This is a genomic window from Pseudomonas sp. UBA7530 (assembly GCF_002479365.1).
Taxonomy (GTDB): Bacteria; Pseudomonadota; Gammaproteobacteria; order Pseudomonadales; family Pseudomonadaceae; genus Aquipseudomonas.
On the sequence record NZ_DLMS01000011.1, the window covers coordinates 1,032,508 to 1,090,178 of the forward strand.

The window sequence follows — 57,671 nt, forward strand, 5'->3', positions numbered from 1 at the left end:
AGCCCCCTCTCCCATTTATGGGAGAGGGTTGGGGAGAGGGCAAGCCGCGTCCTATTCTTCAGCCTGCTCCGCCTGCAAGGCTTCCAGCGCCGGGGCGGCGTAGATACCCACTTCCACCGCCAACTCCATTACCCGCGGCAGGTCGCTGGCATACACCAGCACCGCCTGCAACTCGTCATCCAGCGGTTCGCTGAAATCCACCAGCACGTAGCCGCCGGTTTCCGGTGACAGCGCCGAGAGCTGCACCTGGATGCGGTTGAGCGCCTTGAGCGGTTCGGTCTTGGCCAGTTGCTTGGCCTTCAGTACGAACTGCACTTGCGGGCCGAAGGATTCGGTGATGCGCTGGAACAGCTCTTCATAGCTGTCGGCCTGAAACAGCACCGTCTCCGGCAGGCTGCCGATCACCACCCATTCGCCCAGCGGGATAGGGAATTCGTCGTCGTAGTTGACGTCCGGATTGGCGGCGAGGAACGCGGCCGGGTCGGCATAGGCCTGCGCCGCCTCATCGGCGATACGCGCGATCTCGTCTTCGGCCAGGCAGCCGGAGCTTATCTTGGCGATCAGTTCTTCCAGCTGGGCTTGCATCGGGGCATTCCTGTAACGAGGGCGAAGGCGCGCAGGATAACAGGTCGTTTTCACCCCGGTCTTGCCGATGCAGTGGTTTTTCAGCGGCCTGTCGCGGCAAGGCGCGCCGCGCTAGAAGTAGGCCAGCAGGCGGCCGAGGCTCATCGCCAGCAGCCAGAGCAGCAGCGACAGCGCCGCCTGCATCCGGCCGAGCAGCGGTGCGTGCAGGTCCCAATTGGCCAGTCGGGAGTTCCACAGGCGACGAAATAGCAAAGCGTTGCCGATGGCCAGGGCGATCAGCAGCAGCTTGAGCTGCAGTAGACGGTCAACGGTCAGCGGCCCGGCGTCGGCGGCGAATAGGCAGAAGCCGCTGCCTAGCAACAACACCAGACCCAGCACTGCCAGCGGCGTCAGCGTCCGCGACACGGCAGGCAGTGAGAAAGCGCGGCCGGCGCCAAGCAGACGCGCATCAAGCAGCAGCATCGGCCCCAGCAGCAGAACCAGGCCCAGCAGGTGCAGCAGGTTCAGCGCAGGATAGAGCAGTGTCGAGCTGCGCATCTGCGTGCCCAGTGCCGAGGCTTCGAGCCAGGCCGCCCAGGCGATCAGGCTGTCCATCTACCTGAGTTCGATGGTGCGACCGTCGACGATGATGCGTTCGGCGCGGATCTCCGGGGTGCCGTCCTTGCGTGGGTAGCCGACTATGGTCACGGTCTTGCCCTCCGTCAGGTCGGCTTCCGGCAGGCCACGTGCCTGCAGGCGGTTGATTGGGGCGAGGATCACCTGCCAGGTGCGCCCGTCATGCTCGATGCTCACGTCGGCGTGAGGGTTGCGGTAGCTGACGCTCTGCAGCGGCACCTCCAGGGTCAGTGGCTGATCCGAGTCATAGGAGCTCCAACCATGGTGGGCCTGGGCGAGGGAGCCGGCCAGCAGCAGGCCGAGGGCGGTGGCAACGAGCAGCAGTTTCTTCAGCATGGCGATCACCCGGTGGGCTGATTGAACACCGGGTAAACCTAGACGCTGAGACCGGCGCCGGGGCGCACCGGCACATTTGGAAACAGAATGGCGCCAGCCTCAGCCGTAGCGTTTCTTCGCCTCGATGGCCAGGCCACTGCCGATGCTGCCGAAGGTATTACCCTCCACGCTACGCGCGTTGGGCAGCATCGCTGCCACGCTCTGGCGCAGCGCCGGCACGCCACTGGAACCACCGGTGAAGAACAGCGTATCGACCTGATCGGCCGCGACGCCGGCATCGGCCAGTAGCTGTGTGAGGCTGGCGCGAATGCGTTCGAGCAGCGGCTCGATGGCGTTCTCGAACAGCGGGCGGGTCAGTTCGGCGACCAGGCCCGGTTCGACGCGCGACAGGTCGATGGGGCGCGTGTGCTGTTCGCTGAGGGCGATCTTGCTTTCTTCCACCTGCATCGCCAGCCAATGCCCGGCGCGCTGTTCGATCAGACCGAAGAGGCGGTCGATGCCGGTCGCGTCGACGATGTCGTAGCGCATGTTCTGCAGGGCCAGTTGGGTCTTCTGCGCGTACAGCGCATTGATGGTGTGCCAGGTGGCCAGGTTGAGGTGGTAGCTGGTGGGCATGAAGGCGTCGCTCTTCATCCTGCTGCCATAGCCGAACAGCGGCATCACGCCGGCCAGCGACAGCTGCTTGTCGAAGTCGGTACCGCCGATGTGCACGCCGCCGGTGGCCAGGATGTCGCCCTGGCGCTCGGCCAAGTGGTGACGCTCGGGCGCCAGGCGCACCAGGGAGAAGTCCGAAGTACCGCCACCGATGTCGACGATCAGCACCAGCTCCTCGCGCTCCAGGCTCGACTCGTAGTCGAAGGCCGCGGCGATGGGCTCGTACTGGAAGGACACCTCCTTGAAACCGAGCTTATGCGCCACGGCCACCAGGGTGTTCTGCGCCTCCTGGTCGGCGGCCGGGTCGTCGTCGACGAAGAACACCGGGCGGCCCAGCACCACTTCCTCGAAGGCGCGCTCGGCCTGGCTTTCGGCACGCTTCTTCAGCTCACCGATGAAGAAGCCGAGCAGGTCCTTGAACGGCAGGGCGCTACCCAGCACGGTGGTCTCGCTCTTCAGCAGCTTGGAGCCGAGCAGGCTTTTCAGCGAGCGCATCAGGCGCCCTTCATAGCCTTCCAGATACTCGTGCAGGGCCAGACGGCCGTAGACCGGGCGGCGCTCTTCGGTGTTGAAGAAGATCACCGAGGGCAGGGTGATCTTGCCGTCTTCCAGGGGCAGCAGGCTGTCCTGGCCGGGGCGCAGCCAGCCGACGGTGGAGTTGGAGGTGCCGAAGTCGATGCCGCAGGCGCGGGCAGGCGTAGAAAAGGACATGGAAACGCAGGGCCGAAAAAATGGCCGCGTATTCTATGCCAGCGCCGCGGTGGCGGCGAGTCGTCAGGACGGCAGGTTGTTGCCTCGCTGTTTTTCCTTCCACTGGTTCCATTCGAAGCCCAGCACCACCAGCAGCGACAGGGCGAAGGGCAGCAGCAGGTAGAACATGCGGAACACGATCAGCGCGGCCAGTACATCGGCGGCGGGTATCTCCGGCAGGGCGGCGAGAAAGGTCACTTCCAGCACGCCCAGGCCACCCGGCGCGTGGGACAGCAGCGCCAGGGAGAAGGAGGCGAGGAACACGCCGAGCACCACCAGGTAGCCGGGGTGATTATCGGCCGGCAGGGCGAAGTAGATGATCGCCGCCGCGCACAGCAGCTCCAGCGGGCCGGCCAGCAATTGGCGGCTAACGATGGGCAGGCGTGGATATTCCACGTGCAGCTTGCCCAGCGTCCAGGGTTTGAACTGGCGCCACGAGCCCAGCACGTAGAGGCCGACCAGGCTCAGCAATACGCTGCCGATCACCACCGATACCAGCGGCGTGATATTGGCCACCCGGTGGACCAGGTCGGGCTGGGCGATCAGTACGCAGCCGCTGGCGAGCAGGGTGCCGAGAGCGAAGGTAAAGGAGCAGAAGACGATGAGAATGCCGATTTCCTGCGGGGTCAGGCCTTTGCTGCGATAGGCCCGATAGCGCACCACGGCCCCGGAGAACACCGAGGCGCCAATATTGTGCGCCAGTGCGTAGGTGGTGAAGGAGCACAGGGTGATGAAGCGCCAGGGAATCTTCTTGCCCAAGTGAGCGACGGCGATGCGGTCGTACCAGGCCAGTGCCCAGTAAGCGCCGAGGGTGGCCACTGCAGCGAGCAGCCAGTTCATGTGCGAGATCGCCTCGAGGCTGCCCTTGATCTCGTCGAGGGAAATATTGCGCAGTTCGCGATAGAGCAGGAAGCCAGAAAGCACCACGGCACTGAGCCCGATCAGCGTCCAGATCAGGTCGCTGCGCTTCAGTTTGGGTTTGGCTTCTACGACAGACACCGCTATTCCTCGCTCATCAAGCCCCAGAGTTGTGGGGCCGCATGCCTCTGACGAGGCGGCTGTTCACCGGCTGGCCGACCGTTGGCGGATTGTGCCCGCACGGCGCGCTGCGCAGTATCAGGGAGCCGCCGCCAGTACTCAACTGGCAGGCATGCAGGCGCCCCTTAGTAGTTGTGTCAGCGATTGTCCCGATACGTTCATATCCAGGCTAGGGTCAGCGCCGCCAGCACCGCGTAGCGGCTGGCTTTGGCCAGGGTGACGATGAGCAGGAATATCCACAGGCGCTCGCGCATCACCCCGGCGACCAGCGTCAGTGGGTCGCCGATCACCGGCATCCAGCTGAGCAGCAACGACCAGCGCCCGTAGCGCGCGTACCAGGCCTGCGCCTGCTGCAGCCGAACCGGGCTGACCGGAAACCAGCGCCGCTCGCGGTAATGTTCGATCGAGCGCCCCAGCAGCCAGTTGACCCATGAGCCCAGCACGTTGCCCAGCGTCGCAGCCAGCAGCAGCGCCCATAGCGGATGCTGGCCGGCCAGCAGTAACGCCACCAGAACGGCTTCGGACTGCAGGGGTAACAGCGTTGCCGCGCCGAAGGCGGAAAGAAACAGACCCAGGTAAGCGGAAAGCCCGAACATGTTCAGCGCTGCCGACCCGCAGGTCGGCGCGGCTCAGCTCTGCGATTCCTGGCCGGTGTTGGCCATGATCTCTTCCAGGCTCAGCCCGGTCAGGCCATGAATGGTCTTCCACAGGTAGTAGAAGATGGCCATCAGCATGATCATCGAGGGAATGGCGATCATCGGATAGCTGAGCAGCGTCATGCGCCCGAGTTCGTCGTTGAACGCCTCGGTACCGGCCGGGCTGACCACGATCCACTTGGCCAGCACGTAGTTCATGAACGAGGAGAAGAAGAAGGTGCCGCTGAGCCAGTAGGTCGCGCGCATCAGCCGTGTTTCGAAGTGTTCGACATGGCCGCCCTGTTCCAGGCGATCATGGATCTTGTCGACGTTGAGCACGGTCTTGTTGAACAGAAGGGTGCGGATCAGCGGGTAGCGGGTGCGAGTCGAGACCAGCACGGCGATGCCGATCAGACCGGGGATCAGGGCTTCTTTGACCGCCAGCCATTGGGTGTCGAGCTTTAACAGGCCGATGCCGCCGGTGAGCGCGACGCTGACAAGGCCGAGCAGGGCGATGAAATTGAATTTGCGGTATTTGATCAGCTCGAACGCGCCCCAGCCCAGGGGGAACGCCAGGGCCAGCAGCAGCGCGCCGTCGGCACCGAGGCGGTGCTCGCCACTGAGCTTCATCAGAATGAACGAGGGAATCAGGATGCTGATGGCCAGATCGATCAGCGGGCGGGGCTTGTGCGTCGGGGTACGGCTGTCAGTGGTGGCGGTCATGGTAGCTGGAGTCTGCGTAGGAAGCCCGATGATCGCCTGCCCGGCGCGCCAGAGCTAGCCCGACTGTCGGTTTTGAATGTGAAAAAGTATGAGTCGACAGCTTGCCGACAGGAGTAGCACCGTGCAATAGCGCTGCTAAAGTGATGGCGAGGCCCTGGAGTCGAACATGCCAAGAATCATCCCCTTCATTTGCCTGCTGCTGAGCGCCTGGGGCCTGGCGGCGCCACCGTCCTGGGCGCGCGACTGCATCGGCCTGGTGCCGGCCGGCACCTCGTCCTACTGGGCCGAGCTGGAGGCCGGGGCGAGGCGCACCGCCGAGGATCTGCAACTGCAACTCTATACCCGTGGCCCCGCGCATGAGGGTAGCGTCGAGGTGCAACTGCAACTGATCGATCATGTCCTCGCCCATGGCTGCAAGGCGCTGATCATCGCTCCGGCCGGAGATGCCATCGACGACCGTATCGTGGCCCTGCGCGCCGAGGGTATTCCTACCGTCTACGTCGACCGCAGTGTCGCCGGTGAGGGCGCCTATGCGCTGGTGGCGACCGACAATTTCCTTGCCGGCCAGTTGGCCGGGCAGCAGTTGGCCGAACGCCTCGGGCGGGGTGGTCGGGTCGGCGTGTTGCGCTTGCGCCCGGGTCTGCAATCGACCGAGGAACGCGAGCGCGGTTTTCTGCTCGCAGCGCAATCGGCGGGGCTGCAGGTGGTATTCGACACCTACCTGGGCGATGACCGCCAGCGCATCGTCGAGGCCCTGAGTGAGCAATTGCCCAGACTCGACGGCCTGTTCAGCCCCAATGGCAGTGGCAGCCGCGCCACCCTGGCGGCCCTGCGCCAGTTGGGCAAGGCCGGACAGGTAGACTTCGTTGGTTTTGACGGTGGCGAGCCGCTGTTCGGTGCATTGCGTGAGGGGCAGATTCAGGCCCTGTTGCTGCAACAGCCACAAGCCATGGGTGACCATGCGGTGCGCCTGGTGCAGCGCGCTCTGAGCGGCGAGCGGGCCATTACGCGGTTGCAACTGCTGCTCGAGCCGAGGGTGATGACCGCCAGGGAACTGGCCGAGACCGCCGCGCCAGCGCAGCCTTGGTGATGGATGCGCTAGGCGTTTATGATCCTGCGTCGGCCGCCCTGAATTCGCTGTAGGGCGGCCCTTGACGGTATGACGTATGAACCTGAAATACCCGGTTGCCCTGCTGTTGCTCCTTTGCAGTCTTGGCGCTCATCTGTCGGCTGCCGAGTTGCGGCTGTACACCGAAGACTATCGACCGTTCAGCTATCTGCAGGACGGCAAGCCGAGCGGCATGGCAGTGGAGGTGGTCGAGGCGCTGATCCGCCGTACCGGCGAAACCGCGCGCATCGAATTGGTGCCCTGGACGCGCGGCTATCACCAGGCTCGTCATCAGGCCGACACCGCGCTGTTTTCCACCGTGCGCACGGCGCAGCGTGAAGCCGAGTTCCAGTGGGTCGGGCCGATCGCGCGGGGCTACACGCGGTTCTACACGCACAAGGATGCCGGGTTGCGGGTCACCAGCCTCGATGACGTGCGCCAACTCGGTACCCTCGCCGTGCCCAAGCAGTGGTACAGCTACGAAGTGCTTCGCCAGCAGAATCTGGATAACCTCTACGGCGTGCCGACCCCGCAGGACATGCTGCGCATGTTTCGCCATGGCCGGGTCAAGTTGTTGCTGGCCAACACCCTGACCCTCGATGGCATGCTCGCTGAACAGGGTATGAATGCCGAGCAGTTGCAGGAACAGTTCGACCTGATGCCCAACGATTCCTATATCGCCTTCTCCCTGCAGACCGATGCCGCGCGTGTCGCCCGTTGGCAGCGGGCCCTTCAGGACATGCGCGATGATGGCAGCCTGGCGCGTATCTACAGGCACTGGTTTCCAGGCGCCGACGAGCGAGCGTTGGCCGATTTGCTTCGCGCCGAGTGAAGCTGCTGCGTGGCGTAACGCGTCTTGCTAGGTTGCAAGCGGGAGGGGGCTGATGGGCAAGCGCTTGCATCGATGGTTGTGTGTCGTGCTGGTGGTGCTATGTGCGCCAGCGGCGGCGCAGCTGCGTCTGCTCACCGAGGATGCACCGCCGATGAGCTTCATGCGCGATGGTGAGGCCAGCGGCTTTTCCATCGATGTGGTCAGAGCCTTGCTGGCGCGCACCGGTGATAGCGGGCGGATCGAGCTGATGCCCTGGACGCGTGCCCTGCATCTCGCCCAGCAGGACGAAGACATCGCGCTGTTTTCCACCGTGCGTACGCCCGAGCGTGAGGACAGATTCCACTGGGTCGGCCCCATCGTCGTTGGTACCACCAGCTTCTACTCGCTGAAATCCCACCACTTCGTCATCGACACGCTGCAGCAGGCTGCAGCCAGTGGGCCGCTGGCACTGCCCAAACAGTGGTACACCTTCGAGATCCTGAGCGCCAAGGGTTTTGACAACCTGTACGGCGTGCCCAGTTCGAAGCATATGATGACCTTGCTCAAGCATGGCCGGGTCAAGCTGATCGCCACCGAGGACCTGACTCTGGCTGGCGAGCTCGCCGCCGTGGAGCTCAAGCCACAGGATGTCACTGCGCATGTGCCGTTCATGCGCTCGGCCTATTACATCGCCTTTTCCCCGCAAACCTCGGTGGTGCGTGTGGCGCGCTGGCAGCGGGCTTTGCAGCAGATGCACGAGGACGGCAGCCTCGAAGCCATTCTCAGGCGCTGGCTGCCGCACGCAACGATGCCGCCGATGGAACCGTAGCGGCTCGCCTGGCGACTGGTTAACCTGAACGCTGCAATTCACCGAGCCCGATCATGTCGCGTCCCAATGTCACTCTCGATCTACGCAGCCGCGCCGGATTGTTCGCTCACCTGGGGGCGATGGAACGGGCGGGCGTGCCCATCGATCGAGCGCTGGCCAGCCTGGATCTCGGTGTGCGCCATGAAGCCGCCGTGAAGCGCTTGCGACAGATGGTTGGCAACGGACGCGACCTGGCGACTTCCGGCCAGTTGACTGGCGTGTTCACGCCATTGGAAAGCGGCTTGGTGCGCGCTGCGCAGGAGGCCGGCGCGTTGGCGCATATCTACGAGCAATTGGCGCAGCGTTACGATGAGCAGGCACGCCACGCCGCCGAACTCGTCTCACGTTTGCTGCTGCCCGCCGGCGTGTTGATGCTGGCGCTGGCGGTCAAACCCTTGCCCGCCTTGGTCGCTGGAAACCTGAGTGTCGCCGGCTACCTCGCGGCCGTGCTGCTACCCGTATTGTGGCTATCGATATTGCTGTTTGGTGCTCGAGCACTGTGGCGCCGCTGGCAGCAGCGGCGAGCCGATCAACCGGGCTCTTTTGACGATCTGCTGCTGGCCCTGCCAGTGCTCGGCAGCCTGCAGCGCCGCGCGGACCTGCGAAATTTCTGCGATAGCCTCGGGCTGTTGCTGGAGGCCGGCATGCCCGTGCTCGACGCCTTGCCACGCGCCTGTAATACGGTGAGCAGCATAAGGCTACGGCGGGATTTCGCCAGCCTGGCGCCGCGAGTCGCCGCCGGGCAGTCGCTGGTGCGTGCCTTCGATGCGCTGAACTTTCCCGGCAAAGCCATGCTGATCGGCGTGCTTAATACCGGTGAAGCGACCGGCCGCCCGGGCGAGGCATTGCTGCGTTTCGCCCGCCTGCAGGCGCAGCAGCTGGCCGCGAGCCAGCAGATGCTGGCGAGCTGGGCGCCACGGCTGTTCTATCTGGCCGTCGCCATCTGGATGGCATACGGCCTGCTGACCGGCGGCGGCTTCTTTCCGGCGCTGCCCGCGGAGCTGGCTGGCCGATAAATTGCTGGTCATTGACCACGGCGAGCCGTCTGAAAGCTGGCAGCAAGTGCCTTGCGCTAGCATTGGTCACGTCTACGCCATTACTAAAACGAGAAAAAAGCGATTCAACCGACTTTGGAATACGCCCCATGCCCATCCTGCAACGTGCATCCCACCATGAGCTACGCAGCGCCTTTCGTGCACTGCTCGCTTCCGACCGCTGCTACCACACCGCTTCGGTCTTCGACCCCATGTCCGCCCGTATTGCCGCCGATCTCGACTTCGAAGTCGGCATCCTTGGCGGCTCCGTCGCCTCTCTGCAGGTGCTCGGCGCGCCGGACTTCGCCCTGATCACTCTTAGCGAGTTCGTCGAGCAGGCCACGCGCATCGGCCGTGTCTCACGTTTGCCGGTGATCGCCGACGCCGACCACGGCTATGGCAACGCGCTCAACGTGATGCGTACCGTGGTCGAGCTGGAGCGTGCCGGCGTTGCCGCGCTGACCATCGAGGATACGCTGCTGCCGGCCCAGTTCGGCCGCAAATCCACCGACCTGATTTCCATCGAGGAGGGCGTCGGCAAGATCCTCGCGGCGCTGGAAGCACGCGTCGACCCGGAGCTGGCGATCATCGCCCGCACCCATGCCGGTGTGCTGGATGTGGACGAAGTGATCCGTCGCACCCGCGCCTACGAGGCGGCTGGCGCCGATGGTATCTGCCTGGTCGGGGTCAAGGATTTTGCCCATCTGGAGCAAATCGCCTCTGGCCTCAAGGTGCCGCTGATGCTGGTCACCTACGGTAACCCCGAGCTGCGCGACAACCAGCGTCTGGCCCGGCTCGGCGTACGCATCGTGGTCAACGGCCACGCCGCCTACTTCGCCGCGATCAAGGCCACTTACGATTGTCTGCGCGAACAGCGCGGCGCGCAGCAATGCGACCTCAACGCCACCGAGCTGACCCACAAGTACACCATGCCCGAGGATTACATCCGCTGGGCCAAGGAGTTCATGGAAGTCCGCGAGTAGCGACAGGCTGCACTTGCACTTCGCGTCTCCCGGGCGCATATCTGTCCAGGGAACGCGAGGAGGTGGAGCATGGCAGGTGGTTGGGCAAGCGACGACGCAGTTCAGGAACAGATCGACAGCAGCATCGAGGACGCCGTCTCGCGTGCGCGCAGCCAGCTGCCGAAAGGCGAAAGCCTGCGTCACTGCGAAGAATGCGATGCGCCCATTCCCGAGGCTCGTCGCCAGGCGATTCCCGGCGTGCGCCTTTGCGTCAAGTGCCAGGCCGAGCACGACCGGGAAAACGCCGCCTATAGCGGTTATAACCGCCGGGGCAGCAAGGACAGCCAGTTGCGTTGAACAAGCGGTACGGCACCTCTACGAGTCCTGATGGTCTAGTGCTACTACAACCGTGACTCAGGAAGAGGTGCCTGCATGACGATTTTCGAAGCCTTACGCATCAGCCACGACATCCAGCGCGAACTGGCGCATAAACTGATCGCCACCCAGGGCGACAGCGCCGAGCGCCACGCCTTGTTCTCTCAGCTCAAGCACGAGCTGGCCGTGCATTCGGTGGCCGAAGAGCGTCATTTCTACATCCCCCTGATGCAGCAGGATGCGGGCGTCGATCTGTCACGCCACGCCATCGCCGAGCATCACGAGATGGATGAAATGGTCGAGGGCCTGGAGGAAACCGACCCCAGCAGCCCCAGCTGGCTAGCGCAAGCCAAGGCGCTGGCGGAAAAGGTCGAGCATCACCTCAAGGAAGAAGAACACACCTTCTTCCAGATGGCCGGCAAGCTGCTACGCGACAAGGAGAAGCAGCAACTGGCCGGCGACTATCTCAGCGCCTACGACGAGATGAAACAGGCGTCCTGATGTTTTAGCTAGTCTGTATTGCAATGGTGGGTTGCACCCGCCCTACCCATGATCCGTAGGGCGGGTGAAACCCGCCATCGACTATCTGCAACAAGGACGTTGCCATGCCTGACTACCGCCGCGCCGCCGTTCCTGGCGGCACTTTTTTTTCACGCTGGTCAGCGAGCGGCGCCAGCCAATTCTCACCCGCCCCGATATCCGCCAGGCCTTGCGCGAAGCAATCGAGACGGTGCGCCTGAGCCAGCCCTTCGCAATCGACGCCTGGGTATTGTTGCCCGATCATCTGCATGCCATCTGGCGCCTGCCGCCCGGTGACAGGGATTTCTCCAATCGTTGGCGATTGATCAAGCGGCATGTCACCCATGCTTGCGGCAGCGCTTACCTGCGCGACGACCTGATGAGCGAGCGGCGCCGGGTGAAGGGGCAAGGCTCGTTATGGCAGCAGCGCTTCTGGGAGCATCTGATTCGTGACGAGCGCGACTACGCGCGGCATTTCGACTACCTGCACGGCAACCCGCTCAAGCACGGTTTGGTCACGCGTGTGCGGGACTGGCCTTGGTCGTCGTTTCACCGCTGGGTGAAGGTAGGGGTTTACCCCGTGGATTGGGGTGGGGATACAAGCATCGATGATTTGGGTGCCGGCGAATGAATTGGCGGGTTGCACCCGCCCTACAGGTTGCCACAGGCGGGGCAATCGCCTATCCGGTAGGGCGGGTGAAACCCGCCAGGGATGTCAGAACAGAAAATACCGCTGCGCCATCGGTAGCACTTCGGCTGGCTCGCACCAGAGCAACTGGCCGTCAGCCTTGACCTGATAGTTCTGCGGATCGACCTCGATGTTCGGCAGGTAGCCGTTGTGGATCAGGTCGTTCTTCTGCACTTCGCGGCAGCCTTTGACTACGCCGATCTTCTTCTTCAGCCCAAGCTGCTCGGGCACGCCGGCGTCGAACGCCGCCTGGCTGATGAAGGTGATGCTGGTGGCATGCCGGCTGCCGGCGTAACTGGCGAACATCGGCCGGTAGTGCACCGGCTGCGGCGTCGGGATCGAGGCGTTGGCGTCGCCCATCAGGCTGGCGGCAATGGCGCCGCCCTTGAGGATCAGCGTCGGCTTCACGCCGAAGAAGGCCGGGCGCCAGAGCACCAGATCCGCCCACTTGCCCACTTCGATCGAGCCCACCTCGTGGCTGATGCCGTGGGTGATGGCCGGGTTGATGGTGTATTTGGCGATATAGCGCTTGGCGCGGAAGTTGTCGTTGCCGGGGGCGTCCTCGGGCAGCGGGCCGCGCTGCTGCTTCATCTTGTCGGCGGTCTGCCAGGTGCGCGTGATTACCTCGCCGACGCGGCCCATGGCCTGGCTGTCGGAGCTGATCATGGAAAACGCGCCCAGGTCGTGGAGGATGTCTTCGGCAGCGATGGTTTCGCGGCGGATGCGGCTCTCGGCAAAGGCCACGTCCTCGGCGATGCTCGGGTCGAGGTGATGGCAGACCATGAGCATGTCCAGGTGCTCGTCGATGGTGTTCTTGGTGAACGGCCGGGTCGGGTTGGTCGAGGACGGCAGCACGTTGGGGAAGCCGCAGGCCTTGATGATGTCCGGGGCGTGGCCGCCGCCGGCACCCTCGGTGTGGTAGGTGTGGATGGTGCGGCCCTTGAATGCGCCGAGGGTAGTCTCGACGAAGCCGGACTCGTTCAGGGTGTCGGTGTGGATCGCCACCTGCACGTCGTATTCGTCGGCCACGCTCAGGCAGTTGTCGATGGCCGCCGGGGTGGTGCCCCAGTCCTCGTGCAGCTTCAGACCGATGGCGCCGGCCTTGACCTGCTCGATCAGCGGCTCCGGCAGCGAGGCGTTGCCTTTGCCGGTAAAGCCCAGGTTCATCGGGAAGGCATCGGCGGCCTGCAGCATGCGCGCCATGTGCCATGGGCCGGAAGTGCAGGTTGTGGCGTTGGTGCCGGTGGCCGGGCCGGTGCCGCCACCGATCATGGTGGTGACGCCGCTCATCAGCGCCTCTTCAATCTGCTGTGGGCAGATGAAGTGGATATGGGTGTCGATGCCACCAGCGGTGAGGATCATGCCTTCGCCAGCGATCACCTCGGTGCCGGCACCGATGGCGATGGTCACGTCCGGCTGGATATCCGGGTTGCCGGCCTTGCCGATGGCGGCGATGCGTCCGTCCTTGAGGCCGACGTCGGCCTTGATGATGCCCCAGTGGTCGATGATCAGCGCGTTGGTGATCAGGGTGTCGACCACGTCGGCGGCGCACAGCTGGCCCTGGCCCATGCCGTCGCGGATCACCTTGCCGCCGCCGAATTTCACTTCTTCACCGTAGGTGGTGAAGTCCTTTTCGACTTCGATCCACAGGTCGGTATCGGCCAGGCGCACCTTGTCGCCGACGGTGGGACCGAACATGTCGGCATAGGCTTGTCTGCTGATTTTCATATTCGCTTCCCTTGTGGCGCGAAGGCTGGCGCGTATTTTTCTGTCTGTCAGGGGATTAGGCGCTGTGGTTCTTTTGTAGGAGCGGCTTTAGCCGCGAAATAGTTATCGCGGCTAAAGCCGCTCCTACAAGAGTCACCTCAATCCAGGTCGCCCATTACTCGGCCGGCGAAGCCGAACACCCGGCGCGCACCGCTCAGCTCGACCAGCTCCACATCACGGCTCTGCCCGGGTTCGAAGCGCACCGCAGTGCCGGCCGGAATATTCAGGCGCATGCCGCGTGCGGCGGCGCGGTCGAACAGCAGGGCGTCGTTGGTCTCGAAGAAGTGGTAGTGCGAGCCCACCTGGATCGGCCGGTCGCCACTGTTGGCCACGGAGAGGGTCAGGGTGCGGCGGCCGGCATTGAGCTCGATCTCGCCATCGGCAATCTGGTATTCGCCGGGAATCATGGGCTGCTCACTCCAGAGTCAGTTGCATAAAGGTCAGATCCAGCCAGCGGCCGAACTTGCGGCCGACCTGGGGCATTTGCCCAGTGGTGACGAAGCCGAGGCGCTGGTGCAGGCGGATCGAGGCGGCGTTCTCCGACTCGATGGCGGCGACCATGACGTGCAGGCCGGCTGCGCGGGCGCGTTCGATCAGTGCCTGCATCAGCGCCGGGCCGAGCCCTTGGCCACGTTGATCGCTACGCACGTAGACCGAATGCTCGATGGTGTGGCGAAAGCCCTCGATGCTGCGCCAGGTACCGTAGCTGGCGTAGCCGATCACCTCGCCGCTGGTATCGCGCGCCACCAGCACGGGAAAGCCCGCTGCCGTGCGTTCGGTCAGCCAGGCGCGACGGTTGGCCAGGTCCACCAGGGTCTCGTTCCAGATCGCCGTGGTGTGCTGCACCGCGTCGTTGTAGATGGCGAGGATGCCGGGCAGGTCGGCTTCACTGGCGTTCGCTATTTCGTAGCTCATGGTTATGCAATCGGTTGGTGTACGGTCACCAGCTTGGTGCCGTCGGGGAAGGTGGCTTCGATCTGGATTTCCGGGATCATCTCCGGCACGCCCTCCATCACCTGATCACGGGCTAGCAGGGTGGTGCCGAGGTGCATCAACTCGGCGACGGTCTGGCCGTCGCGCGCGCCTTCGAGCAGCGCGGCGGAGATGTAGGCCATGGCTTCCGGGTAGTTCAGCTTCACCCCGCGCGCCAGGCGGCGCTCGGCCACCAGGCCGGCGGTGAAGATCAGCAGCTTGTCTTTCTCGCGTGGACTCAGATCCATCGTTCGCTCCAGTTCATGGGGAGACTGCAGGCAGCCTCCGCCTCAGGTATTCCAGATTCGGGGTGGCACTGCTTCACGCCCCAGCAGCGCCGGACGCAGCAGGCGCCAGAGTTCGATCAGCCAGGCACGCGCCTTGAGCGCTTCACTGGCCAGGCAGCGCGCGACCAGCAGGCCCGCGAGCTGGCTGAGGTCACCGCGTACGCCGTCGATCCTTAGCTCGCGGCAGCGCTCCAGCAGGTCGCCTTCCACTTCACCGCTGACCAGTAGTGTGGCGAACACCGGCTGGCCGTCCAGGCCAATGGGTGAGTCGAGCAGGCCGTCGCCGCCGATCACGCGCTGGCGCTCGTGCCAGAGCAGTTTGCCGTCGCGACGGATATCCAGCGCAGCCTGAAAATGGCCGCTGGCAAAGCGCTCGTCGGCGGCGGGGCGGCCGAGAGCAACGATGTCCCAGTAGAACAGACGAGCATCGCCGTGCAGCTCGATCTGCGTGTGCAGTTCGGCCTGGGCGCCGGCATAGAGGATGGTTTCCTGCGGTAGCCATTCCAGGGTGGCGCCAGCGTCGACACGCAGGCGCAGATCCTGCCGGGCGACACCGGCCGCGCGGTACCACTTGGCCGCGCCGGGGCTGGTGAGTTGCACCCAAGTGTTCTCGCCCGCATGGGCCGAGATATCCAGGATGTCACCACCGGCGATGCCGCCGGGCGGGTGGACGATGATGTGCTGGCACACCTCCGGTCCTTCGGCATACAGGTGCTTCTGCACCCTTAGAGGGCCAAGGTGGCGCCTGCGCACTGGCGTGGTGCGTTCGCCGTGGCGCGCGTAAGCCAGCTCCAGCTCGGCAGGCCAGCTTGGCGTGAACAGGGCGGCAGGCAGATTCATGTTAAGGCAGCGGTTCCGCAGGATAGTTGACCGAGTGGGCAAGCAAGAGGCGTGCCCTGAACCAATTCGGTGCGTGGTTGCCCGCAGGCATGCAGCGCCAGGAGCCGTCGCGGCTAAAGCTCCTCCCACAGGCGAGCGACCTTCAGATGGCCACCAGCCCGCGCACACCTTCGGCTTCCATGTTCTCGCCACGGCCGTGCTGGACGATCTCGCCACGGCTCATCACCAGGTACTGGTCGGCCAGCTCGGCAGCGAAGTCGTAGAACTGCTCCACCAGCAGAATGGCCATGTCGCCACGGGCGGCGAGCTTCTTGATCACCGCGCCGATCTCCTTGATCACCGAGGGCTGGATGCCTTCGGTGGGTTCGTCGAGGATCAGCAGGCGCGGCTGGCTGGCCAGTGCGCGGCCGATGGCCAGCTGTTGCTGCTGGCCGCCGGACAGGTCGCCGCCACGGCGATGCTTCATCTCGCGCAGTACGGGGAACAGCTCGTAGACGAACTCGGGCACGGTCTTGGCCTGGCTGCCGGGAAAGCGTGACAGCCCCATCAGCAGGTTCTCTTCCACCGTCAGGCGGCCGAAAATCTCGCGGCCCTGCGGCACATAGGCGATGCCGGCGTGTACGCGTTGGTGCGGTTTGAAGCCGGTGATGGGCTTGCCTTCCCATTGCACGTTGCCGTCCTTGGCCGGGATCAGGCCCATCAGACATTTGAGCAGGGTGGTTTTGCCCACGCCGTTGCGGCCGAGCAGGCAGGTGACTTCGCCGACCTTCACGTCGAACGACAGGCCACGGAGGATGTGGCTGCCGCCGTAATACTGGTGGAGTTGTTGGACTTGCAGCATGACGTACCTCTCGTGCCCACGCTCTGCGTGGGTATGCAACTGACGACGCTCCGCGTCGTTGGAACGCGGCGCGTTCCGGGAAGGGTTCCCGCGCGGGCGCTATGCCGTCTCGCAGTGGAAACCATCAATTTTCTTCGCGGCTGAAGCCGCTCCTACAGGCATGATGGATGTCTCGTAGGAGCGGCTTCAGCCGCGAATCAGAGAGCGTTGGCTCAGCGCCCCAGATAAACCTCAATCACCCGCTCGTCGTTCTGTACCTGCTCCAGCGAGCCTTCGGCCAGCACGCTGCCCTGGTGCAGTACGGTGACGTGATCGGCGATGGAGCCGACGAAGCCCATGTCGTGCTCAACCACCATCAGCGAGTGCTTGCGTGCTAGCGACTTGAACAGCTCGGCGGTGAACTCGGTCTCGGCGTCGGTCATGCCGGCCACCGGTTCGTCGAGCAGCAGCAGGTGCGGCTCCTGCATCAGCAGCATGCCGATCTCGAGGAACTGCTTCTGGCCGTGGGAGAGCAGGCCAGCCGGGCGGTTGCGCGAGGCTTCCAGGCGAATGGTGGTCAGCACTTCCTCAATGCGATCCTTCTGCTCGCCACTGAGCCTGGCGCGCAGGCTGGCCCATACCGACTTGTTGGTCTTCTGTGCCAGCTCCAGGTTTTCGAACACCGTCAGCGCTTCGAACACCGTCGGCTTCTGGAACTTGCGGCCAATGCCGGCCTGGGCGATCTGCACTTCGCTCATGCTGGTCAGGTCGTACTGCTCACCGAAGTAGGCCACGCCGTTGTCCGGGCGTGTCTTGCCGGTGATCACGTCCATCATGGTGGTCTTGCCGGCGCCGTTGGGGCCGATGATGCAGCGCAGCTCGCCGACGCCGATGTACAGGGTCAGGTTGGTCAGCGCGCGAAAACCGTCGAAGCTGACGTTGATGTCTTCCAGAGTGAGGATAGTGCCGTGGCGAACGTTGACGCCCTTGCCGACGTTCTTGCCGGTGTCCAGCGCCAGGCCGGTGGGGTCTAGAGCGGCTTCGAGCATGGTTTCAGATACCGGAGTGGCTTTCATTGATCCTTCTCCTTGCGCAGCAAGCCCACCACGCCACGCGGTAGATACAGGGTGACGACGATAAACAGCGCACCCAGGGCGAACAGCCAGTATTCCGGGAAGGCCACGGTGAACCAGCTCTTCATGCCGTTGACCAGGCCGGCGCCGAGCAGCGGGCCGATCAGCGTGCCGCGACCGCCCAGGGCGACCCACACGGCCGCTTCGATGGACTGGGTCGGCGCCATTTCGCTGGGGTTGATGATGCCCACCTGCGGCACGTACAGCGCGCCGGCCAACCCGCACAGCACCGCGGAGAGCACCCAGATAAACAGCTTGTAGCCGCGTGGGTCGTAGCCGCAGAACATCAGGCGGTTCTCGGCGTCACGCAGAGCGGTGAGCACGCGGCCGAACTTGCTGCGCGCCAGGCGAAAGCCCAGGTACAGGCTGCCCACCAGCAGCACCACGGTGGCGAAGAACAGCGCGGCGCGAGTGCTCTGCGCGGTGATGTCGAAGCCGAGGATGCGGGTGAAACCGGTAAAGCCGTTGTTGCCGCCGAAGCCGGTTTCGTTGCGGAAGAACAAGAGCATGCCGGCGAAGGTCAGTGCCTGGGTCATGATCGAGAAGTACACGCCCTTGATTCGCGAGCGGAAGGCGAAGAAGCCGAACACCAGGGCCAGCAGGCCAGGCGCCAGTACCACCAGGCACATGGCCCAGAGGAAGCTGGAGGTGCCGTACCAGTACCAGGGCAGTTCGCTCCAGGCCAGGAAGCTCATGAAGGCCGGCAGCCCGTCGCCCGCCGACTGGCGCATCAGGTACATGCCCATGGCATAACCGCCGAGGGCGAAGAACAGGCCATGGCCCAGCGACAGCATGCCGGCGTAGCCCCAGACCAGGTCCAGCGCCAGGGCGACGATGGCGTAGCAGAGAATCTTGCCCACCAACGTCAGGCTGTAGGCCGAGACGTGCAGGGCGTGGTCGGCCGGCAATAGGTGTAGCAGCGGCATGGCGATCAGCACGGCCAGCACCAGCAGGCCGATGGCCAGCGAAACCTGCGGGCCGAGCTTGGCTGTGGCGCGAGCGAGAACGGTTTGGTTCAGTGGCATGGTCATCAGTCGATCACCCGTCCTTTGAGAGCGAAGAGGCCTTGCGGGCGTTTCTGGATGAACAGGATGATCAGCGCGAGGATGAGGATCTTGCCGAGCACGGCACCGATCTGCGGCTCGAGGAACTTGTTCACCACGCCGAGGCCGAAGGCGGCCAGCACGCTACCGGCCAGTTGGCCGACGCCGCCGAGTACCACCACCAGGAAGGAGTCGATGATGTAGCTCTGGCCTAGGTCCGGACCGACGTTGCCGATCTGGCTCAGGGCCACGCCGCCTAGGCCAGCTATCCCTGAGCCGAGGCCGAAAGCCAGCATGTCCACGCGGCCGGTGGGCACTCCGCAGCAGGCGGCCATGTTGCGGTTCTGGGTTACCGCGCGCACGTTGAGGCCCAGGCGCGTCTTGTTCAGCAGCAACCAGGTCAGGACCACGACGAACAGGGCGAAGCCGATGATGACGATGCGGTTGTACGGCAGCACCAGGTTCGGCAGCACCTGCACGCCGCCGGACAGCCAGGCCGGGTTGGCCACTTCGACGTTCTGCGCGCCGAAGGTGACGCGCACCAGTTGAATGAGGATCAGGCTGATACCCCAGGTGGCCAGCAGGGTTTCCAGCGGGCGGCCGTAGAGATGGCGGATCACCGTGCGCTCCAGCGCCATACCGATGCAGGCGGTGACCAGAAAGGCGATCGGCAGCGCGGCCAGCGGGTAGAGCGTGAGGTATTCGGGGGCCAGGCGCTGGAAGCTCAGCTGCACCACATAGGTGGTGTAGGCGCCGAGCATCAGCATCTCGCCGTGGGCCATGTTGATCACCCCGAGCAGGCCGAAGGTGATGGCTAGACCGAGGGCGGCGAGCAGCAGGATCGAACCCAGCGACAGGCCACTGAAGGCCTGACCGAGCAGTTCACCGATCAGCAGTTTGTTCTTCACCTGGGCCAGGCTCTGCTCGGCAGCGGCGCGCACGCTGGCATCGCTTTCTTCGCCATCGAGCAGGCTTTGCAAGCGGGTGCGGGCAAGCGGGTCGCCGGTCTTGCCCAGGCGCTCCACAGCCGCCAGGCGCACTGCGGGGTTGGCGTCGCTTAGCTGCAGATTGGCCAGGGCCAGGGTGATGGCGTCCTGCACGGCTTCGTCCGCTTCGATGCTCATTCGGCTCTCGAGCAGCGGCAGCAGAGCCGGCGGTGTGTTGCGCTGCAGTTGCCGGGCAGCCTCGAGGCGCACGTGTGCGTCGTTGTCGAGCAACTGATGGCTGGCCACGGCGAAGCCGATCAGACCGCGCAGGCGGTTGTTCAGACGCAGTTTGCGTGGCGTGCCATTGGCTTCGGCGTCGCCATCAGCGGCCTGCCAGGCGCCGTCCTGTTCGATGAAGGCGCGTTTGTCGGTATCGCCGCCGACGCGGCCCTGCTGCAGGGCTTGCAGCAGTGGCATACGTTCGGGGCTGGGCGCGGCGGCCCAGTCCTGCAACAGCTTGGCCTGCTTGCTGGCATTGGCGGCGACGAAATCGTCGGCCTCGCCAGCGTTCGCCGCCAGTGGCAGCAAAAGCAGCAGGCTTAGGAGAATTCGGGTAAGGGCAGTGGGCATAAGGGTGTCCTTGGCGTAGCCCGGATGACGTCCGGGGCGAGCTTCCCGGATTGCATCCGGGCTACGGCGGCCCTCTCCCCCGACCCCTCTCCCGCAAGCGGGAGAGGGGAGACAAGCGGGACTGCAAGCCATTGACGAGCTGTGGCTGCCGCTTGTGGAGAAGGGCTTTTGCCTCAGTTCGACTTCACCGGGGTATCGGCTTTCTTGTCGTTGCCTTCGATGAACGGGCTCCACGGCTGGGCGCGGATCGGGCCCCCGGTTTCCCAGACTACGGAGAACTGACCGTCTTCCTGGATCTCGCCGATCATCACCGGCTTGTGCAGGTGGTGGTTCTTCTCGTCCATCTTCAGGGTGAAGCCGCTCGGCGCCGCGAATTCCTGGCCAGCCATGGCTTCACGGACCTTGTCGACCTCGGTGGTGCCGGCTTTCTCGACGGCCTGCGCCCACATGTGGATGCCCACGTAGGTGGCTTCCATCGGGTCGTTGGTGACCACGGTGTCGGCGTTCGGCAGCTTCTTGGCCTTGGCGTAGGCCTTCCAGTCGGCGACGAATTTCTCGTTGACCGGGTTCTCCACGGACTGGAAGTAGTTCCAGGCCGCCAGGTGGCCGACCAGCGGCTTGGTGTCGATGCCGCGCAGTTCCTCTTCACCCACGGAGAAGGCCACCACCGGTACTTCGGTGGCTTCCAGGCCCTGGTTGGCCAGTTCCTTGTAGAACGGCACGTTGGAGTCGCCGTTGACGGTGGAGACCACGGCAGTCTTGCCGCCAGCTGAGAACTTCTTGATGTTGGCGACGATGGTTTGATAGTCGCTATGACCGAAGGGGGTATAGACCTCTTCGATGTCCTTGTCGGCGATGCCCTTGCTGTTGAGGAAGGCGCGCAGAATCTTGTTGGTGGTGCGCGGGTAGACGTAGTCGGTACCCAGCAGGAAGAAACGCTTGGCGCCGCCACCGTCTTCGCTGAGCAGGTATTCCACCGCCGGAATGGCCTGCTGGTTTGGCGCAGCACCGGTGTAGAACACGTTCGGCGACATCTCTTCGCCTTCGTACTGCACCGGGTAGAACAGCAGGCCGTTCAGTTCCTCGTAAACCGGCAGCACTGATTTGCGCGACACGCTGGTCCAGCAGCCGAAGGTCACCGCGACCTTGTCCTGGGTCAGCAACTGGCGGCCGCGTTCGGCGAACAGCGGCCAGTTCGACGCGGGGTCGACCACCACCGGCTCCAGCTGCTTGCCGAGTACACCGCCCTTGGCGTTGATCTCGTCGATGGTCATCAGCGCCATGTCTTTCAGCGAGGTTTCGGAAATGGCCATGGTCCCGGACAGCGAGTGCAGGATGCCGACCTTGATGGTCTCGGCGGCCTGGATGGACCAGGACAGGCCCATCGCGGCGATGGAAGCGGAAAGGGTGAAGGCCTTGATCAGGCTGCGACGTTGCATGGTGCGATCTCCATTCACGAATGTGAGTAAGCGGACAGCGTTGTTATGGGCATGCAGTGAAGGTCATGGCGCGGTTGTTCCGGCATCGGCTCGACGCGCTGGCGAGCGGCGTACAGCCAGGACTTGGTCTGTGCCTTGTTGACCTCTATATGGCCCTTGAGCAATTGCTGTGCCTCTTCTGTGCGTCGGGGCGGGATCGCTCTTCAGAACTGACCCGTGCGCGGTGTGGATTCCGTCTGGCGCGCAGCGCCTGAACGCTGCCCAGCCGCCCTGGAATGCGGATTTTCTCGCTGACTTCGGGCGCGCACGGGCCTCATCGCGACTGTCGATAACGGATGCAAGTTGGCAGTGCAGCGCTTCGTCGAGGCGCGACGGACGTACGCTAATCGCAGGTGCCGCACCATACGGGTGCGCTTCGGCAGTGGTAGTGCAGGCGTATGTTCGTCTGTGGGGCGCTGCGCTCGTCTGCCGGTCGGGCGCGAGATGAGGGCATCGCGAAAGCGCAGCGGCTATCAGAGGGGATCTAATAACGCGGTGCCGGGCCTGGGGGAACCCGCTCAGGCGCGCAGGTACTGCTAGCAGGACGAGTGGAGGGTGGTTATCTCAAGGATGCGCAGCGACTTTTTCAGCGCCGCTGATCCGGGCGCGATGATCGGCAGAGATTAAGGCACGAGGTAGTTCTTCACCCCGGTGAAGATGATCTGCGCCGCCAGGGCACAGACGAACAGGCCCATCAAACGGCTGACGATCTGCAGGCCCTGGTCCCCGAGCAGGCGCTCGAACTGGTTGGACAGGTACAGCACGATGCCCACGGTGAGGCTGGCGAGAAGGATCGCCGCCACCGCCACCAGCTTGTCGTCCCAATGCGGCTGGCTGGCGCCCATCAGCAGCAGGGCACCGATGGTGCCGGGGCCGACGGTGATGGGAATGGTCAGCGGCACGATGGTAACGTCCTGCTGTACGTTGTCGCTCTGCACCGCCGATTTGCCCTGGGCCATGCCCAGAGCGGAGATGAACAGCACCGAACCGGCGCCGATGCGAAACGCGTCGATGGTGATGCCGAACAGGGTGAAGATGTGCTTGCCGAACAGGTACAGCAGTACGCTGGCGATCAGCGTCGCCAGCGCCACCTTCCAGGCCAGGCGCTTGCGCTCCTTGAGGGTGTAGCCACGGCTCAGGCCGATAAAGCAGGACAGGACGAAGAAGGGGCTGTAGAGCACCAGCATCTTCAGATACAGGCTGAACAACTCGGACATGGGGCGCTCGTTTGAGAGTGGGGCATCGATAGTCGGGCGGGTTTCACCCGCCCTACGACACTTCACGCTGGCGGCGCAGTTCGCGTTCGGCGATCCAGTGCTCGATCAGCTCGCGCAGCTGCGACAGCTCCACCGGCTTGGACATATGGCCATCCATGCCTACCGCGCGGGCGCGTTCCTTGTGTTCGCTGAGAATATGCGCGGTCAGTGCCACCACTGGGGTTCGCGGGCGCTTCTCGCTCTGTTCCCAGGCACGCAGCTGTTCGGTGGCGGAGAAACCGTCGAGCACCGGCATTTCGCAATCCATCAGCACCAGGTCGTAGGGCTGCGCCTTGATCGCGCTGAGGGCTTCCTCGCCGTTGCTGGCGGTGTCCGGCTTGAGGTTGAGCTTGCCGAGCATGCCGCGGATGACCTTGGTGGAGATGCTGTTGTCCTCGGCCACCAGGATGCGGAAGTCGGCCGGTACGTTCAGCGGCGTGCTCACCGGCGTCGGCGCGGCCTGCGCGGGGGTGTCGTTGGGGCGCTGGGCCAGCTCGTCGGCCAGAGTGGTCTTGAGCGTATAGCCGGCCACCGGCTTGGCCAGGATGCGCTTGATCCCGGCGTTGCGCGCGATCACCTTGCTCGGCGCGTTGCTGATGCCGGTGAGCATGATGACCAGGATGTCGTGGTTGAGGCTCGGGTCTTCCTTGATCTTGGCCGCCAGCTGCATGCCGGTCATGCCGGGCATATCCTGGTCGAGGAGCACCGCATCGAAGTACTCGCGCATATGTGCCCTGGTGCGCAGCAGCGCCAGCGCTTCCTTGCCGGACGGCACGGCACTGACCTGCATACCCCAGGCGTTGCACTGTTGCATCAGCACCTTGCGGCAGGTGTCGTTGTCGTCCACCACCAGCAGGCGCGCGCCCTGTAACGGGCTGTCCAGGTCGGTCTCCGGCTGCTCCAGGCGGGCGGCGTCCAGCGGCAGGGTCAGCCACAGGGTGGTGCCCTGGCTGCCGCTGCCCTGGATGCCGAATTCGCCGCCCATCAGGCGCACCAGCTGGCGCGCGATGATCAGGCCGAGGCGCCCGCCCAGTTGCGTGGCAGCAAGGAAATCACGGCTTTGCAGTTCGGCATTGAGCAGCGCGTCGCGCTCCTCCGGCAGCAGCGGGCGGCCGCTGTCCTGGACGGCGACGCGCAGGCGATGCTGGCCGTCGCTGCTGTCCAGCGCCGCGACCAGCAGGATCTCGCCTTCGTCGGTCTGCTTGAAGGCATTGTCCAGCAGGCTCAGCAGGGCCTGGCGCAGGCGCGTGGGATCGCCGCTGATCACCCTCGGGACTTGCGGCTGGATGAAGCTGATCAGCTCCACCTTCTGCTGCTCGGCCTTGGCGCGGAAAATATCCAGGCAGTCCTCGATCAGCGCGCCGAGATCGAACTGCACATCATCCAGCTCGATCTGCCCGGATTCCAGCTTGGAAATGTCGAGAATTTCGTTGATCAGGGTAAGCAGCTCGTTGCCCGAGCTGTGAATGGTCTGCACGTAGTCGCGTTGCTTGGCCGACAGCGGCGTGCCCAGCAGCAGCTCGGTCATGCCCAGCACGCCGTTCATGGGCGTGCGGATTTCGTGGCTGATCTTCGCCAGAAACTCGGCCTTGGCCCGCAGCTCGGCGCTGCTGGCCGCAAGCGCTGTGCTCTTCAGCAGGGTGTCACTCTGAATCTGCCGTTGGCGCTCGGTCAGCGACACGCTGAGGATCAGGCCGGCCAGCGTGGCCACGCTGAATACACCGAGCACCAGCCAGCCCGGATTGAGCTGATCGAAACCGAGCAACACCGGCACGAAGAAGCCGAAGCCGAGATTGAACACCACCATGCCGATGGTGATCAGGCGTGCCGGCTGATAACCCGAGCGCCAGTGCAGGCTGCTCACCAGCAGCAGATTCAGTGAGCTGAGGACTACCAGCAGGTACACCAGTGAGCTGTACCAGAACAAACCGGTAACGGTGATGCACAGGGCGTAGGTCAGGATCAGCAGGGCATTGCCCTGCAGCAGGCGATTGAGCGGGCTGTGCTGCACCGGCGTGCCATTCATGAAACTGAGGCCAAAGGCCAGCGCGCTAAACGCGGCGAACAGTGCGGAAAGGTCGGCGATCAGGGACTGGTTGTAACCCAGGCTGGGCAACCACTGGGCGAAGATGCCGAGGTTGGCCGACGAGCACACCGCAAGGCCGATATTTACCCCGGCCAGCCACAGGCCGCTGGCGCTGCGGTTGTAGAAGAAGCGAATGAGGTTGTACAGGGTCAGCAGCAACAGCGCGCCGAACAGCATGCCGTAGAGGTAGGCAGGCTTCTCCAGGCTGACCAGCTCGGCCTGATCCATGACCTTGAACCAGGTCATCAGCGGATGGTTGGAGGTCAGGCGCACATAGGCGACGCGGGCCTGGCCGTCGTTTGGCAGGGGCATGAGGTAGAAACGCGATGGCAGCGGTCGCGAATCCAGTGGCATGGCTTCGCCGGTGTGCAGGTTCTGCTCCAGCTGGCCGTCTTTCAGCAGGTAATAGTCGAGATACTGCACCCGTGGCGAGAAGATCCACAGCCAGGCCGGCTGCTGCTGTGGCGCCAGTTCGGCGCGAAGCCAGACCGCGTGGTCACTGGGCGGGAAGGTGAAGGACTGTTTGCTCAGCGGCTTGAACTGCTGGCGCTGGGCGCGCACTTCTTCGAGGCCCAGGCGGGCGCTGGCGTCGACCAGATAGGACCAGCCGTGGGCGATCGTCGGGGCTGAGTTCGCACTGGCTGTCAGGGCAAGGCCGAGCAACAGCAAACTGGCGAGTAGTCCGATGGCAATCCTGAGCCGGCGCACGGGCAAATCCTTCTAAATGAGTGGCCGGATTATAGCCAAGCATTTGCTCGCGGGAATACGGCGCGGCGGGGCTTTTTATGCCTGTCGCGCCGTATTCCCTGAGCGGCCTCAGCCTTCGCCGCGCTCGCGTGCAATGGCCCGATAGCCGATGTCGTTACGGTGGAACATGCCGTTCCAGCGAATTTTCTCGGCCAGGCGGTAGGCCTGCTGCTGGGCTTCGGCCACCGTACGACCGATGGCGGTGGCGCAGAGTACGCGACCGCCAGCGGTGACGATCTGACCATCCTTCAGTGCGGTGCCGGCGTGGAATACCTTGCCGTCGAGCTTGGCGGCTTCCTCCAGACCTTCGATCACGTCGCCCTTGGCGTAGTCGCCCGGGTAGCCGCCAGCGGCCAGCACCACGCCCACGGTCGGACGCGGGTCCCAGGTCGCCTCGACCTTGTCCAGCGCCTTGGCCAGCGCAGCTTCGACCAGCAGCACCAGGGAGCTTTCCAGGCGGCACATGATCGGCTGGGTTTCCGGGTCGCCGAAGCGGCAGTTGAACTCGATGACCTTCGGCGCGCCGGACTTGTCGATCATCAGGCCGGCGTAGAGGAAACCGGTGTAGACGTTGCCTTCGCTGGCCATGCCGCGCACGGTGGGGTAGATCACCTCGTCCATCACCCGCTTGTGCACCTCGGCGGTCACTACCGGTGCCGGCGAATAGGCGCCCATGCCGCCGGTGTTGGGGCCGGTATCGGCGTCGCCGACGCGCTTGTGGTCCTGGCTGGTGGCCATCGGCAGCACGTTCTGGCCGTCGACCATGACGATGAAGCTGGCTTCTTCGCCATCGAGGAACTCCTCGATCACCACACGCGAACCGGCTTCGCCGAAGGCATTGCCGGCGAGCATGTCGCGCACGGCGTCTTCGGCTTCCTGCAGGGTCATGGCGACGATCACGCCCTTGCCCGCGGCCAGGCCGTCGGCCTTGATCACGATCGGAGCACCTTTCTCGCGCAGGTAGGCCAGTGCCGGCTCGATCTCTGTGAAGTTCTGGTAGTCGGCGGTGGGGATCTTGTGGCGTGCCAGGAAATCCTTGGTGAAGGCCTTGGAGCCTTCCAGCTGGGCAGCGGCAGCGGTCGGGCCGAAGATGTCCAGCTTGCGGGTGCGGAACAGGTCGACTACGCCTTTGACCAGCGGCGCTTCCGGGCCGACGATGGTCAGTTGCACGTTCTTCTCGGCGAAGTCAGCCAGCGCTTCGATGTTCAGCACGTCGATGGCGACGTTCTCGCACTTGGCTTCGACGGCGGTACCGGCGTTGCCCGGGGCAACGAAGACTTTCTCGACGCGCTTGTCCTGCGCCACTTTCCAGGCCAGGGCGTGTTCACGACCGCCGCTGCCGATGATCAATACTTGCATGTCAAACCCTCGATGACGCTGAGTTCAGGGGTGTCCGGAGTGCTTTGTGGGAGCGGGCTTGCCCGCGAATATGGCGCTGATTTCGCCATCCTTTCGCGGACAAGTCCGCTCCCACGGTATCTCGACTGGTCCGGATACCTGCGTAACTTTGATCGTGCCCACGCAGAGCGTGGGCACGATCATCAATGGCGGAAATGGCGCATGCCGGTAAACACCATGGCAATCCCGGCTTCATCGGCAGCCGCGATCACCTCGTTGTCGCGCATCGAGCCACCCGGCTGGATCACCGCGGTGATGCCGGCCTTGGCGGCGTTGTCGACGCCGTCACGGAACGGGAAGAAGGCGTCCGACGCCATTACCGCGCCCTGCACCTGCAGGCCGGCATGCTCGGCCTTGATCGCGGCGATGCGCGCGGAGTTGACGCGCGACATCTGGCCGGCGCCGACGCCGACGGTCTGGCGGTTCTTGGCGTAGACGATGGCGTTGGATTTGACGAACTTGGCCACTTTCCAGGCGAAGATCAGATCGTGGATTTCCTGCTCGCTCGGCGCGCGCTGGGTGACGATCTTCAGGTCTTCTGCCTTGATCATGCCGATGTCGCGGCTCTGTACCAGCAGGCCACCGTTGACGCGCTTGAAGTCCCAGCCAGCAGCGCGCTCGGCCGACCATTCGCCGCATTCGAGCAGGCGCACGTTGGCCTTGGCGGCCACCACTTCACGGGCGGCGGCGGAGATTTTCGGGGCGATGATCACTTCGACGAACTGACGCTCGACGATGGCCTTGGCGGTTTCGCCATCCAGCTCGCGGTTGAAGGCGATGATGCCGCCGAAAGCCGACTCGGTGTCGGTAGCGTAGGCCAGGTCGTAGGCCTTGCGGATGCCGCCTTCGTCTTCCGGTACCACGGCCACACCGCACGGGTTGGCGTGCTTGACGATGACGCAGGCCGGCTTGACGAAGCTCTTCACGCATTCCAGCGCGGCGTCGGTGTCGGCCACGTTGTTGAACGACAGTTCCTTGCCCTGCAGCTGGATGGCAGTGGAGACGCTGGCCTCGCCCTTCTTCGCCTCGACGTAGAACGCCGCACTCTGGTGCGGGTTCTCGCCGTAGCGCATTTCCTGCGCCTTGATGAACTGGCTGTTGAAGGTACGCGGGAAGGCGCCGCGGCCTTCGGTGGACAGGGTGTCCGCCGCCTGGTCGATGGTGCCCAGGTAGTTGGCGATCATGCCGTCGTAGGCGGCGGTGTGCTCGAAGGCCTTGAGCGCCAGATCGAAGCGCTGGGCGTAGGTCAGGCCGCCGGCTTTCAGGGACTCGATGATGCCGGCGTAGTCGCCGGTGTTGACCACGATGGCCACATCTTTGTGGTTCTTCGCCGCCGAACGAACCATGGTCGGGCCGCCGATATCGATGTTCTCGATGGCGTCGGCCAGGTCGCAATCAGGCTTGGCCACGGTGGCTTCGAAGGGATAAAGATTGACCGCGACTAGATCGATCGGCTTGATGCCGTGCTCGTCCATCACCGCGCCGTCCAGCGCACGGCGGCCGAGGATGCCGCCATGGATCTTCGGGTGCAGGGTCTTGACGCGGCCGTCCATCATTTCCGGGAAACCGGTGTAGTCGGCGACTTCCACCGCGGCCACGCCGTTGTCCTTGAGCAGCTTGTAGGTGCCGCCGGTGGAGAGAATCTCGACACCGAGGGCGGCCAGCTCGCGAGCGAACTCGAGGACACCGGTTTTGTCGGAAACGCTGATCAGCGCGCGGCGGACGGGCAGAAGGGTGGTCTGGTCGGTCATTTCACTATCCATCAGAGCGGGGATATCAGCAAAAAAGGCGGCTCATGTTGGCCGCCCTTTTCGGAGTTCGGGGTTACAGCAGGTCGTACTGCTTGAGCTTCTTGCGCAGCGTGCCACGGTTCAGACCGAGCAGCTCGGACGCCTTGGTCTGGTTACCTTTCACGTGATTCATGACGGTTTCCAGCAGCGGCGCTTCGACTTCGGTGAGCACCAGGTTGTACACGTCGGTGACGTCCGCGCCCTCAAGATGGGCGAAGTAGTTGTGCAGCGCCTTTTCCACTGCGCCGCGCAGGGTCTGACCCTCTTCGCTTGGCGTGTTCAGGTGCTGTTTAAGGCTGGTGTTGTCACTCACGGGTGCAATTCCACTCACTAGGGTCTCTGTCATCAACGTCATGCGGCCACCTCGTTTTCATCGTTGTGCCGTTCGCGGAAGAACGCGCGAACGTGGGCGCACTGTGCGTCCGTGCTGTCCAGACGGTTGAACTGGGCGCGAAACTCCCTGGCGCCCGGCAGGGTTGCCAGATACCAGCCGACATGCTTGCGGGCAATGCGTACGCCCATCAATTCGCCATAGAAGGCGTGCAGTGCGGCCAGGTGTTCCAGCAGAATGCGTTCCACTTCGAGCAGGCTCGGTGCCGGGAGGATTTCACCGGTACGCAGGTAGTGCTCTATTTCACGGAAGATCCACGGTCGGCCCTGAGCGGCGCGACCGATCAGCAAGGCGTCGGCGCCGGTGGCGTCGAGCACGGCCTTGGCTTTTTGTGGGGAGTCGATGTCGCCATTGGCGAACACCGGAATCGATACCGCCTGCTTGATGGCGGCGATGGTCTCGTACTCGGCTTCGCCGGTGTAGAGGTCGGCGCGGGTGCGGCCGTGTACGGCCAGGGCGGTGATGCCGGCATCTTCGGCGATCTTCGCCACGGTGATGCCGTTCTTGTTCTCGCGATCCCAGCCGGTGCGGATCTTCAGGGTCACTGGCACGTCCACCGCGCCGACCACGGCGTCGAGTATCTCGCGAACCAGCGGCTCATCACGCAACAGGGCGGAACCGGCGGCCTTGTTGCAGACCTTCTTGGCCGGGCAGCCCATGTTGATGTCGATGATCTGCGCACCCAGTTCGACGTTCTTGCGCGCGGCGTCGGCCATCATCTGCGGGTCGCCACCGGCGATCTGCACCGAGCGCGGCTCGGGATCACCGCCGTGCAGCAGGCGCAGGCTGGATTTACGGCTGTTCCACAGGCGCACATCGCTGGTGACCATCTCCGACACCACCAGGCCGGCACCGAGACGACGGCACAGCTGGCGGAACGGGCGATCGGTGACGCCGGCCATGGGAGCCAGGATCAACCGATTGGGCAATGTGTAGGGGCCAATACGTGGGGCCGACATGGGGCGTCCCTGCTTGTTGGTTCGCAGTTGAGACAGTAAGCGATCAACACCTGGCCTCCACTGTGTCCTCAGGGGAAACGATGGTGGGTTGGTGCTCGCGAAAGGGTGGGCATGATACCCGCTCTGGATGACCGGATAAAGGTCGTTTTGAACAAATTCTGAACAGCTATGGGCTTATCGCCAGCAGTTAGATGGAAGCTCTGCGACCACTGGTCGCAGAGCCTTCAGGCTACTCGGGGGAGTGGAAGCTGAGGCTGTAGTTGACCGCGCGGGGGCCCGGGTCGAGGATGTCCAGCGAGATGTGGATGGGCGTTTGCGGCGGCATTTCGCTCTGCCCGGCCAGTTCGCCGGCGAGGTATTCGCTGGGCTTGAAGCGACGGCTGGCGACCAATTGCCCGCCCAGGTCGGCGAAGCGCATTTCCAGCAGCGGGAAGGGCTGGGCGAAGGGCGCGCGGTTGTAGAGGATGGCGTCAACGATCAGCGCACCGGAGAACTCCGGGTGGCTGCGCACCACCAGGTTGCTGCTGCGAATCTGGCCGATATCGACTTTCGACGGCAGGGTGCAGCCGATGTTCGGACACAGCTGTTCGAACCAGGGGCGATAACGCTCCTGACGCGCCAGTTCATCGAAGTTGTATGCCACGTACTGCGCCAGCAGGCCGCCCGCCGCCAGCAGGTTGAGCAGGCCCCAGCCGAACACGCGTCCCCAGGCGATGCCCTGTGGCTGGCGCCATTCAAGTTGCAGAGGTTCGTCGTCCAGTTCGAACAGTCGCTCCTCGCGCAGGCCAGGCTCGTTGCGCGTCACCTTGGGCGCTTCACGCTCGCTGTGCAGCTCTTCATCCTGGTGCTCGCGCTCATCGGGTTCGTCATCGAGATTGCCCAAGCGCGGCTCGTCGGTTTCGTCGAGGTCCTCGTCGATGGCCTGCTTGCGGGGGGAGACCGGCGAGGCGAACTCGGCGTTGACCTTGGGTTCAGGTGCGGCAATCGGTTCGGGCTGGTGGTCGGTCGGTTGCAGTTCGAAGCTGTCGCGCTCGTGCTTCGCCGGCTCGTCACGCAACAGGGCTTCGGCCCAGGCTTCGTCATGCGCTTCTTCGCGTTCATCCGCCGCGTTGCTGTCGAAGTTCTCGCTGTAGCGCGGCGCTCGCTCCAGGGCGAGGAACTGCTGCGACAGTTGCTGCTCCTGCTCTTCCAGCCTGGCCAGTTCCTCGTCCAGATCGAGGCTGTCCAGGTCGAGGTCATCGTGGATCCACAGGGTATCGTCGACCGGCTTCTTTACCGGCTTGGCACTGGTATCGGCTTGAACCTGGCTGACCTGAGCGCTCGTCGCTTTACTTGGCGTTGGCGTCGCCGCGCGGGAACCGAACAACTGTTCGGCGGCGTTGAACACGTGCAGGCAGGCCCCGCAGCGCACGGCGCCATGGGCAGCAGCCAGCTGTGCCTGGCTGACACGGAAGCTGGTACGGCAATGGGGGCACTGGGTGACGTGGCTTTCGCTCATGCGCGGGTCCGGAAAATCCAAGCAGCTAGTCTAAAGGAGCGGCTTCAGGCTGCAAGCCACAAGCTGCAAGTAAGGGCAAAGCAGCCCGGCCTTCATCCGGGCTCGCTTGCAGGTTGCGGCCTCCAGTCTTGCCGCGTGCTTAGCGCTTGACGCCGCTGATGCGCACCCAGCCGTCCTTGGTGGCGGTCGGGTCGAGGTCGAAGGCGCCGGCATAGGCAGCGCGGACTTCCTCGGCCTGTTCTGCGAGGATGCCTGACAGCGCCAGGCGTCCACCTTCTTTGACCAGCGCGGTGATCTGAGGTGCCAGGGAAACCAGCGGGCCGGCGAGGATATTGGCGACGACCACGTCCGCCGGCTGCTGCGGCAGATCGGCCGGCAGGTAGACCGGGAAGCGTGCCGGGTCGATGCCATTGCGCGAAGCGTTGTCGCGCGAAGCCTCCAGGGCTTGTGGGTCGATATCGGTGCCCACGGCCTGCGGTGCGCCGAGCAGCAGGGCGGCGATGGCGAGGATGCCCGAGCCACAGCCGAAGTCGAGCACGCTGCAGTTGTCGAGCGTCTGACCGTCGAGCCATTCCAGGCACAGTGCAGTGGTCGGGTGGGTGCCGGTGCCGAAGGCCAGACCTGGATCGAGCAGCAGGTTCACGGCGTCCGGCTCCGGTGCGGCATGCCAGCTCGGCACGATCCACAGGCGCTGGCCGAAGCGCATCGGCTGGAAGTTGTCCATCCATCTGCGCTCCCAGTCCTGATCCTCGATGCGCTCGACATGATGCTCCGGCAGCGAGCCGCCACACAGCAGTTGCAGGTGGGCGATCAGTGCGGTCTCGTCGGTGTTGGCTTCGAACAGGGCCAGCAGATGGGTGTGCGACCACAGCGGGGTAGTGCCCAGGTCCGGCTCGAAGATCGGCTGATCTTCAGCATCCATGAAGGTCACCGATACGGCGCCTACTTCCAGCAGGGCGTCCTCGTAGGTTTCCGCCTGTTCGGGAGTGATGGCGAGACGGACTTGTAACCAGGGCATGGGAAACTCTCTGTGCGAGCCGCGCGGTCGAACTGGGCGCGGCGTGTTTGGTTCGGACGCCCGAAGGCGGGACAATGGGCTACTCAGGTACTGACGTCGGGATTGTCCCAGTCGTTCTGGCCATCGTTATCGATTAGCCAGTTTAAAGCGGCGTGGCGTTCCATGACTACGCTTGCGTTCATGCCCGCGGGCATCGGCGCCTGTTTCAGGCGGGCGTCGACGCAGGCCCAGTGGTAGCGATAGATAAGATCGGCTTCGTCGAGGATGCTGTGGATGTCGCGTAGCCGAACGTGCTGCAGGAACGCCGCGAAATCCTCATGCCGTGAAACGGCCTCGATGGCGAAATCGCAGTCGATGGTGTGGTCGGGAAAATCCAGCGTCTCGACGATGCCCAGGGCCCAGAGCAGTACCCAGTAGGCTTCGTACTTCCAGACCATATTGATGACGTCCTGCTGCTCGCCCTGATTGCTGAGGATGTGCACCTCGGCGGGAGTCAGCTGGGTGATGCCGTATTGCTCGAGCAGTTGCTGGCACCACTGGGCCGTGTCGGGCGAGTAGTTGCCGGCATTGCGGTCACAGGCGGCCTGGATGGTGATCAGGCAGGCAATGGCGCGCTGGGCGATTTCCTCTGCACTGCGTATGCGAACCTCGCTGGCGGGTTCGATCATCGGCAGGTGGTCGATGTAGGGAATACCGGCTGCCTGGAGTCTGGCGATGGAGGCGGCCTTGCGCTCCGCGGGGGTGAGTCCGTTCATGTGGTTCATCCTTCTGGAGTGGAATGAAAAAGGGAGCGGCCATGGCCGCTCCCTTTCGATGCTACAAGAACCGGCTCAGTGCCTGTCCATACCCAGTTTCTTTTCAAGGTAGTGGATGTTCACGCCACCTTTGACGAAACCCTTGTCGCGGGTCAGGTCGCGGTGCAGCGGCACGTTGGTCTTGATGCCATCGACCACGATCTCGTCCAGGGCATTGCGCATGCGCGCCATGGCTTCGTCACGGTCCTTGCCGAAGGTGATGAGCTTGCCGATCAGCGAGTCGTAGTGCGGCGGCACGCTGTAACCGCTGTACAGGTGCGAGTCGACGCGAACGCCATTGCCGCCCGGAGCATGGAAGTGCTTGACCTTGCCGGGGCTGGGCATGAAGTTGTCCGGGTCTTCGGCGTTGATCCGGCACTCGACCGAGTGACCGAGGATCTTCACGTCTTCCTGCTTGATCGACAGCGGGTTGCCGGCGGCGATGCTGAGCATCTCTTTGACGATGTCGATGCCGGTGACCATCTCGGTGACCGGGTGCTCCACCTGAACACGGGTGTTCATCTCGATGAAGTAGAAGCGACCGTCTTCGTAGAGGAACTCGAAGGTGCCGGCGCCACGGTAGCCGATCTCGATGCAGGCATCGACGCAGCGCTTGAGCACTTCGGCGCGGGCCTTCTCGTCGATCAGCGGGGCCGGCGCCTCTTCGATCACCTTCTGGTGGCGACGCTGCAGCGAGCAGTCGCGGTCATACAGGTGAATGGCGTTGCCCTGGCCATCGGAGAGCACCTGGACTTCCACGTGACGCGGGTTGCCGAGGAATTTTTCCAGATAGACCATCGGGTTGCCGAACGCGGCACCGGCTTCGGTGCGGGTCAGCTTGGCCGACTTGATCAGGTCTTCTTCCTTGTGCACCACGCGCATGCCGCGACCACCGCCGCCGCCGGCGGCCTTGATGATCACCGGGTAGCCCACTTCACGGGCGATGCGCAGGGCCTCTTCCTCGTCTTCCGGCAGCGGGCCGTCGGAGCCGGGAACCACCGGTACGCCGGACTTAATCATGGCGTCCTTGGCCGACACCTTGTCGCCCATCAGACGGATCACGCTGGCGGTCGGGCCGATGAAGGCGAAACCGGAGTTCTCCACCTGTTCGGCGAAGTCGGCGTTCTCGGCGAGGAAGCCGTAGCCCGGGTGGATGCCGGTGGCGCCGGTCAGCTCAGCGGCGCTGATGATCGCCGGGATGTTCAGGTAGGACTGCGCGCCAGCTGCCGGACCAATGCAGACGGATTCGTCGGCCAGGCCCAGGTGCATCAGTTCGCGGTCGGCGGTGGAGTGCACGGCCACCGTCTTGATACCCAGCTCCTTGCAGGCACGCAGGATACGCAGGGCGATTTCGCCACGGTTGGCGATAAGGACTTTTTCCAGCTTCTGCATTGCAGGCTCCCCGTGCATCAAACGATGGTGAACAGGGGTTGGTCGTACTCAACCGGCTGGCCGTTTTCCACCAGGATGGATTCGATCACACCGCTGGCTTCGGCTTCGATGTGGTTCATCATCTTCATCGCTTCGACGATGCACAGGATGTCGCCCTTCTTCACGGTCTGACCGACTTCGACGAAGTTGGCCGAGGTTGGCGAAGCGGCGCGATAGAAGGTACCGACCATCGGCGAGCGAGCCACGGTGCCGTTCAGTTTCGGCGCAGCGGCCGGAGCGGCTTCAGCGCCCGGAGCGGCGGCTGCGGCTACAGGCGCGGCGGCTGGAGCGGGTGCCGGGGCGTAGATCGGCTGGGCGGCATAGGCCGGCTGCTTGCTGTGACGGCTGATGCGTACGGACTCTTCGCCCTCTTTGATCTCCAGCTCGTCGATACCGGACTCTTCCAGCAGCTCGATCAGTTTCTTGACTTTACGGATATCCATGAAGGGTCAACTCCCAGAGGTGAGGTAGGACTTGTCTACCAGGCTACGCATCAGGCGCGCCCGGTCAGTTGTTCGAGTGCTGCTTCCAGGGCCAGCCGGTAACCGCTGGCGCCAAGCCCGCAGATCACCCCTACGGCAACGTCGGAAAAGTAGGAGTGATGGCGGAACGGTTCACGCTTGTGCACGTTGGACAGGTGCACTTCGATGAATGGGATGCTCACCGCCAGCAACGCGTCACGTAATGCGACGCTGGTATGAGTAAAAGCGGCAGGATTGATCAGGATAAAGTCGACACCTTCACCCTTTGCGGCGTGAATGCGCTCGATCAGCTCGTACTCGGCATTGCTCTGCAGGTACAGCAAATGGTGACCGGCCTCGCGGGCGCGCTGCTCCAGATCCTGATTGATCTCGGCGAGGGTGGTGGCGCCATATTTGTCGGGCTCGCGGGTGCCGAGCAGGTTCAAATTGGGGCCGTGCAGCACCAGTAGGGTGGCCATGGTCGCGTTCCTTGTTGTTCGGGCTGCGCCGGACTATGCCGTAGCGCGTACGATATCGGCAATAGCCGACACGATGCCCGGCGTTTGCGGCAGAAATATGACTATAGCGCTGGTTTCGGTCGTTGCCAGGCCGCCTGGCTGCGTGCGACGAGGGCGCCGGACGCTCTAGCGGCCGGCCTGGCGGCTGGCGGCCCGGTCCAGGCGGGTGGCGAAGGTGGCGGCATCGACCTCACCTACGACACGCAGATCGAGCAATTCGTCACCATTGCCGGCGAACAGCTGGATGGCGGGCGGGCCGAACAGCTGGTAGCGGTCGAGCAGGGTGCGCTGGGCGGCGTTGCTTTCGGTGATGTCGAAGCGGATCAGGCGCCAGCCGGCCAGCTTGCTGCCGACCTCGGCATTGCCGAATACCTCGCGTTCGATGACCTTGCAACTGATGCACCAGTCGGCGTACCAGTCCAGCAGCAGCGGCTGGCCGCTGGCTTTGGCCTCGGCCAGGACGGCGTCCAGTTCGGCCGGGCTGCTCAGGGTTTGCCAGGCGCCGCTCTTGGCGCTGCTCTGGCTTACGCCAGCCTGCAACTGGCCGAGCGGCTTGAGCGGATCGGTGGCGCCTTGCAGGGCGCCGACCCAGGCGGCCAGGGCATAGACCAGCAGCGCCAGTCCGGCGATCTGGCCGAGCTTCTGCCGGTGCGTCTTGGGTCCGAACTCCAGCGCGCCGAGGAACACCGCCACGCCGCCGGCCAGCAGGCCCCAGAGTGCCAGGCTGAGGCTGCCCGGCAGGACGCGCTCGAGCAGCCACACCGAAACGGCCAGCAGCAGCACGCCGAAGGCGTTGCGCACGGTGACCATCCAGGTGCCGGTTTTCGGCAGCAGTGCACCGCCGCCTACGGCGAACAACACCAGTGGCGTGCCCATGCCAAGGCCGAGCGCGAGCAGCTTCAGGCCGCCGCCCAGGGCATCGCCACTGGCGCTGATATAAAGCAGCGCGCCGGCCAGCGGTGCAGAAACGCAGGGGCTGACCAACAGGCTGGAAAGGACGCCGAGCAGGGCGGCATTCACGTGCGAACCACCCTGAGTCTTGCCGGCGAGACGATCCAGCGGCTCGCTGATGAAGCGTGGCAGGCGCAACTCGAACAGGCCGAACATGGCCAGCGCGAACACCGCGAAGAAGGCCGCGAAGGGCACCAGCACCCAGGCTGATTGCAGACGCGCCTGCAGATTGAGGCCAGCACCGAACAGACCCATCAGGGTGCCGAGGACGGCGAAACAGATCGCCATCGGCAGCACATAGGCCAGCGACAGCGTCAGGCTGCGCAGGCCACCGAGTTGCCCGCGCAGCACCACGCCGGAGAGGATCGGCAGCATCGGCAGTACGCAAGGCGTGAAGGTCAGTGCCAGGCCGCCGAGGAAGAACAGCGCCAGCTCCTTCCAGTTCCAGTCGGCCGCGACGGGTGCTGCATCGCCGCTGGCGGCGGGCATGTCACCGATCTCGATGAACTCGGTTTCCGGCGGGTAGCACAGGCCCTTGTCGGCGCAGCCCTGATAGCCGACCTGCAGGCGCAGCGGGCGGTTGTCAGGGTTCTCCAGCGGCAGACGAATATCCAGCACGCCGTAATAAACCTCGACATCGCCGAAGAATTCGTCGTGCTTGGCCTGGCCCGCGGGCAACTCGGCCTCGCCGAGCGTGAGGTCGGCCGGCTCGATGCTGAAGTTGAAACGATGGCGGTAGAGGTAGTAGCCCTCGGTGGCGACGAAGCGCAGCGTCACCGACTGCGTGTCACTGCTGACCAGGCTCAGCTTGAAGGCTTCACGCACGGGCAGGAAATCGCTGCTGTTATTCAGCGGGGCGCCAAGCGGCGAGGCGGCCGGGCGCTGATCGAACAGGCCGGCGCTGGCAGGCAGGCTCAGGCAGAGCAGAAGCAGGGGAAGCAGCAGGCGACGCAGTGACATCGGGCGAATATCTCGGCGAAAGGTGGCGGCATGATACCGGAAAGCGCTCAGCCGCATCGCTGTCGCCACGCCGGAGCGTCGAATGCCGGGGATGAGCGGAACCTTGGAGATGGCCGGTCTGCGGGAGTTCCTGCCGAGAGTTGCCTGCGCTGCCGTGTCGCAGGCCCTGTTCGTTCAGTGCCTAGACGCGAAACGCCTGCACGGCGCTGTGCAACTGACCGCCAAGCTGCAGCAGACGTTCGCTTTCGTTGCGTCCGCTGGCGATCAGACCGAGATTTTCATCACCTAACTGATGGATGCGTTCCCCATGTTCGCGGATCTCGCCGACTGCGCCGCTCTGCTGGGCAGTGGCCTCGGCGATGCGCTCGGCCATGCTGGCGATGGTGCGGATGGCGCTGACGATCTCGTCCAGCGCGCCATCAGCCGCCTCGGCCTTGCCGGCGGTGGCTTCGGCATGCTCGACCTGGGCGCGCATGGCCTGCACGGACTGGTGGGCGGCTTGCTGCAGGCGACCGATCACCTCCTGGATTTCCGCTGTGGCACTGCCGGTTCGCTTCGACAACGAGCGCACTTCGTCGGCGACCACGGCGAAGCCGCGGCCGGCCTCACCGGCACGCGCAGCCTCGATGGCGGCGTTCAAGGCCAGCAGGTTGGTCTGTTCGGCGATGCTGCGAATCACCGTCAGCACGCCACCAATGGTCTCGGTTTCGCTGGCCAGGCGCTCGATGGCCTGGGCATTGTCCTGTACCTCGCTGACCAGCGCATGCAGGCCCTCCAGACTCTGGCCGATGACCTGCTGGCCGTGCACCAGGGCACGGTCGGCGTCACGGCTGGCATCCGCGGTCTGGCTGGCGTCCTCGGCGACCTGGCTGATGGTCGCTTCCAGCTCGCCCAATGCATCGCGGATCAGCGCGGTATCCCCGGCCTGGCGTTCGGCGCCGCCGTGCAGACCGCCGCTGAGGTCGGCCAGTGTGCGGCTGGAACCTGCGACCTGTTCGGCATGGCCGCGAATGCTGGCGACCAGTTCCACCAGATAACGACGCAGATGATTGAGGGAGTCTTCGATGTCGCGCAGCTCGCGGGTGCGCGAGTTGATCGAGACCGGCGTGGCGAAATCGCCGCCGGCCCAGCGCGACAGGGCCGGGACCAGGTTGCCAAGCACCTGCGACAGGCGCCGCTGGATGCGGTCGATGAGCAGGGCGATGAACAGAATCAGGCCGATCATCAGGCCCTGGATCACTCGCACTTCGCCCTGAATGCGCGCGTACTCGCCTTTGACCAGCGGCTCCAGCGCAGCCAGAGCCTGCTGCACCTGGCTCACGCGCTCGGTCGTGGTCACGGCCAGTTGCTGGCGCTGCTCGACCAGCTCCCGGGTGCGCTGCAGTTCACCGGGATAGCGGCGCACCAGCGTGCTCAGCTCGCGCTTGAGGTCGATACCGCGGTCCTGCGTCTGTTGCTCCTGCTCGTCGTCATCCAGCCCGAGCAGGGCGGCGAAGCCAGCGCTGGCGGAACTGTCGGCCTGCTGCACGCCAAGCAGTGGCAGGCTGTCGAGCGCTTCCACCTGCTGGCCCAGGGCCTTGAGTTCACGCTCGACGTCACCGAGCAGTTCGCTACGCCCCTGGCTGGTGAAGCGTTCACGAGCATGCGCCAGCTTCAGCAGGCGTGAGCCTGCCTCCTGCAGCGGCTTGCGATAGCTGGCGGCGCCTGGGCTGCTGGTGCTGTCGACGTACTGACCCAGTTGTTCCAGCGTGGCGAGCATTTCGCGTTCGGCCTGTAGCAGCAACCCTTGCGGATCGCCCGCCAGCTTGCCGGCGGCGAGTAACTGGTTGGCGCTGAACTCGCGCAACTGTTGCAGGCTTGGGCGCAGTTCACTGGCCAGCTGTTGCGGGAGCTGTTCGAGGGATTCGTCGAAGGCGTCGATGGCCTGGGTCGCGGCGCTGTGTTGCACGGCATTGCCACTGGCCAGGTAGGCCTGGATGTTGTCCGCCACTTCGTGCTGGAACTGCTGAGACAGCGTCAGGTAGCGCTCCATCAACTGCACCGGCTGCTGCAACGCACGCTGCGACCACCAGAGTGTTGCTGCCAGGGCGACGCAGACGGTGACCAGCAGCAGAGTGTTGAGATTGGTGAGCAGCTTGAGGCGCATGGCGGGCTCGATCGACAACTGAACGATGCGCGCGAGCTTATTGCGGTTTGATTACAGGCTTATGACGACGTGCGCTGCATCACGTTTCGTGGGCAGCCGCAGCGGCCGTCAATCGACGCTGAATAGCTCGACCCGGTTGCGGCCGCCATGCTTGGCCTTGTAAAGCGCTTCGTCGGCGCGCTTGGACAGCGAGTTGCCGTCGAGGCCCGGTTGCAACATGGCAATGCCGCAACTGAAGGTGCAGGACAGGTCCTGCGGCTGCGCCGGGTAGTGGATCTCGGCAAAGCGTTGGCGAATTTCCTCCAGCACCCTGAGCGCCGATTGCTCGTCGGTATCGGGCAGCACTACGGCGAACTCTTCGCCACCGTAACGGCCGATATGGTCGGTCTTGCGCAGGCGCTGCTTGAGGAACAGCGCCAGACTTTTGATCACCCGGTCGCCCATCGGGTGGCCATAGGTGTCGTTGACCTTCTTGAAGTGGTCGATGTCGAGCATGGCGAAGGCCAGCGGCTGCTCTTCGCGGCGCGCGCGGTAGCAGGCGTCGTCGAGCAACTGCAGGGTGTGGGTGTGGTTGTACAGGCCGGTGAGGCTGTCGCGCACCATGCGCGCCTTGAGGTTGCGCGCGCGCGCCGCGCGGTTGCGCACGGTGGCGATCAGATGGCGCGGCTTGATCGGCTTGGTCAGGAAGTCGTCGCCGCCCTCGCTCATGGCGTCGAGCTGCTTGTCTAGGTCGTCCTCGGCCGACAGGTAGATGATCGGCACGCTGACGTAGCGGTCGTTGTGGCGAATCACCTTGGCCAGCTCGGTGCCGTTGCACTCGGGCATATACATGTCGAGGATGATCAGGTCCGGCTGGAACTCGGCCAGCGCATCCATCGCCAGGATCGGCTCGGTGAGCGTATGGGTGAGGATGCCGGCGCTGTTGAGCACGCGTTCGGTGTGAGTCGCCTGGGCCTTGGAGTCGTCGACGATCAGCACCTTGTACGGGTCGTACTGCGAAACGTGGGTCAGCACCTCGATGCGTTCGAGCAGGCTCGAGGCATCCAGCGAGCCGGTGAAGAACTCCTGGCCACCGGCGCGTACCGCGGCCAGGCGCGTGGGCGTGTCGGTGTCGCAATGGCTGAAGAACAGCAGCGGAATCTTCTGTTCCAGGCCTTCCTGCACCGAATTGGCCAGTTCCAGCCCGGCGCCAGCGAAGTCGACGTCCATGACGATGGCCGCAGGATGGCGTTCGGTGATGGCGGCGCGGAAGGCGCGCTCATCGCTCAGCGCCTGCGCGGCGAGGCCGAAGAACTCCAGCTGCTGGGCCAGGCGCTCGCCACGCTGAGCATCCTGCAGGGTGATGTAGACCGGCTTGCGCAGCGGCGGCAGAAAGGTCTGCTCGAAGGCATCGCTGTGGCGCAGTCCGGTACGTGAGAGGCGCTGCATGGCCTGATTGAGCCGAGCGATCAGGCTACTGTTGAGTCGGCCACGGTTTTCCGCTACTTCATCCAGGCTGGCGCCGATGCTTTGCGCCAGCTGTGCGTGCTCGACCTGTTCGAAGCGCTCGGCATAACGCAGCAGGCGCAGGTTGGCCTCGGTCAGCTCGGTCATGCCGACATCGTTCCATTCGCTGCGTTGTAGGCGTTGCCAGACTTCCAGCACCTGACGTGCCTGGTGAATCACGCGCTGGGCGAAGTGATGCTTGAGGCGATCGCGACTGGGGTCGGGGTGCTCGGTCATGGGCCGACTTCTATAAGTGGTTAAGTCCGTGGTGGCTTGATGCTATCACTTGAGGGTGGCGATGACATTGCCGTCGATCAATTGACGTCGGTATTTCTGTCGAATAAGCGACACAAATAGCGTTTTCCCGTACCAACGGTAAGTTTGCCTCTGTTCCCTGCGCTTTGCTGTGGGCTTGTCTTATAGTGCGCAACAGGTCGCAACCCGTTGCCCGGGTTGTGGTCGAACACTCGAATTCGTTTGAAAAGGACACTGCCATGCTGGATTGGAAGAATCGTGCGACGAACTCGCCAGACGGCGCTGCCGCGGCCTCAGGGGGCAGCCGCAGCGGCGGCAGCCTGATCGCCCGGGCGCTGGGCGGCCTGATCGGCGTCTATCTACTGATCGCCCTGGTGGTCGGCTGGTACTGGAGCCAGGAGCCGTCTGCCTTCCAGGTGCAGCAGCACGCGCAGAGCGCGGCGCAGCAGGCGCAGCGGCAGATAGTGACCGGCTACACCACGGTGGAAACCCTCAAGCAGGTCGCCACTACGCTGCTCGACAAACCGGGCGGCTACCTGTCCAACGACCTGGCCCCGCCGGGCCTGTGGCTGGACAACATGCCGAGCTGGGAATACGGCGTGCTGGTGCAGGTGCGTGATTTCTCCCGCGCGCTGCGCAAGGATTTTGCCCGCTCGCAGTCGCAGTCCACGGAGAACCCGGACCTGGCCAAGGCCGAGCCGCGCTTTCACTTCGACAACAAGAGCTGGGCGCTGCCGGCGTCCGAGTCCGAGTATCGCGAAGGCATCAAGTCGCTGGACCGCTACCTGGCCGACCTGAGCCAGAAGAATGCGCAGTTCTATGCCCGTGCCGACAACCTCAACAACTGGCTGGGCGATGCCGGCACGCGTCTTGGTTCGTTGTCGCAGCGCCTGTCCGCCAGCGTCGGCCAGGTGCGCCTGAACGAGAACCTGCAGGTCGGCAACGACGCCGAAGAATCCGGCCTGGTCGGGCGCGACGGCGTATACGAGACGCCCTGGCTGCAGATCGACAACGTGTTCTACGAGGCCCGCGGTCAGGCCTGGGCGCTGGCTCACCTGCTGCGCGCTATCGAGGTCGATTTCGCCGACGTGCTGGCGAAGAAGAACGCCACTGTCAGCGTGCGCCAGATCATCCGTGAGCTGGAGGCTGCGCAGGCGACTCTGTGGAGCCCGATGATCCTCAATGGCAGCGGCTATGGCATTCTCGCCAACCACTCGCTGGTGATGGCCAACTACATCTCTCGTGCCAACGCCGGCCTGATCGACCTGCGCCAATTGCTGAGCCAGGGGTGATGGAAGCGATTTCGGCGACCGAGGCGGCGCATCGCGCTGCTTCGGACCGGGAGCGGGTCGCCTGGGTCGACGAGCGCGATCAGCCCTTGGGCGGCGTCACCCGCGCCGAGCTGCGCGAGCGCCGGCTGATCGGGCGTGGCACCTATATCCTGTTGTTCAATTCGGCCGGTCTGCTGTGCGTACACCGGCGCACCTTGAGCAAGGCGCTGTATCCCGGCTACTGGGATGTCGCCGCTGGCGGTATGGTGCTGGAAGGCGAGGACTATCGGCTTTCTGCCGAGCGCGAACTGGCCGAGGAGCTGGGCATCGTCGACGCCGAGTTGGTCGAGCATGCGCACTTTCTCTACGACGCGCCGGAAAGCCGCTTGTGGTGCATGGCCTACTCGGCGGTGTCCGATGCGCCGCTGGTGTTGCAGCCGGAAGAGGTGCTGGAGGCGCGCTTCATCAGTATCGAACAGGCGCTTGAGGAAACTCGCCACCTGCCATATTGCCCGGACTCGCTGGCGGCGCTGCAGCGCTATATAAACCGGCCGCTTGCGGCCGGCTGATGTCCCTCTCCCATTTATGGGAGAGGGTGCCCGAAGGGCGGGAGAGGGTGGTCGTGTCGGCTCCCGTATTTCGTCGAGTTTTCGCTGTGGCGGGTTGCACCCGCCCTACCAGTTCTCTGGCAGGGTGTCAGGTGCGTCGCCAAAGTGCCGCACAATGACGCAAATCTGGACTTAGCAAGCCTGGCCTTTGCCGTTACACTGCGCGGCCTTTTCGGCGGACGCCTGTCCGCCTGCGCTGCCCCTGCCTGAGTGGGGCTTCGCGGTCGACGCCTGTCGGCCAATCGCTATCCTGACCCCTATGAGGACAAGCCGGTGGTCAAGAAAGCCTCTTCATTCTCGGCCCTTAGCGGTCTCGTCTATTCCACCGATGGCGGTCGCCATTGCCCGGACTGCAATCAGCCGCTGGATGCCTGCATCTGCAAACAGACGCGCATCCCTGAAGGCGATGGCATTGCCCGCGTTCGTCGTGAAACCAAGGGCCGTGGCGGCAAGACCGTCACCACGGTGAGCGGCGTGCCGCTGGCCGAGGAGCCGCTCAAGGAACTGGCCAGTGCGCTGAAGAAGCGCTGCGGCACTGGCGGTGCGCTCAAGGACGGCGTGATCGAGATTCAGGGTGACCACGTCGAACTGCTGCTCGCCGAGTTGAGCAAACGCGGATTTACCGCGAAGAAGTCCGGCGGCTGAGCCAGCTTTTTCTAAACTTTCGACGAGCTTTGGTGGTCGACCGCCGAGCAACCGTCATCTATCGCCTTTAATTTCTGACGCGACCTTCGGTTGCGCAAACCCATTTCCAGGGAGAACTAGATGTCCGCACGACGCACCCGCAAAGACGACGGCAGCCAATGGACCGTAGCCGATAGCCGCAGTGTCTATGGCATTCGCCATTGGGGCGCCGGTTACTTCTCGATCAACGATGCCGGACGTATCGAAGTGCGCCCCAACGGTCCGGACAGCCAGCCCATCGACCTCTATCAGCAGGTCGACGAGCTGCGCCAGAGCGGCCTGTCGCTGCCGCTGCTGGTGCGCTTCCCGGACATCCTGCAGGACCGCGTGCGCCGCCTGACCGGTGCCTTCGATGCCAGTATCGAGCGCCTGGAATACCAGAGCCGCTATACCGCGCTGTACCCGATCAAGGTCAACCAGCAGGAGGCGGTGATCGAGAACATCATCGCCACGCAGAACGTCTCCATCGGCCTCGAAGCCGGCTCCAAGCCCGAGCTGCTGGCCGTGCTGGCACTGGCACCGAAGGGCGGCACCATCGTCTGCAACGGTTACAAGGACCGGGAGTTCATTCGCCTGGCGCTGATGGGGCAGAAGCTCGGTCACAACGTGTTCATCGTCATCGAGAAGGAGTCGGAAGTCGCCCTGGTGATCGAGGAAGCGGCCGAGCTCAAGGTCGCGCCGCAGATCGGCCTGCGCGTGCGCCTGTCCTCGCTGGCATCCTCCAAGTGGGCCGACACCGGCGGCGAGAAATCCAAGTTCGGCCTGTCCGCCGCTCAGATCCTGCAGGTGGTCGAGCGCTTCCGCGCGGCCGGTCTGGATCAGGGCATTCGCCTGCTGCATTTCCATATGGGCTCGCAGATCGCCAACATCGCCGACTACCGCAAGGGCTTCCGCGAGGCCATCCGCTATTACGGCGAGTTGCGTGCCATGGGCCTGCCGGTCGATCACATCGATGTCGGCGGTGGCCTGGGTGTGGACTACGACGGTACGCATTCGCGCAACGCCAGCTCGATCAACTACGACATGCAGGACTATGCCGATGCCGTGGTGGACATGCTCAAGGAGTTCTGCGACCGCCAGGAAATCCCCCACCCGCACATCTTCTCCGAGAGCGGCCGGGCGATGACCGCGCACCACGCCGTGCTGCTGGTGCAGGTCACCGATGTCGAGCGGCACAACGACAAGGTGCCGGAGATCGACCCGAGCGTGGAGCAGCCGGAAGTGCTGCACTGGCTGATCGAGCTGCTCGACGACAGCGACCCGGAAATGGTCGCCGAGACCTACTGGCGGGCCACCCACTACATCGAGGAAGTGGCCGCGCAGTATTCCGCCGGCAAGCTGAGCCTGGCGCAGAAGGCGCTGGCCGAACAGTGCTACTTCGCCATCTGCCGTCGCCTGCACAACCAACTCAAGGCGCGCCAGCGTTCGCACCGTGCCGTGCTCGACGAACTCAACGACAAGCTCGCCGACAAGTACATCTGCAACTTCTCGGTGTTCCAGAGCCTGCCGGACACCTGGGCCATCGGCCAGATCCTGCCGATCCTGCCGCTGTCGCGTCTGGACGAGGAACCGCTGCGCCGCGCCGTGCTACAGGACCTGACCTGCGACTCCGACGGCAAGATCCGTCAGTACGTCGACGAGCAGTCCATCGAGACCAGTCTGCCGGTGCATGAGATTCGCGAGGGCGAGGACTACGTGCTGGGCATCTTCCTGGTCGGTGCCTACCAGGAGATTCTCGGCGACATGCACAACCTGTTCGGCGACACCGACTCGGTGAACATCTACCAGGCCGCTGACGGCAGCGTGGTGCACGCCGGTATCGAGACTCACGACACCATCGAGGACATGCTGCGCTACGTGCACCTGTCGCCCGAGGAGCTGATGACCCACTACCGCGACAAGGTGGCCAGCGCCAGGATCAGCGCGCGTGAGCGTACCCAGTTCCTCGATGCGCTGCGCCTGGGGCTGACCCGCTCGTCCTACCTGGCCTCGTAAGCCACCGACGGCATCCGGGCTACGCTGCTGCTCTGTGGGAGGCGCTTTAGCGGCGAAGCTTTACGTCTCTCGGTTCAGCCAATGATGCCGTGGCCACGTGCCATCAGCGTTGCCAGCAGCGGGATCGCCAGCAACAGCATTAGCTCGACGCGAATGCTCCAGGTTACCAGGCGCACCTGCCGTGCGCTTGGCGTCGGCACCTGGCCGGCCTTCACAGCGCTACGCCACTTGATGAACACCAGGGTAGGCAGGATCGACAGCAAGCCGACCAGGATGAACAGGCCGAGCTTGGCATGGAACAGGCTGTTGCCCATGTAGTAGGCCGCGCCCTTGCCGAACCACAGCACGCGGGCGATACCGGTGATCAGCACCAGGCCGGCGCAGATGCCGTAAGCCAGGTCGGCGATCATCAGGCTGCGTGCCCGCGACAGATCCAGCGGCGCCTTGAACAGCACGTGCTCGATGCTCAGCAGGGCGAACAGGGCGAAGATCGACAGGTAGTGCAGATAGGCGACGAACGCGGCGGCCATGTTTGCTTCCCTTCAGTGGGCGCTGGGGGCGAGCTCACTGCGGTTGCGACCGCCGTGCTTGGCCCGGTACAGCGCCTGATCGGCACGTTTTAGTGCGTCCATGGCGCTCTCGCCTACGCCGAGCAGCGTGCAGCCGAGGCTGGCGGTCTGTTGCAATTCGGCCTTTTCCAGCTGCATCGGCTGGCTGGCGATGGCCAGGCGGATGCGTTCGGCAATTTGCAGCAGCTCCTGCTCATCGTGCACCTGGGTAAGGATGACGAACTCCTCGCCGCCATTGCGTGTGACTACATCCTGCGGGCGCACCGCGGCACTCATGCGTCGCGCACTTTCCCACAGCACGTGGTCGCCACCATCGTGGCCGTACCGGTCGTTGACCTGCTTGAAGTGGTCAAGATCGCAATAGATCAGGCCCAGGCGCCGCTGGTTGTGCTCGGCAGCGGCTTGCTCCAGCGGCAGGAAGTGCAGCAGCCCGGCGCGGTTCCACAGTTGGGTCAGCGCATCGAGCATGCCCTTGCGCTGCTCGCGGCTGAGGGCGTCGCGCAGGTCGCTGGCCTGCTGCGAGCAGTGCAGCAGGTGCAGGTAGTGTTCGGTGAGGTAGGCCAGGTCGCGCAGCTTGAATCGATCCTGGTGGCCGAACTGGCGTGGCTTCGGGTCCGCCAGGCACAGGGTGCCCAACGGCATGCCGTCGGCATCGTGCAGCGGCCAGCCGGCATAGAAGCGTACGTCCGGGGTATTGCGCGCCAGCTCGCTGCCGGCGAAACGTTTGTCTACTTGGCTGTCCTCGACGATCAGCGGCTCGTCGTACAGTACCGCCTGCGAGCAGTAGGACAGGCTGCGCGGCGTTTCCGCGGCGTCCAGCCCCTGGCGGCTCTTGAACCACTGACGGTCGCGGTCGACCAGCGTGATCAGCGCCATCTTCACCTGGAACAGGTCGTGGGCCAGGCGAGTCAGGGTATCGAGATAGGGATCGGCAGGCGTGTCGAGCAGCTCGAGGCGATCGAGTGCCTGCTGGCGTTCGGCTTCATTCGACGGGACTGGCACGCTGAGCATGAGCGATCTCTCCTTAAGCTGGGGAAGGGAACCACAGGTCGCGACGGCTCAATTGCCAAGCATAGCCAGCCAACACCAGGCTGCGCAGCCCCATAAATGCCAGAAATGCCAACCACAGCCCGTGGTTGCCCAGGCTTTGCAGCCACCAGCCCAGCGGCAGCGTCAACGCCAGGGCGATGAGCATGGCGTCGCGCATTTCCCGGGCACGAGTAGCGCCGATGAACAGGCCGTCGAGCAGATAGCTCCACACCGCCAGCAGAGGCAGCAGCGCCAGGTAGGGCAGGAAGTTCAGGGCCAGTTCGCGGACCTCGGCAATGTTCGTGAGCATGCCGACGAACCAGTGCCCGCCGAGCAGGAAGAACAGCGCAAAGCCGGCGCTGGCCAGCAGCGACCAGGTGCCGGCGACCAATAGCGAGCGGCGTAGCGCATCGCGATCTCGCGCTCCCAGGGCATGGCCGCACAGGGCTTCGACGGCATGTGCCAGGCCGTCCAGGGCATAGGCAGTCAGGGTCAGGCCATTGAGCAGCAGGGCATTGGCCGCCACCGTGGCATCGCCCAGGCGCGTGCCTTGTACGGTGATGAGGAAGAACACCAGCTGCAGTGCCAGGGTGCGGATGAAGATGTCGCGGTTGACCACCAGCAGCGGGCGCCAGTTGCTCCAGCTTTTCAGCGCGCTGCCGTCGAGTTGGCCTGGATAGCGAGCCAGTGCTCCGCGGGCCAGCCACAGCCCGAGCAGGGCGCCGCTCCATTCGGCGATCACCGAAGCCCAGGCCGCGCCGGCCACGCCCCATTCGAGGCCGAGCACGAACAGCAGATCCAGCGACACGTTGATCAGGTTGGCGGTGAGCAGAATGGCCAGCGGGCCACGGGCGCTTTGTGTGCCCAGCAGCCAGCCGATCAACGCGTAGGTTGCCAGGCTGGCGGGCAGGCCGAACAGGCGAATCTGGAAGTACTGGCGCGCCAGTTGGTCCAGTTCGGCCGACGGCTGCATCAGACTCAGCGCCGCGCTGCTGAAGGGCACGGCCAGCAAACCCAGGAGCAGCGCCAGGAACACGCCCAGGCCGAGCCCCTGCACCAGCACCTGGCGCAAGGCGCCGCCGTCCTCGCGGCCTGCGGCCTGGGCGGCGAAACCGGTGCTGCCCATGCGCAGAAAACCCATGGCCCAGGTGAGCAGGGTATAGAGGCTGCCGCCGACTGCGACCGCAGCGAGCTGGTGAGCATGCGGCAGGTGGCCGACCACGGCGGTATCGACCAGCGCCACCATGGGCACCGAGAGGTTGGAGAGAATCATCGGCGCCGCCAGCGCCCAGACCTTGCGCTGGGTTGGGGCGTGGCGCCAGGCATCGAGCAGGGCGGACATGAGCAGCTCCGGCAAAACGCCGATTATAGGCACAGCGCCGGCGCGGCCCCAGGAGTGTGAGTAGTTTGGCGAATTCGTCGGGATGACTCGTCGCCTTCAGGGCGCCTCGGCTATAGTTGTCGGCCTCTGCGCCCCCCTGATTCCGGAGCCCGCAATGCCGAACAAAGGACTGCTTCTGGCCTTGGCGCTGACCCTGCTCAGCGCCTGTGATTCTTCTGAACCCCCTGCCACGGTGACCCCCGCTGCTCCTGCCGCGCAACAACCACAGGCGCCGAAGCCTGCGGTCAACCGCGAGGCGCTGGCCGAGCGTTACGCCGGGCGCGAGCTGGAGGTGGTCGACGTCTCCGAAGTACAGCTCGATGGTGCCAGTGCGCTGTCGGTGACCTTCTCCATTCCGCTGGACCCCGACCAGCCCTTCGCCGAACGCCTGCATCTGGTCGATAGCGTCTCTGGCAAGGTCGATGGCGCCTGGGAGCTGACCGACAACCTCAGCGAGCTGCGCCTGCGCCACCTGGAGCCGCAGCGCAAACTGGTACTGACCATTGATGCCGGCCTCAAGTCGATCAATGGCGGCAAGCTCGCTGCCGAGCATGTCAGCCGCTTCGAGACTCGCGATTTGCAGGCCAGCGTCGGTTTCGCCAGCCGTGGCTCGCTGCTGCCGACCCGCCTGGCCGAAGGCCTGCCGGTGATCGCGCTGAACGTCGACAAGGTCAATGTCGAGTTCTTCCGCATCAAGCCCGAGGCGTTGCCGAATTTCCTCTCGCGCTGGGGCCGCGCCAGCAATCTGGATACCTGGGAGGCGCGCGAGCTGCTGCCGATGGCCGAGCTGGTCTATGGCGGCCGCTTCGACCTGAACCCGGCGCGCAACACCCGTGAAACCCTGCTCTTGCCCATCGCCGGCCTGGAGCCGTTCAAGCAGCCGGGTGTTTATCTGGCCGTGATGCGCGAGGCTGGCAGTTACAGCTATTCGCAACCGGCCACGCTGTTTTCCCTGAGCGATATCGGCCTCTCCGCGCATCGCTATCGTGACCGTCTGGATGTGTTCACTCAGGCACTGGAAGGTGGCAAGGCGCAGTCCGGGGTGCAGCTGGAACTGCTCGATGGCGACGGTGCGCTGCTCGCCGAAGGCAAGACCGACTCGGCGGGCCATGCGCAGTTGCCGCTGCCGGCCAAGGCCCAGGTGCTGCTGGCCAAGCAGGACGAACAAACCAGCCTGTTGCGTCTCAACACCCCGGCGCTGGACCTGGCCGAGTTCGACATCACCGGCCCCAAGGCGCATGCCCTGCAGTTCTTCGTGTTCGGCCCGCGTGATCTGTATCGCCCTGGTGAGACCGTGCTGCTCAACGGCTTGCTGCGCGATGCCGACGGTAGCCCGGTCAAGGCTCAGCCGGTCAGCGTTGAGGTGCGCCGCCCTGATGAGCAGATCAGCCGCAAGTTCGTCTGGAATGCCGGTGATGACGGTCTTTATCAATATCAGCTGCCGCTGGCCGAAGAGGCGCCGACCGGTCGCTGGCAGTTGTTGCTGGACCTGGGCGATGGCAGTCCGCAGCTCTACGAATTCCTCGTCGAGGACTTCCTGCCCGAGCGTATGGCCCTGGAACTCAAAGGCCGGGACCAGCCCTACGCGCCGGGCGACAGCGCCGAATTCGCGGTGACCGGGCGTTACCTCTACGGAGCGCCGGCCGCAGGCAATCGCCTGACCGGGCAGCTCTACGTGCGCCCGCTGCGTGAGGCGGTGGCGAGCTTGCCGGGCTATCAGTTCGGCGACGTCACCGAAGCCGACCTGAGCCAGGATCAGGAACTCGACGAGGTCAATCTGGATGACCAGGGCCGCGCCATGCTGCGCCCGGAGAACCGCTGGGGCGACGCCAAATCGCCGCTGCGTCTGATCCTCCAGGCCAGCCTGCAGGAGTCCGGTGGCCGCCCGATCACCCGTCGCATCGTCCAGCCGGTATGGCCGGCCGAGCGCCTGCCGGGCCTGCGTGGCCTGTTCGACGGCGAGGAAGTCGACGCCGACAGCCTGGCCGAATTCGAAATCCTGGTGGCCGACGCCGCCGGCAACAAGCTGGCAGCCGACAACCTCAACGTGCGCCTGGTGCGCGAACGCCGCGACTATTTCTGGAGCTTCTCCGACGGTGAAGGCTGGCGTCACAACTACAACGAGAAATTCCTCACTCTCAGCGACGAGCCGCTGAAGGTCGCCGCGGGCGGCACCGCCAAGGTCAGCTTCCCGGTGGAATGGGGCCCGTATCGGGTCGAGGTGGTGGACAACCAGACCGGTCTGGTCAGCAGCCTGCGTTTCTGGGCAGGCTACCGCTGGCAGGACAACGCCGACGGCGGCGCGGTGCGCCCGGACCAGGTCAAGCTGGCGCTGGATAAACCCGCCTATTCCGCTGGCGATGTGGCCAAAATCACCGTCACCCCGCCGGCTGCCGGTAATGGCTACCTGCTGGTCGAGTCCAGCGAGGGGCCGCTGTGGTGGGAGGAAATCAGCGTGCCGGCCGAGGGCAAGACCTTCGAACTGCCCATCGACAAGAAATGGGCGCGCCACGACCTCTACCTCAGTGCCCTGGTGGTGCGTCCGGGTGAGCGCAAGGCGCAGGTCACCCCGAAACGCGCGGTCGGCCTGCTGCATCTGCCGCTGGAGCGTGCTCCGCGCAAGCTGGCGGTGAGCCTGGAGGCGCCAGAGAAGATGCGGCCCAAGCAGCCGCTGAAGGTCAAGGTCAGCGCACGTAATGCCGACGGCAGCATCCCTGACAAGGTGCATGTGCTGGTCGCCGCGGTGGACGTGGGCATCCTCAATATCACCAGTTATGCCACGCCCGATCCTTTCGCCAACTTCTTCGGGCGCAAGGCCTATGGCGCTGACCAGCTGGATATCTACGGCCAACTGATCGAAGCCCAGGGGCGCGTCGCCAGCCTGGCCTTCGGTGGTGACGCCGGCCTTGCCGCCGGTGGCAAGCGCCCCGATACCAGTGTGCTGATCGTCGCCCTGCAGAGCGATGCGCTGAAGCTGAACGACCAGGGCGAAGGCGAAGTCAGCCTGGATATCCCCGACTTCAATGGCGAGCTGCGCCTGATGGCCCAGGCCTGGACCGACGAGCGTTTCGGCATGGCCGAAGCCAAGACAGTAGTCGCCGCACCGCTGATCGCCGAGCTGTCGATGCCGCGCTTCCTCGCCGGTGGCGACGAAACCACCTTGGCGCTGGACCTGACCAACCTGTCCGGTGCCGAACAGCAGCTCGAGGTGCAGGTCGGCGTTGAAGGTCAGCTGCGTCTGCTCAACCAGGGCGAGGCACCGATCCGCCTGAACGACGGCCAGCGCACCACCTTGCGCATTCCGGTGCGAGCCGAAGGTGGTCTGGGGCAGGGACGTATCCACGTCGAGGTGCAGGGGCTGGTGCTGCCGAACGAGACGCTGGGTGGTTTCAGTCGTGAGTGGACGCTGGGTATCCGCCCGGCCTATCCGGCGCAGCTGCAACACTTCCGTGCAGTGCTGGGGGAGGGCGAGCCCTGGACCCTGCCTGCCGGAACCTTGAACCAGTTCGAGCCTGCCGGGCTGGAAGCCGTGCTGGCACTGTCGAGCCGGCCGCCGCTGAACCTCGCCGAGCAGATTCGCGCACTCAAGGCCTACCCCTACGGCTGCCTGGAACAGACCACCAGTGGCCTGTATCCGTCGCTTTACGCCGATGCCGCCAGCCTGAAAAAGCTTGGCCTGCAGGGCGAGCCGGACGAACAACGGCGCAAGAGCATCGAGCTGGGCATCGAGCGCCTGCTCGGCATGCAGCGCTACAGCGGCGGCTTCGGCCTGTGGAGCGCCGAGAGCGAAGAGGAATACTGGCTCACCGCCTATGTCACCGATTTCCTCCTGCGTGCCCGCGAGCAGGGCTTCGGCGTTCCGCCGGATGCGCTGAAAAAGGCCAATGATCGCCTGCTGCGTTACCTGCAGCAAAGCAGCCTGATCGAGGCCAGTTACAGCCAGGACTTCGCTCACACCCGCTTCGCCGTGCAGGCTTACGCCGGCTACGTTCTGGCGCGCAGCCAGCAGGCGCCGCTGGGTGCGCTGCGCAGCCTGTTCGACCGTCGCAACGACGCACGTTCCGGTCTGCCGCTGGTACAGCTGGCTGCTGCGCTGAAGCTGATGGGTGATGCGCCACGTGCCGAGCAGGCGCTGAACCAGGGGCTGATCCAGCCGCGCGATGGCGAACGCTGGATGGCCGACTACGGCAGCCCATTGCGTGACCAGGCGCTGATTCTCGCCCTGCTGGAAGAGCACGACCTGGCGGCCGGGCAGCGCGAGCAGCGGCTGTTCAACCTGGCCGATGAGCTGGCCGGCCAGCGCTGGCTGTCGACTCAGGAGCGCAACTCGCTGTTCCTCGCCGGGCGCGGCATTCTCGGCAAGCCGGAGCAAGCCTGGAGCGCTGCGCTTGCCAGCGGCGCCTTCCAGTTCGAACTGAGCAATCAGCAGCCTGGCATCAAGCTTGAGCGCGGCGAACTGGCCGAGCCGCTTAGCGTGAGCAACGCCGGCAGCTCCAAGCTGTATCAGCAGCTGACCCTGTCCGGTTACCCAAGCCAGGCGCCGCGCGCCGGTGGCGAGAACCTCAGCATCGAGCGTGAGTACCTCGGCATGGATGGCCGTCCGCTCGACCTGCAGCGCCTCGACAGCGGCGAGCTGGTGCTAGTGCACCTGGCCGTGCGGGCCACGCAGCGCGTACCGGATGCTCTGGTGGTGGACCTGCTGCCGGCCGGCCTGGAGCTGGAGAACCAGAACCTCGCGCAAAGCGCGGCGAGCCTCGATGACGCCGGCAGCAACGTCAAGGAATGGCGCCGCTCCATGCAGAATGCGCGGATCAAGCACCAGGAATACCGTGGTGATCGCTACGTGGCGGCAGTGGACGTGGAAGGCTACGGCACCACCCATCTGCTCTACCTGGCTCGCGCCGTGACGCCCGGCAGCTACCGTGTACCGCCACCGCAGGTCGAGTCGATGTACCGACCGAGCTGGCAGGCGCTGGGGAGTGCGCCGGAGAGTCTGGTGGTCAGGGGGCGCTAAAAGCGACTCCGGAATGCATCCGTGCTACAGATCACGTAGCCCGGATGCAATCCGGGGATTTTCGAGCACAAGGAGGTGCCGAATGGTGAAATACCGAAGAGCCAAGTTAGCCGGCGGCTGCTATTTCTTGACGCTGGCTCTGCAAGACAGACGTAGTGATCTGCTGTGCAAAACCGCGGCGCTTTTACGTCGATGTTTGCAGGATACGCAGGCAAGACTGCCTTTTCGCGTACCTGCGTTGGTGGTGTTGCCAGATCACCTGCACATGCTGATGGTTCTACCACCTGATGACGCCGATTTCTCTGCGCGAATCCGTATGCTCAAGGCCTCGTTCGTGGGAGTACTACGCCAGCAGGTTGGCAGCGAAGTGCGCACCAACGCCAAAGGTGAGGCTAACATCTGGCAGCGACGATTCTGGGAGCATCTGATTCGTGACGAGCAGAACTACCGCAACCATGTGGATTACATCCATATCAATCCGCTCAAACATGGTCTGGTCGCTCGTGTACAGGATTGGCCATTTTCCAGCTTTCACCATTATGTGCGCCAAGGCTTGCTACCCATTGACTGGGCTGGTGGAGCAGAAGTTGAGATCCAAGATGCTGGCGAGTGAGGAATTCCCCGGATTGCATCCGGGCTACGGGGCGGCTGTAGCCCGGATGCAATCCGGGAGCTTGTACTGACCATGCGACCCAGCCACTTGCGTCGCTGGCTCATACTCGCTTGCATACCCCTGGCCCTGCTCTGGCTCGCCGACCGCCTGTTCCCGCTGCCCCTGCCCGAGGACGACCTGGCCCGCGTGGTGCTGGCCGAAGACGGCACGCCGCTGTGGCGTTTCGCCGACCATGACGGCGTGTGGCGCTACCCGGTGACGCCGGAAGAAGTATCGCCCTACTACCTCGAAGCACTGCTGACCTACGAGGATCGCTGGTTCCGCCATCATCCCGGAGTTAACCCATTGGCGCTGGGGCGTGCGGCCTGGCAGAACCTGACCGGCGGGCGTGTGGTGTCCGGTGGCAGCACGCTGTCGATGCAGGTGGCGCGGCTGCTCGATCCGCATGGCCGTGACTTGCCCGGCAAGCTCAAGCAGCTATGGCGCACCGCGCAGCTGGAGTGGCATCTGTCCAAGGACGAAATCCTCACCCTGTATCTGAATCGTGCGCCCTTCGGTGGCACCTTGCAGGGCGTGGCCGCTGCCAGTTGGAGTTATCTGGGCAAGCCGCCAAGCCAGCTCACCCGCGCCGATGCCGCGCTGCTCGCCGTGCTGCCGCAGGCACCCAGCCGCTTGCGTCCGGATCGCCATCCCGAGCGTGCCCAGGCGGCGCGCGACAAGGTGCTACGCCGCCTGGGTGAGTTCCAGGTTTGGCCGCAGACCCAGGTGGACGAAGCGCTGGAAGAGCCGGTGTTTCTCGCGCCGCGCCGCGAACCGAGCCTGGCGCCCTTGTTGGCGCGGCGGCTGAACCGTGCCGGCAGCCCGCCGCTGATTCGCACCACCCTCGATGCCGGTTTGCAGCTGCGCCTGGAAGACCTGCTGCTGGGCTGGCGTGCGCGCCTGCCCGAGCGCACCTCGGCGGCGATCCTGGTGGTGGAGCACGAGAGCATGGCGGTTCGCGCCTATCTCGGCTCGGTGGATATCGGCGACACCTCGCGCTTTGGCCACGTCGACATGGTGCGCGCCCTGCGTTCGCCCGGCTCGACGCTCAAACCCTTTCTTTACGGCATGGCGCTGGATGCCGGGCTGATCCACTCCGAGTCACTGCTGCAGGACGTGCCGCGGCATTACGGTGACTACCGCCCCGGCAACTTCGCCGCCGGCTTCATCGGTCCGGTGTCGGCCAGCGAAGCCCTGGCCACCTCGCTCAACCTGCCTGCCGTGCAGCTGCTCGAAGCTTACGGGCCGAAGCGCTTCGCCGGCGAGCTGCGCAGCGCGGGGCTGCCGATTCGTCTGCCGGCGCTGGCCGAGCCGAACCTGGCGCTGATTCTCGGTGGCGGTGGCTCGCGGCTGGAGTCGCTGGTGACCGGCTACAGCGCCTTCGCCCGTGGCGGCATGGCCGCCCGCCCGCGTCTGCAGCCGGATGACGAGCTGCGCGAGCGCCGGCTGCTGTCGCCCGGTTCGGCCTGGATCATCCGGCGCATCCTCAGCGGCCAGGCGCGGCCGGATCGCGATCCGCGCGCGCAGCTGGCGCAGCGTCCGACCCTGGCCTGGAAGACCGGCACCAGCTATGGCTTTCGCGACGCCTGGGCCATTGGCGTCGGTCCGCGCCATCTGATCGGCATCTGGATCGGTCGCCCGGACGGCACCCCTGTGCCCGGCCAGTTCGGTCTGGCCTCGGCCGCGCCGCTATTGCTGCAGGTGCATGATCTGCTGGTCAACCGCGACAGTCAGCGGGGCATCGCGGCGCCGGCCGATCCGCAGCCGGCCGAGGTTGGCGTGGCCGCCATCTGCTGGCCGCTGGGCCAGCCAATGAGCAGGGACGATCCCAACTGTCGACGCCTGCGTTTCGCCTGGACGTTGGAGGGCACCACGCCACCGACCTTGCAGGCCGCCGATCAGCCGCTGGGCAGTGGCTTGCGCGAACGTTACTGGATCAATGCCGAGGGGCATCGCGTCGGGCCTGCCTGTGCGGGTGCCGAGACGCGCGAGCTGGCGTTGTGGCCGGCGCCGCTGGAACCCTGGTTGCCACGACGGGAACGACGTACTGCACGTTTGCCGAGTATAGATCCGGGCTGTCCACCGCCACGCAGTAGCCAGGTGGCGCCGCTTTCCATCGTCGGTGTACGCGATGGTGATCGCCTGCGCCGGCCGCAGGGCAGTCACGAACCGCTGCGCCTCAGCCTGTCCGCTCTGGGCGGCAATGGCCGGCGCTGGTGGTTTCTCGATGGCCAGCCAGTGGGCGATAGTGCCGTGGATGCGTCCTTCAGTCACGCCTTCGACAGTGGCCGGCATCAGTTGAGCGTGCTCGACGAAGGCGGGCAGACCGCTCGTCTGGAATTTAGCGTCGGGCCCTGAGGCGAGTCGTCCGCCAACCCGCGGCCAGCGGCCGCTCTGGCATCAGCACCGGTCAGTGCTGCCCATGGTGCCGAATCTTGTGAATAAAGCCTGGCCGTGCGCCGCCGATATGAAACCAGGCGGTAAGCAATTGCAATTTGTGTACATTTTTGTATCCAATTGCCTGGCCCATTACAAGAACAACCGGGAGAAGCCCCCATGCGCCTCTGGCAACGCAGTATTCAGTGGCAATTGATCCTCAGCATGGGCGCGGCCCTGCTGACCAGCATTCTTATCGTCGTCGGCATCTACTCCGCGGTGGTGGACCGTCTGACCGAGCGCTACCTGATCGAAGAGGCGCTGCCGGCTCGGGTACTGGCGATTCGCAAC

General features: G+C 64.6%; 49 protein-coding genes and 2 pseudogenes (1 of these 51 running past the window's edge). 16 read left to right on the top strand and 35 right to left on the bottom strand.

Annotated features, from left to right (window positions below; translation table 11 throughout):
• Positions 1 to 51: 51 nt before the first annotated feature.
• From B2U07_RS18535 to B2U07_RS18565, 7 genes are all read right to left on the bottom strand, one after another.
• Complete coding sequence (locus B2U07_RS18535; protein WP_275545369.1) at positions 52 to 585, bottom strand: hypothetical protein; 534 nt, start codon at positions 583 to 585, stop codon at positions 52 to 54.
• Between the two features lie 111 nt (positions 586 to 696).
• A complete protein-coding gene (locus B2U07_RS18540; RefSeq protein WP_275545368.1) occupies positions 697 to 1,179 on the bottom strand; it encodes a hypothetical protein in 483 nt (160 codons plus the stop codon).
• Positions 1,180 to 1,536: a DUF6152 family protein gene (locus tag B2U07_RS18545; protein WP_275545367.1), complete on the bottom strand. Its 357-nt coding sequence runs from the start codon at positions 1,534 to 1,536 to the stop codon at positions 1,180 to 1,182. It abuts the gene before it with no gap.
• A gap of 99 nt (positions 1,537 to 1,635) precedes the next feature.
• Positions 1,636 to 2,901 (bottom strand): Hsp70 family protein, encoded by a 1,266-nt coding sequence (locus tag B2U07_RS18550; RefSeq protein ID WP_275545366.1) that lies wholly within the window; start codon positions 2,899 to 2,901, stop codon positions 1,636 to 1,638.
• A gap of 63 nt (positions 2,902 to 2,964) precedes the next feature.
• Positions 2,965 to 3,939 (bottom strand): lysylphosphatidylglycerol synthase transmembrane domain-containing protein, encoded by a 975-nt coding sequence (locus B2U07_RS18555; protein ID WP_275545365.1) that lies wholly within the window; start codon positions 3,937 to 3,939, stop codon positions 2,965 to 2,967.
• Between the two features lie 197 nt (positions 3,940 to 4,136).
• The gene (locus B2U07_RS18560; RefSeq protein WP_275545364.1) at positions 4,137 to 4,574 is read right to left on the bottom strand and encodes a YqaA family protein; all 438 of its coding nucleotides are present in this window, start codon (positions 4,572 to 4,574) and stop codon (positions 4,137 to 4,139) included.
• Positions 4,575 to 4,607: 33 nt separating this feature from the next.
• A complete protein-coding gene (locus B2U07_RS18565) occupies positions 4,608 to 5,336 on the bottom strand; it encodes a VC0807 family protein (protein WP_197857101.1) in 729 nt (242 codons plus the stop codon).
• 166 nt (positions 5,337 to 5,502) lie between these two features.
• Here B2U07_RS18565 and B2U07_RS18570 point away from each other — a divergent pair, with 166 nt between their 5' ends.
• The 8 genes and pseudogenes from B2U07_RS18570 to B2U07_RS18605 all read left to right on the top strand — a co-directional run bounded on the left by B2U07_RS18570 (position 5,503) and on the right by B2U07_RS18605 (position 11,644).
• Positions 5,503 to 6,426: a substrate-binding domain-containing protein gene (locus tag B2U07_RS18570; RefSeq protein ID WP_275545363.1), complete on the top strand. Its 924-nt coding sequence runs from the start codon at positions 5,503 to 5,505 to the stop codon at positions 6,424 to 6,426.
• A gap of 76 nt (positions 6,427 to 6,502) precedes the next feature.
• Complete coding sequence (locus tag B2U07_RS18575) at positions 6,503 to 7,276, top strand: substrate-binding periplasmic protein (RefSeq protein ID WP_275545362.1); 774 nt, start codon at positions 6,503 to 6,505, stop codon at positions 7,274 to 7,276.
• Between the two features lie 52 nt (positions 7,277 to 7,328).
• Complete coding sequence (locus B2U07_RS18580) at positions 7,329 to 8,084, top strand: substrate-binding periplasmic protein (RefSeq protein ID WP_275545361.1); 756 nt, start codon at positions 7,329 to 7,331, stop codon at positions 8,082 to 8,084.
• Between the two features lie 53 nt (positions 8,085 to 8,137).
• A complete protein-coding gene (locus B2U07_RS18585; protein ID WP_296277448.1) occupies positions 8,138 to 9,139 on the top strand; it encodes a type II secretion system F family protein in 1,002 nt (333 codons plus the stop codon).
• A gap of 137 nt (positions 9,140 to 9,276) precedes the next feature.
• Complete coding sequence (locus tag B2U07_RS18590; protein ID WP_275545712.1) at positions 9,277 to 10,140, top strand: isocitrate lyase/PEP mutase family protein; 864 nt, start codon at positions 9,277 to 9,279, stop codon at positions 10,138 to 10,140.
• A 69-nt stretch (positions 10,141 to 10,209) separates the two neighbouring features.
• Positions 10,210 to 10,476, top strand: coding sequence for a DksA/TraR family C4-type zinc finger protein (locus tag B2U07_RS18595; protein WP_197857106.1), 267 nt, complete (start codon positions 10,210 to 10,212; stop codon positions 10,474 to 10,476).
• A gap of 75 nt (positions 10,477 to 10,551) precedes the next feature.
• Positions 10,552 to 10,995 carry a hemerythrin domain-containing protein gene (locus tag B2U07_RS18600; protein ID WP_275545359.1) on the top strand — a complete coding sequence of 148 codons (444 nt, stop codon included), beginning with the start codon at positions 10,552 to 10,554 and terminating at the stop codon, positions 10,993 to 10,995.
• 104 nt (positions 10,996 to 11,099) lie between these two features.
• Positions 11,100 to 11,644 (top strand): annotated as a pseudogene (locus B2U07_RS18605) (REP-associated tyrosine transposase).
• 84 nt (positions 11,645 to 11,728) lie between these two features.
• Here B2U07_RS18605 and ureC read toward each other — a convergent pair.
• From ureC to B2U07_RS18730, 25 genes are all read right to left on the bottom strand, one after another.
• Positions 11,729 to 13,429: an urease subunit alpha gene (ureC, locus tag B2U07_RS18610; protein WP_275545357.1), complete on the bottom strand. Its 1,701-nt coding sequence runs from the start codon at positions 13,427 to 13,429 to the stop codon at positions 11,729 to 11,731.
• A 137-nt stretch (positions 13,430 to 13,566) separates the two neighbouring features.
• A complete protein-coding gene (locus B2U07_RS18615) occupies positions 13,567 to 13,875 on the bottom strand; it encodes an urease subunit beta (RefSeq protein ID WP_197857109.1) in 309 nt (102 codons plus the stop codon).
• Between the two features lie 7 nt (positions 13,876 to 13,882).
• Positions 13,883 to 14,383, bottom strand: coding sequence for a GNAT family N-acetyltransferase (locus B2U07_RS18620; RefSeq protein WP_275545356.1), 501 nt, complete (start codon positions 14,381 to 14,383; stop codon positions 13,883 to 13,885).
• Positions 14,384 to 14,385: 2 nt separating this feature from the next.
• Positions 14,386 to 14,688, bottom strand: coding sequence for an urease subunit gamma (ureA, locus tag B2U07_RS18625; RefSeq protein ID WP_275545355.1), 303 nt, complete (start codon positions 14,686 to 14,688; stop codon positions 14,386 to 14,388).
• Between the two features lie 42 nt (positions 14,689 to 14,730).
• Positions 14,731 to 15,567: an urease accessory protein UreD gene (locus tag B2U07_RS18630; protein ID WP_275545354.1), complete on the bottom strand. Its 837-nt coding sequence runs from the start codon at positions 15,565 to 15,567 to the stop codon at positions 14,731 to 14,733.
• Positions 15,568 to 15,709: 142 nt separating this feature from the next.
• The gene (gene urtE, locus B2U07_RS18635; protein WP_275545353.1) at positions 15,710 to 16,408 is read right to left on the bottom strand and encodes an urea ABC transporter ATP-binding subunit UrtE; all 699 of its coding nucleotides are present in this window, start codon (positions 16,406 to 16,408) and stop codon (positions 15,710 to 15,712) included.
• A 212-nt stretch (positions 16,409 to 16,620) separates the two neighbouring features.
• Positions 16,621 to 17,463, bottom strand: coding sequence for an urea ABC transporter ATP-binding protein UrtD (gene urtD, locus B2U07_RS18640; RefSeq protein ID WP_275545352.1), 843 nt, complete (start codon positions 17,461 to 17,463; stop codon positions 16,621 to 16,623).
• Positions 17,460 to 18,551 carry an urea ABC transporter permease subunit UrtC gene (gene urtC / locus B2U07_RS18645; protein WP_275545351.1) on the bottom strand — a complete coding sequence of 364 codons (1,092 nt, stop codon included), beginning with the start codon at positions 18,549 to 18,551 and terminating at the stop codon, positions 17,460 to 17,462. Before urtC ends, urtD begins: the two co-directional genes overlap by 4 nt.
• Positions 18,551 to 20,119 carry an urea ABC transporter permease subunit UrtB gene (gene urtB, locus B2U07_RS18650; protein ID WP_275545711.1) on the bottom strand — a complete coding sequence of 523 codons (1,569 nt, stop codon included), beginning with the start codon at positions 20,117 to 20,119 and terminating at the stop codon, positions 18,551 to 18,553. Before urtB ends, urtC begins: the two co-directional genes overlap by 1 nt.
• 173 nt (positions 20,120 to 20,292) lie before the next feature.
• On the bottom strand, positions 20,293 to 21,558 hold the full coding sequence (urtA, locus tag B2U07_RS18655) for an urea ABC transporter substrate-binding protein (RefSeq protein ID WP_275547268.1): 1,266 nt from the start codon (positions 21,556 to 21,558) through the stop codon (positions 20,293 to 20,295).
• Positions 21,559 to 22,220: 662 nt separating this feature from the next.
• Positions 22,221 to 22,814, bottom strand: coding sequence for a MarC family protein (locus B2U07_RS18660; RefSeq protein WP_197859371.1), 594 nt, complete (start codon positions 22,812 to 22,814; stop codon positions 22,221 to 22,223).
• 52 nt (positions 22,815 to 22,866) lie between these two features.
• A complete protein-coding gene (locus tag B2U07_RS18665; RefSeq protein ID WP_296277449.1) occupies positions 22,867 to 25,647 on the bottom strand; it encodes a hybrid sensor histidine kinase/response regulator in 2,781 nt (926 codons plus the stop codon).
• 108 nt (positions 25,648 to 25,755) lie between these two features.
• Complete coding sequence (gene purD, locus B2U07_RS18670) at positions 25,756 to 27,045, bottom strand: phosphoribosylamine--glycine ligase (RefSeq protein ID WP_275547266.1); 1,290 nt, start codon at positions 27,043 to 27,045, stop codon at positions 25,756 to 25,758.
• Positions 27,046 to 27,227: 182 nt separating this feature from the next.
• Entirely contained in the window at positions 27,228 to 28,835 is a 1,608-nt protein-coding gene (purH, locus tag B2U07_RS18675; RefSeq protein ID WP_275547265.1) for a bifunctional phosphoribosylaminoimidazolecarboxamide formyltransferase/IMP cyclohydrolase, read from the bottom strand.
• A gap of 73 nt (positions 28,836 to 28,908) precedes the next feature.
• Entirely contained in the window at positions 28,909 to 29,229 is a 321-nt protein-coding gene (fis, locus tag B2U07_RS18680) for a DNA-binding transcriptional regulator Fis (protein WP_003242613.1), read from the bottom strand.
• Entirely contained in the window at positions 29,226 to 30,224 is a 999-nt protein-coding gene (gene dusB / locus B2U07_RS18685; protein WP_275547264.1) for a tRNA dihydrouridine synthase DusB, read from the bottom strand. Before dusB ends, fis begins: the two co-directional genes overlap by 4 nt.
• Before the next feature lie 229 nt (positions 30,225 to 30,453).
• Positions 30,454 to 31,722, bottom strand: coding sequence for a DUF3426 domain-containing protein (locus B2U07_RS18690; protein WP_275547263.1), 1,269 nt, complete (start codon positions 31,720 to 31,722; stop codon positions 30,454 to 30,456).
• Between the two features lie 139 nt (positions 31,723 to 31,861).
• Positions 31,862 to 32,740: a 50S ribosomal protein L11 methyltransferase gene (prmA, locus tag B2U07_RS18695; RefSeq protein WP_275547262.1), complete on the bottom strand. Its 879-nt coding sequence runs from the start codon at positions 32,738 to 32,740 to the stop codon at positions 31,862 to 31,864.
• Between the two features lie 83 nt (positions 32,741 to 32,823).
• A complete protein-coding gene (locus B2U07_RS18700; protein WP_296277450.1) occupies positions 32,824 to 33,495 on the bottom strand; it encodes a DUF4272 domain-containing protein in 672 nt (223 codons plus the stop codon).
• 75 nt (positions 33,496 to 33,570) lie between these two features.
• A complete protein-coding gene (gene accC / locus B2U07_RS18705; protein WP_275547260.1) occupies positions 33,571 to 34,926 on the bottom strand; it encodes an acetyl-CoA carboxylase biotin carboxylase subunit in 1,356 nt (451 codons plus the stop codon).
• Between the two features lie 17 nt (positions 34,927 to 34,943).
• A complete protein-coding gene (gene accB, locus B2U07_RS18710; RefSeq protein ID WP_275547259.1) occupies positions 34,944 to 35,408 on the bottom strand; it encodes an acetyl-CoA carboxylase biotin carboxyl carrier protein in 465 nt (154 codons plus the stop codon).
• A 50-nt stretch (positions 35,409 to 35,458) separates the two neighbouring features.
• Positions 35,459 to 35,905 carry a type II 3-dehydroquinate dehydratase gene (gene aroQ / locus B2U07_RS18715; RefSeq protein ID WP_275547258.1) on the bottom strand — a complete coding sequence of 149 codons (447 nt, stop codon included), beginning with the start codon at positions 35,903 to 35,905 and terminating at the stop codon, positions 35,459 to 35,461.
• Positions 35,906 to 36,070: 165 nt separating this feature from the next.
• Entirely contained in the window at positions 36,071 to 37,855 is a 1,785-nt protein-coding gene (locus B2U07_RS18720) for a protein-disulfide reductase DsbD (RefSeq protein WP_275547257.1), read from the bottom strand.
• A gap of 181 nt (positions 37,856 to 38,036) precedes the next feature.
• A complete protein-coding gene (locus B2U07_RS18725; protein WP_275547256.1) occupies positions 38,037 to 40,001 on the bottom strand; it encodes a methyl-accepting chemotaxis protein in 1,965 nt (654 codons plus the stop codon).
• Positions 40,002 to 40,109: 108 nt separating this feature from the next.
• Entirely contained in the window at positions 40,110 to 41,723 is a 1,614-nt protein-coding gene (locus tag B2U07_RS18730; RefSeq protein WP_275547255.1) for a response regulator, read from the bottom strand.
• Between the two features lie 257 nt (positions 41,724 to 41,980).
• On the opposite strand from B2U07_RS18730, the gene B2U07_RS18735 reads away from it, so the two are divergent.
• The 4 genes from B2U07_RS18735 (at position 41,981) to speA (ending at position 46,299) form a co-directional block, all read left to right on the top strand.
• Entirely contained in the window at positions 41,981 to 43,033 is a 1,053-nt protein-coding gene (locus tag B2U07_RS18735) for a DUF2333 family protein (protein WP_275547254.1), read from the top strand.
• Positions 43,033 to 43,581, top strand: a complete 549-nt coding sequence (locus tag B2U07_RS18740; protein WP_275547253.1) for an NUDIX hydrolase — start codon at positions 43,033 to 43,035, stop codon at positions 43,579 to 43,581. The genes B2U07_RS18735 and B2U07_RS18740 overlap by 1 nt, the downstream gene beginning before the upstream one ends.
• A 312-nt stretch (positions 43,582 to 43,893) precedes the next feature.
• A complete protein-coding gene (locus tag B2U07_RS18745) occupies positions 43,894 to 44,265 on the top strand; it encodes a translation initiation factor Sui1 (RefSeq protein ID WP_275547252.1) in 372 nt (123 codons plus the stop codon).
• 120 nt (positions 44,266 to 44,385) lie between these two features.
• On the top strand, positions 44,386 to 46,299 hold the full coding sequence (speA, locus tag B2U07_RS18750; protein ID WP_275547251.1) for an arginine decarboxylase: 1,914 nt from the start codon (positions 44,386 to 44,388) through the stop codon (positions 46,297 to 46,299).
• Between the two features lie 74 nt (positions 46,300 to 46,373).
• Here the strand turns inward: speA and B2U07_RS18755 are convergent, their stop codons facing one another.
• From B2U07_RS18755 to B2U07_RS18765, 3 genes are read right to left on the bottom strand one after another with little or no spacing between them, the layout of a single operon-like run.
• Entirely contained in the window at positions 46,374 to 46,829 is a 456-nt protein-coding gene (locus tag B2U07_RS18755; RefSeq protein WP_275547250.1) for a DUF2214 family protein, read from the bottom strand.
• 12 nt (positions 46,830 to 46,841) lie between these two features.
• Positions 46,842 to 47,879 carry a GGDEF domain-containing protein gene (locus tag B2U07_RS18760; RefSeq protein ID WP_275547249.1) on the bottom strand — a complete coding sequence of 346 codons (1,038 nt, stop codon included), beginning with the start codon at positions 47,877 to 47,879 and terminating at the stop codon, positions 46,842 to 46,844.
• Positions 47,880 to 47,892: 13 nt separating this feature from the next.
• Complete coding sequence (locus tag B2U07_RS18765; RefSeq protein ID WP_275547248.1) at positions 47,893 to 49,239, bottom strand: MATE family efflux transporter; 1,347 nt, start codon at positions 49,237 to 49,239, stop codon at positions 47,893 to 47,895.
• Between the two features lie 154 nt (positions 49,240 to 49,393).
• Between B2U07_RS18765 and B2U07_RS18770 the strand changes: the two genes are divergently transcribed.
• The 4 genes and pseudogenes from B2U07_RS18770 to B2U07_RS23160 all read left to right on the top strand — a co-directional run.
• Entirely contained in the window at positions 49,394 to 54,292 is a 4,899-nt protein-coding gene (locus B2U07_RS18770; protein WP_275547247.1) for an alpha-2-macroglobulin family protein, read from the top strand.
• A gap of 82 nt (positions 54,293 to 54,374) precedes the next feature.
• Positions 54,375 to 54,905 carry an REP-associated tyrosine transposase gene (locus tag B2U07_RS18775; RefSeq protein WP_275547246.1) on the top strand — a complete coding sequence of 177 codons (531 nt, stop codon included), beginning with the start codon at positions 54,375 to 54,377 and terminating at the stop codon, positions 54,903 to 54,905.
• Between the two features lie 72 nt (positions 54,906 to 54,977).
• On the top strand, positions 54,978 to 57,302 hold the full coding sequence (gene pbpC / locus B2U07_RS18780) for a peptidoglycan glycosyltransferase PbpC (RefSeq protein ID WP_275547245.1): 2,325 nt from the start codon (positions 54,978 to 54,980) through the stop codon (positions 57,300 to 57,302).
• 243 nt (positions 57,303 to 57,545) lie between these two features.
• Positions 57,546 to 57,671 (top strand): annotated as a pseudogene (locus B2U07_RS23160) (cache domain-containing protein) (its annotated part continues 897 nt past the right edge of the window); the annotation flags it as partial.

Coding starts and splice junctions, on each gene's coding strand:
- B2U07_RS18535 (WP_275545369.1), bottom strand. CDS start 585: ATGCAAGCCCAGCTGGAAGAACTGATCGCCAAGATAAGCTCCGGCTGC.
- B2U07_RS18540 (WP_275545368.1), bottom strand. CDS start 1,179: ATGGACAGCCTGATCGCCTGGGCGGCCTGGCTCGAAGCCTCGGCACTG.
- B2U07_RS18545 (WP_275545367.1), bottom strand. CDS start 1,536: ATGCTGAAGAAACTGCTGCTCGTTGCCACCGCCCTCGGCCTGCTGCTG.
- B2U07_RS18550 (WP_275545366.1), bottom strand. CDS start 2,901: ATGTCCTTTTCTACGCCTGCCCGCGCCTGCGGCATCGACTTCGGCACC.
- B2U07_RS18560 (WP_275545364.1), bottom strand. CDS start 4,574: ATGTTCGGGCTTTCCGCTTACCTGGGTCTGTTTCTTTCCGCCTTCGGC.
- B2U07_RS18565 (WP_197857101.1), bottom strand. CDS start 5,336: ATGACCGCCACCACTGACAGCCGTACCCCGACGCACAAGCCCCGCCCG.
- B2U07_RS18570 (WP_275545363.1), top strand. CDS start 5,503: ATGCCAAGAATCATCCCCTTCATTTGCCTGCTGCTGAGCGCCTGGGGC.
- B2U07_RS18575 (WP_275545362.1), top strand. CDS start 6,503: ATGAACCTGAAATACCCGGTTGCCCTGCTGTTGCTCCTTTGCAGTCTT.
- B2U07_RS18580 (WP_275545361.1), top strand. CDS start 7,329: ATGGGCAAGCGCTTGCATCGATGGTTGTGTGTCGTGCTGGTGGTGCTA.
- B2U07_RS18585 (WP_296277448.1), top strand. CDS start 8,138: ATGTCGCGTCCCAATGTCACTCTCGATCTACGCAGCCGCGCCGGATTG.
- B2U07_RS18595 (WP_197857106.1), top strand. CDS start 10,210: ATGGCAGGTGGTTGGGCAAGCGACGACGCAGTTCAGGAACAGATCGAC.
- B2U07_RS18600 (WP_275545359.1), top strand. CDS start 10,552: ATGACGATTTTCGAAGCCTTACGCATCAGCCACGACATCCAGCGCGAA.
- ureC (WP_275545357.1), bottom strand. CDS start 13,429: ATGAAAATCAGCAGACAAGCCTATGCCGACATGTTCGGTCCCACCGTC.
- B2U07_RS18615 (WP_197857109.1), bottom strand. CDS start 13,875: ATGATTCCCGGCGAATACCAGATTGCCGATGGCGAGATCGAGCTCAAT.
- B2U07_RS18620 (WP_275545356.1), bottom strand. CDS start 14,383: ATGAGCTACGAAATAGCGAACGCCAGTGAAGCCGACCTGCCCGGCATC.
- ureA (WP_275545355.1), bottom strand. CDS start 14,688: ATGGATCTGAGTCCACGCGAGAAAGACAAGCTGCTGATCTTCACCGCC.
- B2U07_RS18630 (WP_275545354.1), bottom strand. CDS start 15,567: ATGAATCTGCCTGCCGCCCTGTTCACGCCAAGCTGGCCTGCCGAGCTG.
- urtE (WP_275545353.1), bottom strand. CDS start 16,408: ATGCTGCAAGTCCAACAACTCCACCAGTATTACGGCGGCAGCCACATC.
- urtD (WP_275545352.1), bottom strand. CDS start 17,463: ATGAAAGCCACTCCGGTATCTGAAACCATGCTCGAAGCCGCTCTAGAC.
- urtC (WP_275545351.1), bottom strand. CDS start 18,551: ATGACCATGCCACTGAACCAAACCGTTCTCGCTCGCGCCACAGCCAAG.
- urtB (WP_275545711.1), bottom strand. CDS start 20,119: ATGCCCACTGCCCTTACCCGAATTCTCCTAAGCCTGCTGCTTTTGCTG.
- urtA (WP_275547268.1), bottom strand. CDS start 21,558: ATGCAACGTCGCAGCCTGATCAAGGCCTTCACCCTTTCCGCTTCCATC.
- B2U07_RS18660 (WP_197859371.1), bottom strand. CDS start 22,814: ATGTCCGAGTTGTTCAGCCTGTATCTGAAGATGCTGGTGCTCTACAGC.
- purD (WP_275547266.1), bottom strand. CDS start 27,045: ATGCAAGTATTGATCATCGGCAGCGGCGGTCGTGAACACGCCCTGGCC.
- purH (WP_275547265.1), bottom strand. CDS start 28,835: ATGACCGACCAGACCACCCTTCTGCCCGTCCGCCGCGCGCTGATCAGC.
- fis (WP_003242613.1), bottom strand. CDS start 29,229: ATGACGTTGATGACAGAGACCCTAGTGAGTGGAATTGCACCCGTGAGT.
- dusB (WP_275547264.1), bottom strand. CDS start 30,224: ATGTCGGCCCCACGTATTGGCCCCTACACATTGCCCAATCGGTTGATC.
- B2U07_RS18690 (WP_275547263.1), bottom strand. CDS start 31,722: ATGAGCGAAAGCCACGTCACCCAGTGCCCCCATTGCCGTACCAGCTTC.
- prmA (WP_275547262.1), bottom strand. CDS start 32,740: ATGCCCTGGTTACAAGTCCGTCTCGCCATCACTCCCGAACAGGCGGAA.
- B2U07_RS18700 (WP_296277450.1), bottom strand. CDS start 33,495: ATGAACGGACTCACCCCCGCGGAGCGCAAGGCCGCCTCCATCGCCAGA.
- accC (WP_275547260.1), bottom strand. CDS start 34,926: ATGCAGAAGCTGGAAAAAGTCCTTATCGCCAACCGTGGCGAAATCGCC.
- accB (WP_275547259.1), bottom strand. CDS start 35,408: ATGGATATCCGTAAAGTCAAGAAACTGATCGAGCTGCTGGAAGAGTCC.
- aroQ (WP_275547258.1), bottom strand. CDS start 35,905: ATGGCCACCCTACTGGTGCTGCACGGCCCCAATTTGAACCTGCTCGGC.
- B2U07_RS18720 (WP_275547257.1), bottom strand. CDS start 37,855: ATGTCACTGCGTCGCCTGCTGCTTCCCCTGCTTCTGCTCTGCCTGAGC.
- B2U07_RS18725 (WP_275547256.1), bottom strand. CDS start 40,001: ATGCGCCTCAAGCTGCTCACCAATCTCAACACTCTGCTGCTGGTCACC.
- B2U07_RS18730 (WP_275547255.1), bottom strand. CDS start 41,723: ATGACCGAGCACCCCGACCCCAGTCGCGATCGCCTCAAGCATCACTTC.
- B2U07_RS18735 (WP_275547254.1), top strand. CDS start 41,981: ATGCTGGATTGGAAGAATCGTGCGACGAACTCGCCAGACGGCGCTGCC.
- B2U07_RS18740 (WP_275547253.1), top strand. CDS start 43,033: ATGGAAGCGATTTCGGCGACCGAGGCGGCGCATCGCGCTGCTTCGGAC.
- speA (WP_275547251.1), top strand. CDS start 44,386: ATGTCCGCACGACGCACCCGCAAAGACGACGGCAGCCAATGGACCGTA.
- B2U07_RS18755 (WP_275547250.1), bottom strand. CDS start 46,829: ATGGCCGCCGCGTTCGTCGCCTATCTGCACTACCTGTCGATCTTCGCC.
- B2U07_RS18760 (WP_275547249.1), bottom strand. CDS start 47,879: ATGCTCAGCGTGCCAGTCCCGTCGAATGAAGCCGAACGCCAGCAGGCA.
- B2U07_RS18765 (WP_275547248.1), bottom strand. CDS start 49,239: ATGTCCGCCCTGCTCGATGCCTGGCGCCACGCCCCAACCCAGCGCAAG.
- B2U07_RS18770 (WP_275547247.1), top strand. CDS start 49,394: ATGCCGAACAAAGGACTGCTTCTGGCCTTGGCGCTGACCCTGCTCAGC.
- B2U07_RS18775 (WP_275547246.1), top strand. CDS start 54,375: ATGGTGAAATACCGAAGAGCCAAGTTAGCCGGCGGCTGCTATTTCTTG.
- pbpC (WP_275547245.1), top strand. CDS start 54,978: ATGCGACCCAGCCACTTGCGTCGCTGGCTCATACTCGCTTGCATACCC.